Source organism: Cellulosimicrobium sp. CpK407 (assembly GCF_051844275.1).
Classification (GTDB): Bacteria; Actinomycetota; Actinomycetes; order Actinomycetales; family Cellulomonadaceae; genus Cellulosimicrobium; species Cellulosimicrobium cellulans_G.
On sequence record NZ_JBGNYC010000021.1, the window covers coordinates 1 to 57,671 of the forward strand.

Annotated in this window: 48 protein-coding genes, 2 tRNA genes and 1 pseudogene (1 of these 51 running past the window's edge); 20 read left to right on the forward strand and 31 right to left on the reverse strand. The window is 74.5% G+C overall.

The features are described from left to right. The 5 genes and pseudogenes from ABWU78_RS10895 to ABWU78_RS10915 all read right to left on the reverse strand — a co-directional run. Window positions 1–282: pseudogene (locus ABWU78_RS10895) on the reverse strand (hypothetical protein); the annotation flags it as partial. 62 nt (window positions 283–344) lie between these two features. Then, the gene (gene metG, locus ABWU78_RS10900) at window positions 345–2,138 is read right to left on the reverse strand and encodes a methionine--tRNA ligase (RefSeq protein ID WP_353708556.1); all 1,794 of its coding nucleotides are present in this window, start codon (window positions 2,136–2,138) and stop codon (window positions 345–347) included. Between the two features lie 95 nt (window positions 2,139–2,233). Then, complete coding sequence (locus ABWU78_RS10905; RefSeq protein ID WP_439158355.1) at window positions 2,234–2,770, reverse strand: hypothetical protein; 537 nt, start codon at window positions 2,768–2,770, stop codon at window positions 2,234–2,236. Window positions 2,771–2,906: 136 nt separating this feature from the next. After that, window positions 2,907–4,190 carry a G5 domain-containing protein gene (locus tag ABWU78_RS10910; protein ID WP_439158356.1) on the reverse strand — a complete coding sequence of 428 codons (1,284 nt, stop codon included), beginning with the start codon at window positions 4,188–4,190 and terminating at the stop codon, window positions 2,907–2,909. Between the two features lie 370 nt (window positions 4,191–4,560). Continuing rightward, window positions 4,561–5,826: a PQQ-dependent sugar dehydrogenase gene (locus tag ABWU78_RS10915; RefSeq protein ID WP_439158357.1), complete on the reverse strand. Its 1,266-nt coding sequence runs from the start codon at window positions 5,824–5,826 to the stop codon at window positions 4,561–4,563. 276 nt (window positions 5,827–6,102) lie between these two features. Here ABWU78_RS10915 and ABWU78_RS10920 point away from each other — a divergent pair, with 276 nt between their 5' ends. Beyond that, window positions 6,103–6,912: an SDR family oxidoreductase gene (locus ABWU78_RS10920; protein ID WP_253052821.1), complete on the forward strand. Its 810-nt coding sequence runs from the start codon at window positions 6,103–6,105 to the stop codon at window positions 6,910–6,912. On the opposite strand, the gene ABWU78_RS10925 is transcribed toward ABWU78_RS10920, so the two are convergent. From ABWU78_RS10925 to ABWU78_RS10950, 6 genes are all read right to left on the reverse strand, one after another. Then, complete coding sequence (locus ABWU78_RS10925) at window positions 6,896–8,080, reverse strand: aminotransferase class I/II-fold pyridoxal phosphate-dependent enzyme (RefSeq protein ID WP_047232459.1); 1,185 nt, start codon at window positions 8,078–8,080, stop codon at window positions 6,896–6,898. The genes ABWU78_RS10920 and ABWU78_RS10925 overlap by 17 nt on opposite strands. Window positions 8,081–8,218: 138 nt before the next feature. Continuing rightward, window positions 8,219–8,683: a MarR family winged helix-turn-helix transcriptional regulator gene (locus ABWU78_RS10930; RefSeq protein WP_353708552.1), complete on the reverse strand. Its 465-nt coding sequence runs from the start codon at window positions 8,681–8,683 to the stop codon at window positions 8,219–8,221. Window positions 8,684–8,761: 78 nt separating this feature from the next. After that, entirely contained in the window at window positions 8,762–9,388 is a 627-nt protein-coding gene (locus tag ABWU78_RS10935) for a ScbR family autoregulator-binding transcription factor (RefSeq protein ID WP_353708551.1), read from the reverse strand. 68 nt (window positions 9,389–9,456) lie between these two features. Further along, window positions 9,457–10,134, reverse strand: a complete 678-nt coding sequence (locus tag ABWU78_RS10940) for an ATP-binding cassette domain-containing protein (RefSeq protein WP_353708550.1) — start codon at window positions 10,132–10,134, stop codon at window positions 9,457–9,459. Between the two features lie 2 nt (window positions 10,135–10,136). Next, window positions 10,137–12,194: a hypothetical protein gene (locus ABWU78_RS10945; RefSeq protein WP_353708549.1), complete on the reverse strand. Its 2,058-nt coding sequence runs from the start codon at window positions 12,192–12,194 to the stop codon at window positions 10,137–10,139. A 95-nt stretch (window positions 12,195–12,289) separates the two neighbouring features. After that, a complete protein-coding gene (locus tag ABWU78_RS10950) occupies window positions 12,290–12,673 on the reverse strand; it encodes a lactococcin 972 family bacteriocin (protein ID WP_439158358.1) in 384 nt (127 codons plus the stop codon). 131 nt (window positions 12,674–12,804) lie between these two features. Here ABWU78_RS10950 and ABWU78_RS10955 point away from each other — a divergent pair, with 131 nt between their 5' ends. Further along, the gene (locus tag ABWU78_RS10955) at window positions 12,805–13,404 is read left to right on the forward strand and encodes an isochorismatase family protein (RefSeq protein ID WP_253052809.1); all 600 of its coding nucleotides are present in this window, start codon (window positions 12,805–12,807) and stop codon (window positions 13,402–13,404) included. Between the two features lie 19 nt (window positions 13,405–13,423). On the opposite strand, the gene rsmI is transcribed toward ABWU78_RS10955, so the two are convergent. Further along, a complete protein-coding gene (gene rsmI / locus ABWU78_RS10960) occupies window positions 13,424–14,314 on the reverse strand; it encodes a 16S rRNA (cytidine(1402)-2'-O)-methyltransferase (RefSeq protein WP_439158359.1) in 891 nt (296 codons plus the stop codon). A gap of 34 nt (window positions 14,315–14,348) precedes the next feature. Here rsmI and ABWU78_RS10965 point away from each other — a divergent pair, with 34 nt between their 5' ends. Next, window positions 14,349–16,127, forward strand: a complete 1,779-nt coding sequence (locus ABWU78_RS10965) for a dolichyl-phosphate-mannose--protein mannosyltransferase (protein WP_439158360.1) — start codon at window positions 14,349–14,351, stop codon at window positions 16,125–16,127. 4 nt (window positions 16,128–16,131) lie between these two features. On the opposite strand, the gene ABWU78_RS10970 is transcribed toward ABWU78_RS10965, so the two are convergent. Next, window positions 16,132–17,652 (reverse strand): family 20 glycosylhydrolase, encoded by a 1,521-nt coding sequence (locus ABWU78_RS10970; RefSeq protein WP_439158361.1) that lies wholly within the window; start codon window positions 17,650–17,652, stop codon window positions 16,132–16,134. 109 nt (window positions 17,653–17,761) lie between these two features. Further along, complete coding sequence (locus tag ABWU78_RS10975; RefSeq protein ID WP_353708545.1) at window positions 17,762–19,390, reverse strand: hypothetical protein; 1,629 nt, start codon at window positions 19,388–19,390, stop codon at window positions 17,762–17,764. A gap of 189 nt (window positions 19,391–19,579) precedes the next feature. Between ABWU78_RS10975 and ABWU78_RS10980 the strand changes: the two genes are divergently transcribed. Beyond that, window positions 19,580–20,077: a DUF4190 domain-containing protein gene (locus tag ABWU78_RS10980; protein WP_439158362.1), complete on the forward strand. Its 498-nt coding sequence runs from the start codon at window positions 19,580–19,582 to the stop codon at window positions 20,075–20,077. A gap of 82 nt (window positions 20,078–20,159) precedes the next feature. On the opposite strand, the gene ABWU78_RS10985 is transcribed toward ABWU78_RS10980, so the two are convergent. The 8 genes from ABWU78_RS10985 to ABWU78_RS11020 form a co-directional block, all read right to left on the reverse strand. After that, window positions 20,160–21,017: a formylglycine-generating enzyme family protein gene (locus ABWU78_RS10985; protein WP_439158389.1), complete on the reverse strand. Its 858-nt coding sequence runs from the start codon at window positions 21,015–21,017 to the stop codon at window positions 20,160–20,162. 251 nt (window positions 21,018–21,268) lie between these two features. Next, entirely contained in the window at window positions 21,269–21,451 is a 183-nt protein-coding gene (locus tag ABWU78_RS10990) for a hypothetical protein (RefSeq protein ID WP_439158363.1), read from the reverse strand. A 109-nt stretch (window positions 21,452–21,560) separates the two neighbouring features. Further along, window positions 21,561–21,794, reverse strand: coding sequence for a hypothetical protein (locus tag ABWU78_RS10995; protein ID WP_439158364.1), 234 nt, complete (start codon window positions 21,792–21,794; stop codon window positions 21,561–21,563). A 255-nt stretch (window positions 21,795–22,049) separates the two neighbouring features. Continuing rightward, window positions 22,050–23,408 carry a hypothetical protein gene (locus ABWU78_RS11000; RefSeq protein WP_439158365.1) on the reverse strand — a complete coding sequence of 453 codons (1,359 nt, stop codon included), beginning with the start codon at window positions 23,406–23,408 and terminating at the stop codon, window positions 22,050–22,052. Between the two features lie 346 nt (window positions 23,409–23,754). Next, window positions 23,755–25,008, reverse strand: coding sequence for a vWA domain-containing protein (locus tag ABWU78_RS11005; protein ID WP_439158366.1), 1,254 nt, complete (start codon window positions 25,006–25,008; stop codon window positions 23,755–23,757). A gap of 7 nt (window positions 25,009–25,015) precedes the next feature. Further along, on the reverse strand, window positions 25,016–26,137 hold the full coding sequence (locus tag ABWU78_RS11010) for an AAA family ATPase (RefSeq protein WP_439158367.1): 1,122 nt from the start codon (window positions 26,135–26,137) through the stop codon (window positions 25,016–25,018). Next, entirely contained in the window at window positions 26,137–27,261 is a 1,125-nt protein-coding gene (locus tag ABWU78_RS11015) for a hypothetical protein (protein WP_439158368.1), read from the reverse strand. The genes ABWU78_RS11010 and ABWU78_RS11015 overlap by 1 nt, the downstream gene beginning before the upstream one ends. Then, the gene (locus ABWU78_RS11020; protein ID WP_439158369.1) at window positions 27,258–28,448 is read right to left on the reverse strand and encodes an OmpA family protein; all 1,191 of its coding nucleotides are present in this window, start codon (window positions 28,446–28,448) and stop codon (window positions 27,258–27,260) included. Before ABWU78_RS11020 ends, ABWU78_RS11015 begins: the two co-directional genes overlap by 4 nt. 211 nt (window positions 28,449–28,659) lie before the next feature. Here ABWU78_RS11020 and ABWU78_RS11025 point away from each other — a divergent pair, with 211 nt between their 5' ends. The 9 genes from ABWU78_RS11025 (at window position 28,660) to ABWU78_RS11065 (ending at window position 36,600) form a co-directional block, all read left to right on the forward strand. After that, window positions 28,660–29,433, forward strand: a complete 774-nt coding sequence (locus ABWU78_RS11025) for a hypothetical protein (protein WP_439158370.1) — start codon at window positions 28,660–28,662, stop codon at window positions 29,431–29,433. After that, window positions 29,423–30,100, forward strand: a complete 678-nt coding sequence (locus ABWU78_RS11030) for a hypothetical protein (protein ID WP_353708532.1) — start codon at window positions 29,423–29,425, stop codon at window positions 30,098–30,100. The genes ABWU78_RS11025 and ABWU78_RS11030 overlap by 11 nt, the downstream gene beginning before the upstream one ends. Beyond that, complete coding sequence (locus tag ABWU78_RS11035) at window positions 30,097–30,933, forward strand: hypothetical protein (protein ID WP_439158371.1); 837 nt, start codon at window positions 30,097–30,099, stop codon at window positions 30,931–30,933. The genes ABWU78_RS11030 and ABWU78_RS11035 overlap by 4 nt, the downstream gene beginning before the upstream one ends. Then, a complete protein-coding gene (locus ABWU78_RS11040) occupies window positions 30,930–32,384 on the forward strand; it encodes a hypothetical protein (RefSeq protein ID WP_253052779.1) in 1,455 nt (484 codons plus the stop codon). Before ABWU78_RS11035 ends, ABWU78_RS11040 begins: the two co-directional genes overlap by 4 nt. Further along, window positions 32,381–33,442: a hypothetical protein gene (locus tag ABWU78_RS11045; protein ID WP_439158372.1), complete on the forward strand. Its 1,062-nt coding sequence runs from the start codon at window positions 32,381–32,383 to the stop codon at window positions 33,440–33,442. The genes ABWU78_RS11040 and ABWU78_RS11045 overlap by 4 nt, the downstream gene beginning before the upstream one ends. A 10-nt stretch (window positions 33,443–33,452) precedes the next feature. After that, complete coding sequence (locus ABWU78_RS11050; protein WP_439158373.1) at window positions 33,453–34,331, forward strand: hypothetical protein; 879 nt, start codon at window positions 33,453–33,455, stop codon at window positions 34,329–34,331. Continuing rightward, window positions 34,328–35,002, forward strand: coding sequence for a Pr6Pr family membrane protein (locus ABWU78_RS11055; RefSeq protein WP_253052773.1), 675 nt, complete (start codon window positions 34,328–34,330; stop codon window positions 35,000–35,002). The genes ABWU78_RS11050 and ABWU78_RS11055 overlap by 4 nt, the downstream gene beginning before the upstream one ends. A 101-nt stretch (window positions 35,003–35,103) precedes the next feature. Beyond that, window positions 35,104–35,232 (forward strand): hypothetical protein, encoded by a 129-nt coding sequence (locus ABWU78_RS11060; protein ID WP_353708528.1) that lies wholly within the window; start codon window positions 35,104–35,106, stop codon window positions 35,230–35,232. Between the two features lie 6 nt (window positions 35,233–35,238). Then, window positions 35,239–36,600 carry a hypothetical protein gene (locus tag ABWU78_RS11065; protein ID WP_253052771.1) on the forward strand — a complete coding sequence of 454 codons (1,362 nt, stop codon included), beginning with the start codon at window positions 35,239–35,241 and terminating at the stop codon, window positions 36,598–36,600. A 103-nt stretch (window positions 36,601–36,703) separates the two neighbouring features. Here ABWU78_RS11065 and ABWU78_RS11070 read toward each other — a convergent pair. From ABWU78_RS11070 to ABWU78_RS11090, 5 genes are all read right to left on the reverse strand, one after another. Beyond that, window positions 36,704–36,776 (reverse strand) — tRNA-Ala (locus tag ABWU78_RS11070). Window positions 36,777–36,840: 64 nt separating this feature from the next. Further along, entirely contained in the window at window positions 36,841–38,091 is a 1,251-nt protein-coding gene (locus tag ABWU78_RS11075; protein ID WP_439158374.1) for a hypothetical protein, read from the reverse strand. A 61-nt stretch (window positions 38,092–38,152) separates the two neighbouring features. Next, window positions 38,153–38,803, reverse strand: a complete 651-nt coding sequence (locus tag ABWU78_RS11080) for a GNAT family N-acetyltransferase (RefSeq protein WP_253052767.1) — start codon at window positions 38,801–38,803, stop codon at window positions 38,153–38,155. A 131-nt stretch (window positions 38,804–38,934) separates the two neighbouring features. Continuing rightward, on the reverse strand, window positions 38,935–41,391 hold the full coding sequence (locus ABWU78_RS11085; RefSeq protein ID WP_439158375.1) for a GH36-type glycosyl hydrolase domain-containing protein: 2,457 nt from the start codon (window positions 41,389–41,391) through the stop codon (window positions 38,935–38,937). A 77-nt stretch (window positions 41,392–41,468) separates the two neighbouring features. Next, window positions 41,469–43,715 carry an NTP transferase domain-containing protein gene (locus tag ABWU78_RS11090; RefSeq protein WP_253052763.1) on the reverse strand — a complete coding sequence of 749 codons (2,247 nt, stop codon included), beginning with the start codon at window positions 43,713–43,715 and terminating at the stop codon, window positions 41,469–41,471. Window positions 43,716–43,894: 179 nt separating this feature from the next. Between ABWU78_RS11090 and ABWU78_RS11095 the strand changes: the two genes are divergently transcribed. Next, window positions 43,895–44,527 (forward strand): 5-formyltetrahydrofolate cyclo-ligase, encoded by a 633-nt coding sequence (locus ABWU78_RS11095; protein ID WP_253052761.1) that lies wholly within the window; start codon window positions 43,895–43,897, stop codon window positions 44,525–44,527. 514 nt (window positions 44,528–45,041) lie between these two features. Here the strand turns inward: ABWU78_RS11095 and ABWU78_RS11100 are convergent. Next, the gene (locus ABWU78_RS11100) at window positions 45,042–47,705 is read right to left on the reverse strand and encodes a penicillin acylase family protein (protein ID WP_439158376.1); all 2,664 of its coding nucleotides are present in this window, start codon (window positions 47,703–47,705) and stop codon (window positions 45,042–45,044) included. A 166-nt stretch (window positions 47,706–47,871) separates the two neighbouring features. On the opposite strand from ABWU78_RS11100, the gene ABWU78_RS11105 reads away from it, so the two are divergent. From ABWU78_RS11105 to mscL, 3 genes are all read left to right on the forward strand, one after another. After that, the gene (locus ABWU78_RS11105; RefSeq protein ID WP_353708516.1) at window positions 47,872–48,177 is read left to right on the forward strand and encodes an FmdB family zinc ribbon protein; all 306 of its coding nucleotides are present in this window, start codon (window positions 47,872–47,874) and stop codon (window positions 48,175–48,177) included. 157 nt (window positions 48,178–48,334) lie between these two features. Beyond that, the gene (locus ABWU78_RS11110) at window positions 48,335–49,063 is read left to right on the forward strand and encodes an SAF domain-containing protein (protein ID WP_439158377.1); all 729 of its coding nucleotides are present in this window, start codon (window positions 48,335–48,337) and stop codon (window positions 49,061–49,063) included. A 156-nt stretch (window positions 49,064–49,219) separates the two neighbouring features. Further along, entirely contained in the window at window positions 49,220–49,687 is a 468-nt protein-coding gene (gene mscL / locus ABWU78_RS11115; protein WP_353708514.1) for a large conductance mechanosensitive channel protein MscL, read from the forward strand. Between the two features lie 133 nt (window positions 49,688–49,820). Here the strand turns inward: mscL and ABWU78_RS11120 are convergent, their stop codons facing one another. Further along, window positions 49,821–50,060 carry a hypothetical protein gene (locus ABWU78_RS11120; protein ID WP_353708513.1) on the reverse strand — a complete coding sequence of 80 codons (240 nt, stop codon included), beginning with the start codon at window positions 50,058–50,060 and terminating at the stop codon, window positions 49,821–49,823. A gap of 490 nt (window positions 50,061–50,550) precedes the next feature. Then, window positions 50,551–54,675, reverse strand: a complete 4,125-nt coding sequence (locus ABWU78_RS11125) for a hypothetical protein (protein ID WP_439158378.1) — start codon at window positions 54,673–54,675, stop codon at window positions 50,551–50,553. 760 nt (window positions 54,676–55,435) lie between these two features. Here ABWU78_RS11125 and ABWU78_RS11130 point away from each other — a divergent pair. Next, a complete protein-coding gene (locus ABWU78_RS11130; RefSeq protein WP_439158379.1) occupies window positions 55,436–56,488 on the forward strand; it encodes a hypothetical protein in 1,053 nt (350 codons plus the stop codon). Between the two features lie 98 nt (window positions 56,489–56,586). Next, window positions 56,587–56,904: a hypothetical protein gene (locus tag ABWU78_RS11135; RefSeq protein ID WP_439158380.1), complete on the forward strand. Its 318-nt coding sequence runs from the start codon at window positions 56,587–56,589 to the stop codon at window positions 56,902–56,904. A 33-nt stretch (window positions 56,905–56,937) separates the two neighbouring features. Here the strand turns inward: ABWU78_RS11135 and ABWU78_RS11140 are convergent. Next, window positions 56,938–57,010: transfer RNA gene (locus ABWU78_RS11140), tRNA-Arg, on the reverse strand. Window positions 57,011–57,129: 119 nt separating this feature from the next. On the opposite strand from ABWU78_RS11140, the gene uriH reads away from it, so the two are divergent. Then, window positions 57,130–57,671 carry the 5' portion of a uridine-preferring nucleoside hydrolase UriH gene (gene uriH / locus ABWU78_RS11145; RefSeq protein WP_439158381.1) on the forward strand. The gene runs 409 nt beyond the window's last position, so the window shows 542 of its 951 coding nt (coding positions 1–542); the start codon lies at window positions 57,130–57,132; its stop codon lies off the right edge, out of view.

Below are 57,671 nucleotides of genomic sequence, written 5' to 3' on the forward strand. Positions count from 1 at the left end.
CCCGTCACAGGACCAACCCGGATCCGCCTGCTCGACCCCCCAGACCACCTGGTCGCCGCGCAGCAGGGCGTCGGTCCAGCGGGCCGACGGCAGGTCGCAGCCGACCTGCACCACGCGGTCCACCCCCGCGGCCGCCGCCCGGGCCAGGTGGTCCGTGACGGTCGGGGCGGGGACGTCGCCCCACCCCCACGAGTCGTCCTCGCTCCGCTGCGGGGACTCGCGGGGGCCCCGGGGATCGGGGAGGACGTGAGGGATCGAGTCGAGGTGGGTGTGGTTGTCCACCACCGGGACCGGAAGCGGCTCCGGGTCCGGCGGCCACCCGCGCTCGCGCTGCTTCGCCACCGTCAGGCGGTCTCGCGCAGGCGGTCGAGCTCCTCCTCGACGATCGAGTCGTCGAGCTTGGTGAACACCGGCGTCGGCTTGCCGACCGGGGTGCCCGGCACGACGGCCTTCGGCTCCCACGTCGCCAGGCCCTCGGCGCGGTAGTCGCCCGTGATGACCGGGTAGTGGCGCGAGTCGTCGTCGAGGTCGGTCACCTCGTCGATGCGCGGCTGGGCGGCGAACGTGCCCGTGCCGCCGAACGCCTCGTGCACCTGCTGCGCCGAGTGGGGCAGGAACGGCGACAGGATCGTGTTGAGGTCGCTCACGGCCTGGGTCACGGTGTGCAGCACGGTCGCGAGCCGGTCCGGGTCGGTCTTGAGCTTCCACGGCTCGGTGTCCGACACGTACTTGTTCACCTCGCCGACCGTCTTCATGGCCTCGGCGACGGCGGCGCGCTGGCGGTGCGTCGCGATGAGCTCGCCCACGCGGCCGAACGCGGTCGTCGTCGTCGCGAGGACGCCCTCGTCGATCGGCTGGCGCTGCCCCGGCTCCGGGATCGCGCCGAAGTTCTTGTGCACGAGGTTCGCCGTGCGGTTGACGAGGTTGCCCCAGCCGGCCACGAGCTCGTCGTTCGTGCGGCGCTGGAAGTCCGCCCACGTGAAGTCGACGTCCTGCGTCTCCGGACCGGCCGACGCCACGTAGTACCGGAACGCGTCCGGCTGGTAGCGGGCGAGCATGTCGCGCACGTAGATGACGACGCCGCGCGAGGAGGAGAACTTCTGGCCCTCGACGTTGAGGAACTCGCTCGACACGACCTCCGTCGGGAGCTGGAGGTTCCCGTACGGGCCCGGCGCCCCGCCCTTGCTCCCGCGGCCGTCGTAGCCGAGCAGCTCGGCCGGCCAGATCTGGGAGTGGAACGTGATGTTGTCCTTGCCCATGAAGTAGTACGACCGCGCCTCGGGGTCGTTCCAGAACGCGCGCCACGCGTCCGGGTCGCCGCTGCGCCGCGCCCACTCGATCGATGCCGAGAGGTACCCGATCACCGCGTCGAACCACACGTACAGGCGCTTGCTCGAGTTCTCCTCCCACCCGGGCAGCGGGACCGGGATGCCCCAGTCGATGTCGCGCGTCATGGCGCGCGGGCGCACGTCGTCGAGCAGGTTGAGCGAGAACTTCAGGACGTTCGGGCGCCACGCGGTGCGCGTGCGCAGCCAGTCCCCCAGCGCGTCGACGAACGCGGGCAGGTCCAGGAAGAAGTGGTTCGACTCGACGAACTTGGGCGTCTCGCCGTTGATGCGGCTGTGCGGGTTGATGAGGTCGATCGCGTCGAGCTGGTTGCCGCAGTTGTCGCACTGGTCGCCGCGCGCGCCGTCGTAGCCGCAGATGGGGCACGTGCCCTCGATGTAGCGGTCGGGCAGCGTGCGGCCCGTGGACGGCGAGATCGCGCCCATGGTCGTCTGCTCGACCATGTACCCGTTCTTGTGGACCGTGCGGAACATCTCCTGCACGACGGCGTAGTGGTTGCGCGTCGTGGTGCGCGTGAAGAGGTCGTACGACAGCCCGAGCTGGTGCAGGTCCTCGACGATGACGCGGTTGTACCGGTCCGCGAGCTCCTGCGGGCTCACGCCCTCCTTGTCCGCCTGCACGAGGATCGGCGTGCCGTGCTCGTCGGTGCCCGAGACCATGAGGACGTCGTGACCCGCCATGCGCATGTGCCGGCTGAAGACGTCCGACGGGACACCGAAACCTGCGACGTGGCCGATGTGGCGCGGCCCGTTGGCATACGGCCACGCCACGGCCGAGAGGATGTGGGTCATGGTGCCCGATCTTAGTCGGGCCGCAGCGCGCTCTGCGGGGGCGTCTCGGGACCCTGGACTCCCGCCGTGCTGCCACCGGGCCGGGCCGTCCGTCGTCAGCCGTCGCTGGCACCACCACGGGGGTCGACGAAGGCCTCCTTCAGCGCTGCCGTCGTCTCGGCGGCCTGGGCGACCTCTCGACAGTCGACGCCCACCGCGACGTCGGCGCGCTCCAGACGGAACGAGACGTCGAAGCCGTGGACGCTCGCGGCGTTCGTCGCGCCGCAGATCCGCTCGCCCAGAGAGTCGGCGTCCGGGTCGGTCAGCGTCTCCGCGACGGTGACCACCACGGGGACACGTACGACCCGGTCGAGGAGCCCACGGCGGATCGGTGGGGGCTCCGCCACGTCGTCCACGCCAGGCCAGGACTCGACGTCGGCGACCAGGTCGGCGACGTACCGCTCGTCGTCCTCGTCCACCCCGCGCCACGCGCGCCACCCGTCCTCGACAGCCGGCACGGAGCGGTCGAGCACGCGTCCCAGCAGCACGCCGCCGATCGCCGCCACCGACACGACGAGAAGGAGGAGCGCCGTCGCGGGCACGAGCACCGCGCGCGCCCGCCGGTCGCTCGCGCGCCGTCCTCGTCGCCCCACGCCCGGACGGTATCGGGCCAGGCGCTCGCCCCGGTGGCGGCGACGTGCAGAACCTGCCGAGGAACCGGGGACGACGACGGGCCCGCGACCTGGGGGTCGCGGGCCCGTGCGGGTCCGGGTCGGCTCGGTACGTCCGTCAGTACCAGTTGACCGCCTGCGAGTGGGACCACGCGCCGCACGGCGAGCCGTAGGAGCCCGCGATGTAGTCCAGGCCCCACGCGATCTGCGTCGCGGGGTTGGTCGCCCAGTCGGCGCCCTTGCTCGCCATCTTCGAGCCCGGAAGGGACTGCGGGATGCCGTAGGCGCTCGACGTCGGGTTGTCCGCCGTCGGGTTCCAGTTGGACTCCTTGGTCCAGAGCTTCTCCAGGCACGTCCACTGCGCACCGGTCCAGCCGCGCGCGGCGGCCATCGCCTGCCCGATCGCGCGCGGGTCCTTCGGGCGCTCCTGCGTGCCGGTGACGACGACCTCGTCCACGGGCGCGGTCGTGACCTCCTGCGAGAGCTGCTCGCGCGACTCCTCGACGCCGTCCACGAGCGTGACCTCGAACGTCGTCGTGGTCACGCCGTCGGCCCCGGCCTGGGCGACCGCGGACTCGTCGGTGTACTTCGAGTCGTCGGGCTGCTGGACGGTCCCGTGCGGGACGGGCGTCGTCGTCTGCTGCTGCTCGACGACGACGCGCTGGACGACGAGCGAGACCGTGGGCGCGCCGGGCTCGGGCGCGTCGACGCGCTGCACGCTCACGCGGTCGAGCTCACCGAGCTCGATGCGATGCTGGTCGAGGATGGCGGGGATGCCGATGCTGCCGTCCGGGGCGACCGTCGTCGTGCCGTCGGCGACGACGTTCACCGGGCCGTCGGTGTCGAGGCGCAGGTCGAGCGACGCGCGCTCGCCGGACCGGGACGCGACGAGGCGCACGTCGCCGCCGCGCTCGGCGAGGGTCTGCAGCGCCTCGTCCGCGTCGAGCGCGGTGAGCCAGACGTCGGACTGCTCGCCGTCGGTCTGGACGGTGACCTTCTTGCCGAGGCGCACCACGACCTCGTCGCCGTCGTCGAGGGCCGACCCGGGGTCGGGCGCGACCTGGTCGCGCGCGCCGACCTCGACGCCGGCGGCGTCGAGCGCGCCCGAGACCGAGCCGGCGAGCGTGCTCACGGTCGTCAGCTCGCCGTCGACGTCGATCGTCACGGTCTTGCTGGCCTCGCCGTAGGCGACGGCGCCCGAGCCGACGAGCACGACGGCGGTCGCCGCGCCGACGACGGACCAGCGGCGCCGCCGTGTCGCGCGCAGGGTCCGCGCGGAGCGGGCGGCGCGACGGCTGGGCGTCTCGGAGGTCTCGTGGGCGGTCTCGGTGGGGGCGACGTCCGGTGCGTCGGTCTCGACGTCACGGTGGCGGGGCGCGCGGAAGCGGAAGGGGTTGTGCACTCTGGTCCAAGTCGTCGGGGGTCCCGGGCACGGGGGTCGACGGCGCACGCGCGCCCCGGGGCGCTCCGCACCGCGGCACGGGCGACACCCGGTTCGACCAGCCGATCCGGCCGTCCTGCGGACCCCCGGCACCCTGGGTGCTCGACGGAGACCGCGTCCCACGGCCGGCCACTACACCTGTACCCGGTGAGCGGCAACGCGAGACACTCGACCGTAACCGATTCGTTATCACGCTCCAAACCACCTGCTCAGCCCGCACGTCCGCCGAGATCGACCCCACCGTCGCGAAGTCGGCCTCCGGAGGGTCGATCTCGGACGCTCGGGTCGATCTCGCGACAGGGGGTCCCGGACCGACGCGTGCGCGACGGGCTCACCCCGCGGGCGTCACCGTGACCCGCAGCAGCCGGTCGTCGCCGTCGCGCGGGTCCCCGCGCCCGTCGGTGTTGTTGGTCAGCACGTACAGCACGGCGCTCCCGTCGTCGCCGAGCGGCGTCGCGGGGTCCACCAGGACGGCGCGCAGCCGACCCCGGTCCGCGAGCACGGCCTGGGGCGGGCCGAACGCGTCTGCCGACCCTCCGCCGTCGGGCGTCGCGAACGGCACGCGCCACAACGTCTGCCCCCGCAGCCCCGCCAGGTACGCGCCCTCCCGGGTCGCGGCCAGCCCGCTCGGCGAGGCGTCCGCCGTCGACCACGTCGCCACCGGGTCCACGAACCCCGACGCCGCGCCGCCCACTCCCTCGACCTCCGGCCAGCCGTAGTTCCCGCCCGGCACGACGACGTTGAGCTCGTCGAACGTGTCCTGGCCGAACTCCGACGCGAGCATGCGGCCCGTCACGTCCCACGCGATCCCCTGGACGTTGCGGTGCCCCAGGCTCCACACCGGCGAGGCCGGGTCCGGGTTCCCCGGCGCGGGCGCGCCGTCCACCGTCAGGCGCAGGATCTTGCCGTTGAGCGCACCCGCGACCTGCGCGGCGCCGCGCTGCTGCGCGTCCCCCGTCGTCACGTACAGGAAGCCGTCCGGCCCGAACGCGAGCCGGCCGCCGTCGTGCGTCGACGCCGCCGGGACACCCTGCAGGACCGGGGTGAGGCTCGACAGCTCGCGACCGGCGAGCGTCCCCCGCAGCACCTCATTGCCGCCGTCGGCGGTCCGGTAGACGAACACCTCCCCCGGCGCCGCACCGCCCTGGGGCCCGACCGCGACCCCGAGCAGGCCCGCCTCGCCGGTCGCGACCGTGCCGTCGCGCAGGTCGTCCGCGCCCGGGCCCGTGACGGGCTCGACGACGCCCGTCGCCGGGTCGACGACGACCAGGCCGCGCTCGTCGCGCAACGAGACGAGCAGCGTCCCGTCCGCGAGCGCCGCCAGCCCCCACGGCGCGGAGAGCCCGGTCGCCACCTCGGTCACGTCCACGCGCACCTCAGGCACGACGACGAGGGCGGCGTCGGGCACCGGCGCGGTCGTCTCGACGCTGCCGGTCTCGGGGGCGGTCGTGACGGACGGACCGGGTGCGGTCGTCGTGACCGACGGACCCGGTGCGGGTTCCGGACCGTCGGGCGTGCACGCCGCCAGCAGCACGACGGCGGCCCCCACCACGACCGCGGGCCACGCCCGGGGCGCGGACGACCGGTCGGCAGGCATGCGCCCATCGTCGCGCGCCGCGGGCGCCGCCGCACGAGCCGGGCACGGCGCGGTCGCGCTCCGCACCGTGCCGACCACCCTCCTGCGCCCGCTCGTGGCGCGGCTGCTCGGCACGCACCTCCGCGCCTGGACGGGCCTCGTCACCGTGCTCGGCTGCTCGGGACCTCCGGCCCGCCTGCGCGGCCCTTCGGCGGCCGCACGCCCACCCGCGGCGAGGCACGCTGGTACCAGGAGCTCCCCCGAGGCCCGGAGGAGCCGGCGAGGAGGTCGGTACGCATGTCGCGGACGTACGTGGTCACGGGTTCGGCGTCGGGGGTCGGGGCGTCCACCGCCGCGCTGCTGCGCGACCGGGGAGACCGGGTGATCGGTGTCGACCTGCGCGACGCCGAGGTCGAGGCCGACCTGAGCGTCCCCGACGGCCGGGCGCAGGCCGCCGACCGCGTCATGACGCTCGCCGACGGGCGCGTCGACGCCGTGATCGCGTGCGCGGGCATCGCCGCCCCGGTGCCGAAGACCGTCGCGGTGAACTTCTTCGGCGTCGCACGGCTCCTCACCGCGCTGCTCCCGGCGCTCGAACGGTCGGACGCGCCGCGCGCCGCCGTCGTGTCGTCGATGGCGACCCTGCAGCCGGTGTCCGACGAGCTCGTCGCGGCGTGCCTCGCGGACGACGAGGACACGGCGCTGCGCGTCGCCGCGGCGCTCGCGGACGAGGGGCCCGAGGTCGGCTACCTCAGCTATCCGTCGTCCAAGCGGGCGCTCTCGCGGTGGGTGCGGCGCGAGAGCGTCACCCCCGCGTGGGCGGGCCGCGGGATCCCGCTCAACGCCGTCGCCCCGGGGACGGTGCTCACGCCCATGACGACCGCGCTGCTCGCGACCCCGGAGTCCGCCGCGATGGTCGACGCCGCCGTCCCGATGCCCCTGCACGGGCACCAGTCCCCCGAGTCGGTCGCGAGCCTGCTGCTGTGGCTCACCGACCCGGTGAACACCCACGTCACCGGGCAGACGATCTACGACGACGGCGGCGCCGACGCCGTGCTGCGCGGGGACGACGTGTGGACGGGGACGACGCCTACGCCAGCCGGGTGAGCCCGCGCTTGAGTCCCCGGATCGCCTGACCGATGCGGTGCTCGTTCTCGATGAGCGCGAACCGCACGAACTCGTCGCCGCCGGGGCCGAACCCGACGCCCGGGGACACCGCGACGTCGCACTCCTCGACGAGGTGCGTCGCGAACTCGATCGAGCCCATGTCGCGGTACGGCTCGGGGATGCGGGCCCACGCGAACATCGTCCCGCCGGGCTTGTGGATGTCCCAGCCGATGCGCTGCAGGCCGTCGTAGAGGGCGTCGCGGCGCGACGCGTAGACGGACGAGATCTCCTGCGGGAACTCCGTCGCCTCGTTGAGCGTGACGGTCGCGGCGATCTGGATGGGCTGGAACGTGCCGTAGTCGAGGTAGCTCTTGAGCTTCGCGAGCGCCCCGACGACGTCGCGGCGGCCCACGAGGAACGCGACGCGCCAGCCCGCCATGGAGAACGACTTCGTCATGGAGTACAGCTCGACCGCGACCTCGCGCGCGCCCTCGCACTCCATGATCGACGGCGGCTCGAACCCGTCGAACGTCATGTCGGCGTACGCGAGGTCGTGCACGAGCACGACGTCCTTGTCCCGCGCCCAGTCGACGAGGCGCTGGAGGTCCTCCTTGGTCGCCACCGTCGTCGTCGGGTTGTGCGGGAACGACAGCACGACGACGCGCGGCTTGGGCCAGCCGAGCTCCCACGCCTCGATGATGCGGTCGATGTAGCCCGCGGCGTCGGTCCCGTCGCCGATGGGGACCTGGCGCGCGTCGGCGCCCGCGAAGTAGGGGCCCCAGATGTGGATGGGATAGCTCGGGGTGGGGACGAGCGCGACGTCGCCCGGCTGCAGCAGCACCCACATGAGGTGGCTGAAGCCCTCCTTGGCACCGATGGTCGAGATGATCTCGGTGTCCGGGTCGAGGCTCACGCCGAACCGGCGCTGGTACAGGCCCGCGACGGCCTCGCGGAGCTTGGGGATGCCGCGCGACGCGGAGTAGCGGTGGTTGCGCGAGTTCTGCGCGGCCTCGGCGAGCTTGTCGACGGCGACCTGCGGGCTGGGCAGGTCCGGGTTGCCGAAGCCGAGGTCGACGACGTCGCGGCCCGCTCGGCGTGCCTCGATCTTGAGCCCGTCGATGATGGTGAAGACGTAGGGCGGCAGACCGGGGATCCGGCGGAACTCCATCGCAGTGCTCCAGCTCTGTGCGGCGCTCCCGGGCGCGGGGTGCGCGCGGGTCGCGGGTCTCGCAGGGTACGCCTGCTGCCGGACGCCGCGCGTCCCGTCTCGTCGCGACGGCGCGCGCCGGCTCCTCGGGGGAGCGGCTCAGCCGTCCCAGCCGAGGTTGCGCGCCATGCGCTCGAGCGTCGCGACCGTCTGCGCGTACTCCGCGCGGCTGATGCCGTCAGCGACCCGCTCGCGCGAGACCGACACCGCGTCGAGCAGGTCGTGGTAGGCGTGGTTGCCCGCGACGGTCACGGACAGGCTGCCCGAGCCGTCGCGCGCGACCCAGCCGCGGCGGACGAGGTCGTCGATCTCCGCCGTCACGGCGCTCGCCCCGTGCCCCGGCCCGGGCGCCGCCCCCGTGAAGGGCGAGAGGACGCCGTCGACGCTCGTCTCCTCGCTCACGCCGTCCCGGATGGTGTTGAGCACCTGCCAGTGCCGGCGCGTGAGCCCGGAGTGCTGGAACACGCCGTCGAAGCTCTCGTCGATGAGCCGGTCGACGAGCTTGAGCCAGTACCCGATCGGGCGCTCCGGCGGACCGGACGGTGTCGACTCCTGGTCGCTCACGGGAGACCTCCGTGCTCGTCGTCGGCGGGTCCGTCCACTGTCGCACCGCGACCTCCCACCCGCCACGTCACGCGACGCTCAGTCCTCCCGCGCGCCGAGCACACCCTCCGGGTCGCGTGCGACGGCGCGCAGGAGGATCCGCCACATGCCGTCGACCCGGTCCGTGAGGTCGTCCAGGTGCGTGAGGTGGGTCGACACCGTCTGCACCCCGTCGAACCAGGCGACGACGTGCCACGCCGTCTCGTCGACGTCGACACCCTCGGCGAGCTCGCCGTCGGCGGCCGCCTGGGCGAGGTACGTCCGCGCCAGGTCGATCCAGCCGACGAACGGGACGGGGAGGTCCGCGTCGATGTTCTCGGCCTCGAGCCGCAGCCGGGAGGCCGCGCGGAACACGGCGCTCTCCCGGTAGACGGTCGCCACCTGGCGCGACGCGTCGACGAGCGCGGCCAGGCCCCGGGTCCCTCGTTCCTCGTGCGCCGCGCGCAGCGGGACCCACTGCTCGGCGACGTCCTCGGAGATCGCGCGGGCGAGCTCCGCCTTGGAGCTGAAGTGGAAGAAGATCGTGCCCTTGGTGAGGCCGAGCGCCGCGGAGAGGTCGTTCAACGACGTCGCGGCGTAGCCCTTCGCGGCGAAGTGCGCCGCGGCGACCTCGAGGATCCTCCGGCGGGTCGCCGCCTTCTGCTCGCTGCGGGTCGTCGGGGGCACGGCACCTCTTCACGTCGTCCTGGATCGCTCCCCCTGCGCCAGGGTACGAGATGACGTGGCCGCGCGCGTCACGCGCCGATCGAGGTCGTCAAGCCGCCCGCGCGGATCCCGTCGAGGTCGACGCGACGGTCGCACGCCGAGGCCACCTGCTCGGAGTGGGTCGCGATGACGACGGTCGCGCCGCCCTCGGCGAACGACCGGAGCGACGACACGACCATCTCGGCGTTGTCGTGGTCGAGGGCGCCGGTGGGCTCGTCGGCGAGCACGACGGACGGGTCCTTGACGACCAGCCGTGCGAGCGCGACCCGCTGCTGCTCCCCGCCGCTGAGCTGGTACACCGGCTCCCCGCCGCGACCGGCGAGCCCGACCTGCTCGAGCGCAGCCTCGAACGTCGTCCGCCGGCTCGCCCTGCGCCCGCGGGCGGCGATGGCGAGGTTCGCGTCGACGGACGCGTTGTCGACCAGGGCGTAGTTCTGGAAGAGGTACCCCAGCGCGTCCCGGCGGAACTGCCGGGTACGACGGCGCCCGAGCCTGGTCAGGTCGGTGCCGTCCACGACGATCCGTCCCGCGGTCACGGGCTCGAGCAGACCGATGCAGTTGAGGAGCGTCGACTTGCCCGACCCGCTGCGGCCCGTGAGCGCCACCATGCTCCCGGGCTCCACGGTGAACGACAGGCCCTCCCACAGCGTGCGGCGGCCGAACGCCTTGCTGAGCTCGTCGACCACGAGGGTCGTCGGTCCGGTCATGGTCAGGCCTCCGAGGATCGGGTACGGACGAGACGGCGGCCGAGGACCGCGAGCGCGCCGACGAGCGCGGCCAGGCTCACCGCGACGACGGCGGCGAGGAGCACCGGCTGCCAGTGGCCGAGGACGACGAGCGCCTGCGAGGTCGTCGGGTCCGCCCCGGGGCGGACGGTCGCGGTGAGCCCCGACACCGTGGTCCACACCGACCACGCCACGACGGCCAGCGCCAGCGCGAGCTCGGCCCCCAGCAGGCCGCGGTGCGTGCGGACGAAGCCCCACCCGCTGATGTGCCGGGCGAAGATCGACTGGGCGTTCTTGCGCGTCGAGACCTGCGCGACCGCGACGGAGGTGCCGAGCAGCACCGCGAGCGCGGCGACGGCGTTGAACACCTGGAGGCGGGTGTCGTTCACGAGCGCCGCGTGCTCCTGCGCCGCGGCGAGCGCGACCGGCTGGTACGCCATCGCGATCTCCTGCGCACCCACCGAGGCCAGCCCGTCACGCGCCGTCGCGGCGTCGGTGAGGACGAGCCCCTTTCTCGTCCCCAGCGAGGTGAGGTCGTCGGGCACGAAGACCCCGGACCCCCCGTTCACGACGACCCCGAGGGCGTCGCGCAGCAGGGCCGGCTCGTTCGGACGGGTGGCGGCCCCGTACGTGAACAGCTCCTGCCCCGGCGCGAGCACGCGGGTGCGGACCTCCACGTCCTGGGCGCCCCGCGAGAAGCCGTCGAGCCAGATCTGCACGTCGTCGACGATCGAGGCGGTCGCGTCCTCGTAGCGGCTCGGGACCAGGACCGTCACCACGTCCTCGGGAAGCTCGACGACCCGTTCGCCGTCGGCGTCACGCACGTCCTGCTGCGCGAGGTAGGCGTTGTTGACCAGGAGGGAGTCGTGCCGCCCCGGCAGCCCCCGCCCCCAGGAGACCTCGCCCTGACCCGCGAGGACGACGTCCCCGTCGCCCTCCGCCGCCAGCAACCACTCGCCCGCGGGGACGGCGAGCGCGTCGAACTCCTCCTGGGAGAGGTTCGGCGAGAAGAGGACGTGGACCCCTTCCCCCGCGGTCGCCCAGCGTTCGCTCGCCTCGACCTGCCCGGCGAGCTGGACCGCGGCGACGCTCGACGCGACGACGGCCGCGATCGTGACGACGAGGGCGGGGACGCGCACGAGGTATACCGCGACGCCTGTCGCGAGCGCCGGCAGCCTGCCCTTGAGCGCCTCGAGGACCGGCCGCTCGCCCGCGAGCGCGAGCGCGAGCACGTGCGTGACGAGCGCGAGGAGCACGAACGCGGCGGTGAGGACTCCCGCCGCGGCGGCAAACGTACGCCACTGCGCCCCGCCGTTGTACAGGGTGAGCAGCCCGGCGTCCACGAGCGCGACGGTGCCGAGCGTGACGGCCAGCGCCGGGAGCGACCGGCTCAGGTCGCGGCCGAGGATCAGGGCCGGCGGCACGCCGTGCAGCCGCTGGACGGCGTATCCGCGGACGTTCGTCAGCACGCTCGTGGCGACGACCACGACCACGAGCAGCGCGGCGACGAGCGCGCTGAGCGCGAGCGGCTGCGTCACGAGCCACCCGAGGATCTGCGGGGGCGCGTAGTAGGTCCGGGTCTCGACGACGTACCCCTGCTCGCGCAGAGCCTCCGCGAGGAACGGCGTCGCGGCGTGGTCGCCGAACGTGAAGTAGTGCCCGCGCGGGTCCACGTCCGCGCGCTCCGCCAGCGGGTGCACGGCCGTGCGCACGTCCTGGCTGAACGCCGGGTACCCGTCCTCGAGCCACGAGCCCGAGGCGAGCCCGGGGTTGCCGACCGTGAGATACAGGTGCCGGGACCGGGCCGGGTCGTGCAGGTCCTCGACGAAGCGCACGACGTTCACGCGGTGCTGCGCGGCGACCTGCTCGATCGTCTCGACCACGTGGGCGCTCGACGACGTCGGCGCCTCCCCGCTCACGACGAGGATGTCGGTGGCACCGAGCGGCCCCAGGTCGTCGATCGCGCGCAGGAACAGGAACGCCGCGAGCGACGCGTACACGGCCAGGATCGCGTACGCGAGCCGGATCCCTCGACTCCTCACGCCATGCGCTCCTCAGATCGTGCCGTGCTCGGGCAGCCGCCCGGTCCCGGTCGCGACACGTGCGCGACCGGGACCGGGGTCGTTCGCCGCAGCGGTCAGCAGTGGCGCCAGTACGCCTTGTCGATGCGGAACGGGTTGCTGTCCCACGCGCTGGCGGTCGACCAGCTCCCGCCGCCACGGCACAGCGAGCGCACGAGGCCCGAGTCACCCGTCACGCTCGATCCGTGCACGCGCGACGAGTGGTAGTAGTCCGACCAGTTGTAGCTCGCGGCGAGGCTCGTGACGCCGTAGTCCCAGGTCCCGCCGCCGGCCGAGACGCGCGTCGCGTACGCAGCGGTCGCACCGGCCGCGACGAGCCCGAGGCTCAGCGTCGCGCCGACGAGCGCCCTGCGGGCGCGGCCCTGCCTCGGGCGACGCGCCCTCGTGTGCTCGATCTCGTCGTGCGCGCCGCGCTGGACGTCGCTCGTCATGACTGACATGTCTCTCCTCTCGTCATCGTGAGGCGAGGCTGCTGCCCCCCGCGGAGACCCTACTGATCGGTCGGTCGGTCAGTCAACTCTCGCGACCGCCGTCCCGCCGTCTCTCGTCTCCGCCGTGGCAGAGTGGGCGTATGAGCGAGAGCACCTCCGCGCCGCGCCGCGCGCTGATCGTCGTCGACGTCCAGCCCACGTTCTGCGAGGGCGGCGAGCTCGGGGTCGAGGGCGGGAACGCCGTCGCGCAGCGCATCGCCGACCACGCGCGCGACCACCGCGACGCCTACGACCTCGTCGTCACGACCCAGGACTGGCACGTCGACCCGGGCGAGCACTGGAGCCCGGAGCCGGACTTCGTCGACACATGGCCCCCGCACGGGATCGCGGGCACGCCGAACGCCGAGCTCCACCCCGCGCTGGCCGACCTCGCGCCGGACGCCGGGGTCAAGAAGGGTGAGTACCAGGCCGCCTACTCCGGGTTCGAGGGGGTCGACGTCGGCGGTCGGCCGCTCGCGGACGTCCTGCGCGACGCGGGGATCGAGGCGGTCGACGTCGTCGGCATCGCCGAGTCGCACTGCGTGCGCGCGACGGCGCTCGACGCCCACGCGCTCGGCCTCGCCACCCGGGTCCTCACGGATCTCACGGTGCCCGTCACGCCCGAGCTGGGCGCCGCGGCGCGCGAAGAGCTCGCGGCCGCCGGGGTCGCGCTCGAGCCGAGCACCGCCGTCGGGCGCTGACGGCACGTCCCGCGCGGTCTCAGCGGCGGCGCGCCTCCAGCGCGGCCTCGTAGAGGTCGCGCTTCGCGACCCCCGCGTCCTGGGCGACGTCCGCGACGACCTCCTTGAGCCGCTCGCCGCCGTCGACGCGTGCCAGCACGCCCGGCACGAGGTCGGCGAGCGGGACCGGCCCGCGCGGTGGCGCGCCCCCCACCACGACGCAGATCTCCCCGCGGAGCTGCTCCTCGGCGGCGCGCTCCGCGAGCTCGGCGAGGGGCCCGCGCAGCACCTCCTCGTAGGTCTTGGTGAGCTCGCGCGCGACGGCGGCCGGCCGGTCCGCGCCGAACGCCTCGGCCATCGCGGCGAGCGTCTCCGCCACGCGGTGCGGCGCCTCGAAGAACACGAGCGTGCGCGGCTCGTCGGCGAGCGCCGCGAGCGCGCGCGACCGGTCGCCCGCCTTGCGCGGCAGGAAGCCCTCGAAGCAGAAGCGGTCCGTCGGGAGCCCGGAGAGCGCGAGCGCCGTGAGCACCGCGCTCGGCCCGGGCGCCGTGGTCACGGGGACCCCGCGCTCGACCGCGCGGGCGACGACGCGGAAGCCGGGGTCGGACACGCTCGGCATCCCCGCGTCCGAGACGACGAGGACCGTCCCGCCGCCGTCGACGACGTCGAGCAGGTCGTCCGCGCGGTCGGTCTCGTTGTGCTCGTGGAAGCTGAGGACACGACCGCCGACCTGCACGCCCAGCCGGCCCGCGAGCGCGTGCAGGCGGCGCGTGTCCTCCGCCGCCACGACGTCGGCCTCGGCAAGCAGCCGCCGCAGGCGCGGGCTCGCGTCCTCCGCGTTGCCGATGGGGGTGCCGCCGAGCACCAGGTGCCCGGCCTCCCGCGGGGTCGTGGGCCGGTCGGCGTCGGGCACGTCGGTCGAGGAGGACATGGCTCCCAGGGTTCCACACCCGAGTGCCCCTACGATGGCCAGCGTGTCCCAGCCGCCCGCCGACGCACACCCCGGGCCCCGGCCCGCGTCCGACGCCCCCGACGACCGCTCGGACGACGCCGCGACCCGACGACCGCCCGAGGCCGAGGCGTCCGACGCCCCAGCCGAGTCGCCGGGCGAGTCCCCGGGTGAGCACGCCGCCGAGCCCGCCGGGACCGAGCTCGACGCCGCGTCCGCCCTGACGCACCGCGAGCGCCTCCTGCTCGCGCTGCTCGGGCCGCGCCGCCTGGCCCTCGGGGCGACCGCGCACGACCGGCTGTGGGGGTGGCTCGGGGTCGCGATCGTCGCCGCGGTCGCGGCGGTGCTGCGGCTGTGGAACCTCGGCCGCCCCGGAACGCTCGTGTTCGACGAGACGTACTACGTCAAGCAGGCGTGGACGCTGCTCCAGGTCGGGTACGAGGCCGACTGGCCCGAGGAGCCCAACCCGGCGTTCGAGGCCGGGGACGTGAACTCGTTCCTCCCGACCGCCGACTACGTGGTCCATCCCCCGCTCGGCAAGTGGATGATCGCGCTCGGGATGAGGTTCTTCGGCGGGGCGGAGAACCCGTGGTCGTGGCGGATCGCGTCGGCGGTCGTCGGGGTGGTCGCCGTCGTGCTCGTGGCGCGGATCGCGCGGCGCCTGTTCGCCTCGACGGCGATGGGGATCGTCGCGGGCGCGCTCATGGCCGTGGACGGCGAGGCGATCGTGCACTCCCGCACGGGTCTGCTCGACAACATGCTCATGATCTGGGTGCTCGTCGCGTTCGGGTGCCTGCTTCTCGACCGCGAGCAGGCCCGGCGGCGGCTCGCCGACCGCTGCGGCGCGATCCTCGACGCCGGCGGGACGATCGGACGCTACGGGCCGGGCCTCGGGTGGCGGTGGTGGCGCTTCGCGGCGGCCGTCGCGCTGGGCCTCGCGTGCGGGGTCAAGTGGTCCGGGCTGTACTTCCTTGCCGTCTTCGCCGTCGTGTCGGTGCTGTGGGACGCGACGGCGCGGCGCACGGCGGGCGTCGGGCGCTGGTGGGAGGACGCGCTCGTGCGCGACGCGATCCCCGCCGCGCTCGTCATGCTCCCGACCGCGGCGCTCGCCTACCTCGGCGCGTGGACGTCGTGGTTCCGCACCCCCGGGGCGTACATGCGCCAGTGGGCGCTCGAGCACCCCGGCGAGGGCGTCCCGTGGCTCCCGCCCGCGCTGCGGTCGCTGTGGGAGTACCACCTCAAGATGTGGGACTTCCACAACGGGCTCACGTCCGAGCACACCTACGAGGCCCACCCGCTCGGGTGGATCCTCCAGTGGCGCCCCACGTCGTTCTACTGGCGCTCCTACGACCCCGGCGAGGCGGGGTGCGAGGTCGAGCGGTGCGCCCGGGCGATCACGTCGCTCGGGAACCCCGTGATCTGGTGGACGGCGGCGCTCGCGATCCTCGTCGCGCTCTGGGCGCTCGTGCGGCTCAAGGACTGGCGGGCGCTCGCCGTGCTGAGCGGCATCGTCGCGGGGTGGGCGCCGTGGTTCCTCTACGCCGAGCGGACCATCTTCACGTTCTACTCGATCGTGTTCACCCCGTGGGTCGTGCTCACGCTCGTGTACGCGATGACGCTCGCGCTCGAACGCACCGAGCACCGCCCGGTCGCGCGGGCGCGCGTGCGGGTGGGGCTCACGGTCCTGCTCACGACGATCGGCGCCGTCAGCGTGTTCTTCTACCCGATCTGGACGGCGTGGCAGGTGCCGTACTGGTTCTGGCGCCTGCACATGTGGCTGCCCACCTGGATCTGACGCGTCACCAGTCGACCTGCGCCGACTCGTGGAAGGCGATCCCCGCGCGGCGCCAGGCGTGCGCCTCGCGGGCGACGCGGCGACGGAAGCCTTCCCAGTCCTTGCGTTCCGGCGCGGTCCAGCCCACCTCCGCGACGGCGCTCAGGCGCGGCAGGAGCATGGTGAACAGCGCGTCGAGCGTCGGGATGCGCTCGGTCCACACCGCAGCCTCGACGCCCTCGATCGTGTCGGCCGGCAGACCGGGCACGACCTCCTCGGGCTCCCAGTCGTAGGAGTCGCGCGCCTCGACGAGGCCGGCCCAGTCCTGACCCAGCGCGGGATCGAAGTCCGCCGTGTACCGCATGTCGAGATAGACGCGGTTCGCCGGCGACAGGAGGATGCGCGCCCCGGCCTTCGCGGCGTCGACCAGGTACGTGAGATCCATGGGGTGCGTGTCCCAGTACTGCACGAGCGTGCCCGGGCGCAGCGGCGCCTTGGCCGCCTCCTGCCACGCGACCGGCTTCTTGCCGGCGTCGAGAATCAGGCGCTCGCACAGCTCGACGAACCGCGCGTACTCCGCGGGCTCCATCTTCAGCACCTCGTCGCCGCCGAGGTGCACGTGCTCGCCGTCGGTCGCGTGCGCCAGGTCGGTGAACACGTCGCGCAGGAACGGCTCGGTCGCGGGCAGGTCGAAGGTGAGGCGCGAGAAGCCGACCTCGATGCCGGCGTACGCCTCCGTCGCGACGCCGTCGGGCATGAGGTCGCCGTACACGTGCGTCGCCGCGTTGATGTGGCCGGGGACGTCGATCTCCGGCACGACGCGCACGAAGCGCTCCGCCGCGTGGTCCTGCAGCGCCCGGAAGTCCGCGAGGGACAGGTGCCCGCCCTTCCCGCCGGACGTGTCGCTCCCCGAGGAGAGCTTGGCGAGCTCGGGCCGGGACGGCGACTCGATGCGCCAGCCCTGGTCGTCCGTGAGGTGCAGGTGGAGCACGTTGAGCTTGTACGCCGCGGCGACGTCGATCACGGCGCGCAGCGCGTCGAGGTCGAAGAACGTCCGCGCGACGTCGACGGACAGGCCGCGCCAGGGGTAGCGCGGCGCGTCGTGCACGACGACGTGCGGCACCCGCGCAGGCACGTCGCCCGGGCCGGGGGTCTCGACGAGCTGCCGGAGCGTCTGCACCGCGTGGAACAGGCCGGCCGGCTCGGCCGCGGTCGCGGTCACGCCGCCGTCGTCGACGACGAGGCTGTACCGCTCCGGGCTCGTCGAGCCCGCGGGACCCGCCTCCGCGTCGATCCGGAGCACGACGGCGGTGGGGGCCGCGGGGCCCGTCACCGCACCCGCCGCGGCCGACGGGCCGGGGCCGCCGGACGCCGGGTCCTCGTGCGTCGCGACGACGCCGTCGAGTCCGCTCAGGAGCGTGGCGGTCAGGTCCCCGAGCCAGGGCGCGGTCCGCTCGACACCGAGCGTGTGGACCTCCAGCGCGGAGACGGGGACGTGGCCCGCGCCGGGCTCGACCTGCAGGGGCTGGGGGATGATCGAGACCATCGGGTACCTCGTCGTCTGGGGCTGGGATCGAATCGATTCGGCTTTTGCGAGCACCACACCCTAACCCGGGCCTCCTGCCCCGACCAACCGCCTCGGGGCGCACCTCGGGTCAGCGCGAGGGAGCGACGTAGCGAGGGCTCGGGTCGAGCGAGAGCACGCCCTCGACGTCGCGCGCCGGGTCGGAGGACCCGGTGGTCCACCCGCCGACCAGCCCCTGCGGCAGGCCGTCGAGCAGCACGCCCCAGTCGCGGACGCGCGCGCCGTAGCCGTCGCCGGAGGTGGACTGCAGCACGACCGCCGTCTCGCCGGACCCGAGGTCGAGGCCGGCCGCGTCGCGGATGGCGTCCGCGTCCGAGCGCTGCAGCACGACGAGCTTCTGCGGGAGCCCCGCCGTGCGCACGACCTCCCCCACCGCGTCGATCGCCGCGCCCAGCTCGGTCGCGTCGACCGTGCCGGTCGGCACGCCCCCGCCGGCGCGACGGGCGTCGACGTCGAGGGCGACCCCCACGGTCGGGCGGGCGAGGACGTCCGCGTACTCGGCCACCTGCTCGTCGAAGGTCGCGCGCCCCGGCTCGAACCGCAGGACGACGAGCACCCCCGCCGTCGCGGCGGCGTCCACGAGCGGCAGCAGCTCGTCCGCCGGGAGCTCCGTCGAGTAGTCCCGGTCCGTCCCCGCGCTCGACGACGCCCGGGTCGCGGGGACCTCGAGCACCGGGACCACGACGTCGCCCGGGGCCGCCTCGGCGTACGAGGCCGCCGCGTCCTGTGCGCGCGAGACGGCGTCGGACACCGCCCGGTCCCCCACCGCCACGAGCCCCGAGGTCACCGCGTCCGCCTCGACCGCCACGTACCGCACCCCGTCGGCGAGCACGAGCTGCGACCCGCTCGGGAGCAGGATGCCCGCCTCGGCCGTGCGCAGCCGCCACGCCAGGTCGTCCGCGGACCCGAAGCTCGCCCCGATGCCCACGACGGCGAGCGCCTTCGCCGCCGCGAGCGCGTCGACGACCTCCGCCGAGGACCGCGGGTCACCCTGCGGCACCTCGAGCGGCACCGCCCCGGCCGCGCGCGCCGTCGCGATCGCCGCGGACTGCGGGCCGCCCGCGGCGTCGAGGCTCCCCGGCTCGGTGAGTGCGAGGACCTCCGTGAGCGTCTCCGGCTCGCCGCGCTCGGGGAGCGCGTCCCGGACGTCGTCGAGGTCGTGCTGGTCGAGCGACCCGTCCGCACCGAGCGCGCCCACGTCGAGCAGGACGCGCTCGACGCCCTCGACGTCGCCCAGCGTCGCGCGCTCGGGGACCTCGCCCGCGTCGTCCTGCCCCGGGGGCGCGTCCGCCTCGCCGACCTCGACGACGGCGACCGTGCCGAGCCGGGCGAGCTCCGTGCGCAGCCCGCCGTCGGAGATGGCACCACCGACCAGGAGCACGGGCGCCGCGAGCTCGACCGCGGCGGCGGCCGCCGTGGCCCGCGCGGCCTCGTCGTCGGCGACGGCGAGGACGACCACGGGGGCGGACGTGAAGAAGGCCTGGCTGCTCGTCAGCGCGAGCTCCGCCGGGTCGACCGAGTCGAGCACGAGCACGCCGTCGCTCGGCTCCGCCGCGCGTGCGACGAGCCCGGTCTCGGCCGCGGACGGCCCGTCGGCCTTCGCGCTCTCCGCGGCACAGCCGCCGAGCGCCGTGACGGCACCGAGGCTGAGGACGACGGGGAGGGCGACAGGGACGAATCGGACCTTCCGAGAGTTCACGCCCCCATCATCGCGCATGCCCCACGCCCCGCCGACACACGGATGTGTGGGACTCGTGACGGTCGGCCCGTCGGGTGGACGGCGGACGAACCGGCGACCCGTGTTCGGGACGCGCCGCGGGCGCGCGGGACGCCGGGCGGCCTCGACCGGCATACTGGCCGGGCCCGAACCCATCGCCGAGGAGATCGCATGTCGACCCCCGACCAGCCCGACCAGAACCCGCAGCCCGGCGGGACGCCGTCCGGACCGCCCGCGTACGGCGCGCCGCAGCCCGGCCAGCCCCAGCAGCCGCCGCAGGCCCCGCAGTACGGCGCCCCGCAGGCACCCCAGTACGGCGCGCCGCAGGCGCCGCAGTACAACGCTCCGCAGGGCGGCACCCCGGGGTACTCCGCCCCGGCCCAGGACCCCGGCAAGACGATGGGCATCGTCGGCCTCGTGCTGTCGTTCCTCGGCTGCCTGTCGATCGTGGGCCTGATCCTCAGCATCATCGCCTTCAACAAGTCGAAGAAGGCCGGCTACAAGAACGGCGTCGCCCTCGCGGGCATCATCGTCGGCGCCATCATGCTGGTGATCTCGATCGTCGTCGGCATCATCATCGGCGTCACCACCTCCGCGGTCCTCGAGAAGTGCGCCGAGCTCGGTCCGGGCACGCACTTCGAGGACGGCGTCACGTACACCTGCGGCTGACGTTCACGCTGTTCGGAGGGCCGTGTCTGCTCTCCCTGCACGACGAAGGCCCCCGCCGTCCGGCGGAGGCCTTCGTCGTCCGTCAGGCGGCGTCGACGTCGACGGCGCAGCGGAACCCGAGGTGCGTCGTCGCGCTGTCGTCCGACTGCGGCGACCGGGCAGCCGGCCGGTACCGGCGGCAGTACTCGGGCGCGCACAGGTGGGATCCGCCCTTGGTGACGCGCATGACCTGCGGCGACGTCGTCGGCGCCAGGAGGTTCGGCCGTGCCCCGGCGTCCGGCCCGCGCGTGCCGGGGACGACGTGGCGCGGCGCGAACGTGTCGACCGTCCACTCCCACGTGTTGCCGATCAGGTCGAGCAGCCCGTACGCGTTCGGCTCGTACGACCCGACCGGTGACGTCCCGCCCCAGCCCTCGTTGAGATAGGGGAAACGGCCGAGCCACGTGTTCGCCATCGCCCGCCCTCCCGGCGCGAGCTCGTCGCCCCACGCGTACTCGGCCCCCTCCATCCCGCCGCGAGCGGCCCGCTCCCACTCGGCCTCCGTCGGCAGACGGCGCCCCGCCCACGCCGCGTAGGCCGACGCGTCCTCGAACGCGACGAGCACCACCGGGTGGTCCGAGCGGTCGGCGACATCGGACCCCGGCCCCTGCGGCGAGCGCCACGACGCCCCGGGCTGCCACCGCCACCACTGCCGCCAGTCGCGCAGGTCCACCGGGCCCGCCGTCGGGGTGAACACGAGACCCCCGGGCACGAGGTCCGCCGGGTCCGCTCCCGGGAAGTCGGCCGGGTCGAGCGGGCGCTCCGCGACCGTGACGTACCCCGTGTCCGCGACGAACGCCGCGTACTGCGCGTTCGTCACGGCGTGCCGCTCCAGCAGGAACGGCTCGACCGCGCGGTCGTGCACCGGCCCCTCCTCGGGGTAGTGCCGGTCGGAACCCATGCGGAACGTCCCACCAGGGACGGGGACGAGCTCGGTGAGGGCCACGCGGCCAGCATAGGGTCGCGCCGAGGGCGGCGGGCGGTCCCGCTCCCCCCTCGGCGGACGTGTCCGGCAGACGCACGCTGCCCGGGCGACAGCCGCGCGTCGGCCACGACGCCGTCCCGGCAAGGTGCCGCGAACCGAACCTCCCTTGAGCAAGCAGTGCGGTACACGGGCGGCCCGCGCGACGTGCACGGGCTGCCCCGCTCGCCTCAGCCGACCTGCTGGAACGACGGGTCGGCGGAGCGGATCGCTTCCGAGACGGTCGCCGCGAACTTCTCGGATCCCGCGAAGCTGAGAGATTTCCTGGCTCCCTGCATCGCACGTGCGAACCCGGAGTCCCCGTGGGCGACGAGCAGGACCAGGCGGTGATCACCGTTGTCGTTGATGTGCACCTGGATCGCCGAGTCTCCCCCAATCAGGCCTCGCTTCTCGGCCAGGATCGAGAAGTCGGGCGGGTCGTCGTGGGCACCTCTCGGCCGTCCCGCCCGGGGACACGTCCGGTCAGACCGTGTCCTTGCCGAGCAGCTCGGCCTCGATGCTGTCGGCGATGGTCGTCACCCTGACCAGGGGCTCGGTGATCTCGTTCGCGTCGAGGTTCCGCAGGGGCATCGTGTTGGTCACGTAGACGTACTCGCCGTCGCTCATGATCCCGCCGACGAGCATCCCGCCGACGATCTCGATGGCACGACCGACGTCGACCTCGGCGATCGTGCCGATGGGCGAGTTGACCTTCACCCAGTCCGCCCCCGTGTCGTTCGAGCCCGGGCCTCGGCCCGCCTACTCTGCGCTGGACCCGCTCGGCTGCACCGGCACGATGCTCTTCCCCGGCGACTTCCGGCCATACCCGCGCGGTCTCGAGTACCCCGACGGGTGGAGTCTCGACGACCAGAGGCGTGCGATGGCGGCTCTGAGCGATGCCTGGCGGGACCACCCGGCACAGGCCGGGCTGCTCGCCGCCGGCCGGCTCCTCGCGTCCTACGAGCGCTGCGTCTACGGCGGGTTCGACGAGGACACGCCCTTCGCCGAGATCGGAGCACCTGTCGAGGACGCGGTGCGGCGCCCGTTGCTCGTCGTCGCTGCCGAGCTCGGACGCGAGTAGAGGACGACGCCCTCGACCAGGCGCGGGAACCCGTCGTCCGGCGTCGGCGGACACGCGTCGACGGCGACGCGCGTCGCGAAGAGCTCGTCCGGGGTGACCGCGACGCGGTCGACGAGACGCACGTCGAACTCGAGGTCGGCGGCTTGGAGGTGCAGGTCGTACTCGCGGTAGCCGTGGTAGCGCAGGACGGCGACGCCGGACAGCCTCGCCTGCTCCACGTCACCGACCTCCGCGCACGCGTCCCGGCGCATGAGGGCGAGCCTGCCGACCAGCGCCCCGACGCTCGCTATCCCGGTCCGGTACTCCTGTGCACCACGGGTCGACGCGACGACCTGGGGCGGTACGACCCCTGAGCTCATCCGGAGGTAGTCGGCGAGGCTGTGCCGTGCGACGCACGCCCACCCCCCGCTGCACGCGTGCGCGTCGAACTCCTCGAGCACCCGGCCTGCGGCGTCGCGCCTGCCACCCACCCACAGGACGAAGGCGAGCACGGACGCGTCCTCGCGCCACGCCGCGGGGTCGGTGCGCGTGACGCGGTGGACGACCTCGACGGCGGCCGCGTCGTCGAGGTCGATCGACAGCCGGGTGGCCAGCGGCACGGCACCGGGTTCGTCCCCCTCGACGGACGCCAGGAGGTAGGCCCGCAGCGCCCGGCGCGCCCGCGGGGCCCGGTGCGCCTTCAGTCCTAGGTGCTCGTGCGCGCTCAGCGCTAGGTCGACGCCATGACGCGTCGCCGTGTCGAGGAACGGCTCGACCAGGTGCCGGAACGCGTACTCGGTACCGCGGTGGTCGACCACGGTCCCGAGCAGCGCCGCGTTGGCGGTCGCTCGTGCCTCCGGCCCGAGATCGGACTCCATCGCACGGTCGATCCAGACGGGCGGGCACCAGACGGACGGGAACCCGCCGACGAGTGTCGCCGCGGTCACGGGGTCGGCGTCGGCGACGTCGTCCTCGACCCGCGCGAGGAGCGCGCGTCTCGCAGCGTCGAGCACCTCCTCGCCGATCTCGGCACGCCCCCAGTCGAGCCGGGTCCACAGGAAGGTGGACCGTGCGAGCGGGACGACGTGCTCCGCCGGGAGATCGGGACTGAGCACGAGGCGTGCGACGGCCTCGCCGAGCCGGCTGTCCCGCACGTCTGCGGCCCGGGCGAGGGCGTCCCCGGCCTCCTGGAAGAGCTCGTCTAGCGTGAGCATGCCGCGGTCGGTCTTGACCATCAGCGCCTCGACGTGCCCGACGACGTCCGTTCTCATGTCCCACCTCGTGATCGCCGTCCACCGTGGCGGCCGCGCGCACCCGCCACCGCCACGGACCCGGCCGCGCGCGACCGGGTCCGGACGGGTCGGCCGGTGACTCTAGTCGCACGTGCCGTAGTACGAGCACGTGTGGGTCGAGAACCCGTTCTTCTCGGCCTCCTTGCACCACGCGCACCTCTGCGCGCCCGACTTCTCGCAAGCGTGTGCCATCCTCACCACCTCCTCCCGGGTGACTGGTCTCATCCTGTCGTGCCGTGCCCGGCGACGGGCGGTCCCTCGTTCAGCGGCGCTGAAGCACCGGGCACACGCGACCGGCGACAGCGGCCCGGGGTCGCCGACGCCGTCACCCGGGGAGCAGGCACTCGACCCGCAGCGCCCAGCCGGGCGACGGCGGGGTCGGCCGGCCGGGGCGACCGAGCATCGCCGCGACGACCGCGACCCCGGGCGGAGGTGCGCCCGGCCAGGGGGTCAGGCCGTCGGTGAAGACGCAGACCACGTCGGGGCGCGGCCGCGCCTCCGCGGCCGCCCGGATCCCGACGCGCAGGTCCGTCCCGCCGCCGCCGACCAGGGTGGCGTCGGCAGCCCTGCGGACCCGCGCGACCGCGTTCACCGCGCTGTCGCACGCGTAGACGGTCACGGCGGCCCCAGGCACGCCGATCCCGGCCAGGGCAGCGTCGACCTCGCCCATCGCCCGGCCGAGCAGGCGGTCGTCGACGCTCGCGGACGTGTCGACGACGATCGCGACGCGGGGCACGGGCCGGCGCCAGCCCGGTCGGAGGATGCCGGGCGTGCTCGACGCACGCCGGGAGGGTCGCGACCAGGTGGGTTCACGACGGCCGGCCGTCCATCCCACGGCACGGCGCACGGCACGCGCGAGGAGCGGTTCCCACGCGACCGTGGGTTCGAGGATCTCCCGGGCCCAGCGACCCGCCGCCCCGGGCCGGCGCCCCTGCTCGGCCGCCCATGCCTGGTGGTCGATCGCGACCAGTCGGCGGACGAGGCCGGCGCTCGCGGCGTCGACCCGGCCGACGTCGGCGTCCGCAGGCAGGTCCCCGGGCCGGGCGACTCCGTCGCAGCAGGACCCGCACCCGCAGGGCGGGTCGACGCCGCCCGCGTCGTGGGCGAGGCGCACCGCCGGCAGGCGGGACACGACCGCGTAGTACTCCTCGACCGAGCGACCGGCCCGCACGCCACGCAGCCGCCCGGCACGTGCCGACGCCGCCTCCCGGGCGGTGGTGCCGGGCGTCAGGTCCGGACCGAGCGTCTCCGTGACGACCACCTCGGCCGACGTGTGCCAGTGCCGTGCGTGGTCGGCACCCACCCCCGTCCCGGACGCACGGGACGCGTGGTCCATGAGCAGGTGCCACGTCAGGTGGACCAGCTCGCGGCCGATCTCGCCGACCTCGACCGTCGCCACCCACATCGGGTCGACGTAGAGACGCCACGACGCGTCGGCACTGATCCGTCCCGTGGCGTCCGACTCGACGAGCACCAGGGCGTACAGGGCGTGCGCGAGGTAGGGCAGCCCTGCCGTCCCCGTCCCGTTGCTGATCACCCACAGCTTGGCGGCGGCGACCCGGTCGGCGGTCGACAGCACCGCCATCTCAGGCGCCCGGCAGCAGGCCGGCCAGGGCCAGCACGGGAGCGAAGACCCGGAGCCCCGGGGGGAGCGCCGCGGCCGCGGGTCGGGCGCCCGGCCTCAGGAGCGCGCGTACCACGGGCACCGCGGGGTCGACGCCGACCTCGGCCGCAGCCCGACCGCACGCCTCCACGGCCGCCGTCCAGCGCGCGGCGCTCGGCCGCTGCCGCACGGCCGCGAGCACCGACTGCAGGACGACGTACGTCCGGTCGGGGCGCGACCCGGTGAACGAGAAGTCGCCGGCGAGGACGTCCTCGGGGTCGGGCAGGTCCTGCTTCCTGACGAACTCGAGGAACTCGTGGGCCACGACCGCACCCACGCACCCGGCGACGAGCAGCCGTACGACCCGCTCGGACGACCCGCGCGCCCCGGCGAACGCGGCGAGCCGTGCGGCGTAGTCCCACGTGCGCGGGGTCGGGAACGCGCGACCACGCCCCGCGGCGTCCGCAGGGACCACGGAGAGCTGCGACCCCCGCGCCCGCAGGTAGCCGGCGACCAGCACGCGCTGCCGGTCGACCTCCGCGTCGTAACCCACGGGCAGTGCGCCGACGGGTAGGGTCGGCCACCGACCGGAGACCAGGCACTCGGTGAAGACCTCCAGCGGCAGCCCCCACTCCAGGTGGACGAACCGGGACGCCGTCGGAGCCGCCAGCTCCCAGCCCGCCACGGCGACGTCGGCCGGGTTCGCCGCCGCGACGAACGACACGGTCTCGGGGAGCAAGAGGTCCCCCACCTGGTAGTGGGTGAGCGGGCGCAGCGCCGCCGCCTGGAGCGCGGGCGTCGCCGTCGAGAACTCGTCGAAGAATGCGATCGCCGGGCCGTCGTGCTCCGCGAGACGCACGGCCCAGGCCGGCGGGGCCAGGGCGACGCGATCGCCCGTCAGCAGCGGCAGGCCGGCGAGGTCGGACGGTTCGTAGTGGCTGATGATCATCGTCTCCACGTGCCAGCCGAGGTCGGCCACGGACTCGACGACCGCCGTCTTCCCCGATCCGGGCTCGCCCCAGAGCAGCACCGGGACCCGCGTGCTGACGCACGCGCCGAGCGCCTCGAGCACGTCCTCGTAGTCCTCCCGCGTCCGTAGCCCCATTAGTCTCCTCCTCGGTCCGTCGTCAGGGTGAGGTACTCGTCCAGCGTGCTGACACCACGACGGACCACGGCGAGCGTCGCCGGGCGCGACTGGAGCGCGACCAGCAGCAGTCCGACCTGCGTGCGGTCCGGACGGGCCGCGGACGCAGCCGTGAGGACCGAGTCGATCGCCGCGGAGGGCGGCACCGGACGAGCCGCTCCCCCGGCCCGCGCGGCCCGGGCGATCGCCGCAGGGCACGGCGCGCACCCGGCGTCGACCCAGCCCGCCAGCGTCGTCGCGGCGTGGGTGATCGAGACGTCGAGGAGCGCCGCGAGCACCCGCGCGTGGGGGACGCCGTACGGGCCGCCGAGCAGGGCCAGGACCGCCTCCCGGCTCGCGCCTGCGTCCAGCCATGCGCGACGGGACCCGTCGTCCTCGTCCGGCGCAGAGGTCGTCGCGGCCCAGGCGAGCGTCTCCGGCCCCAGGTCCGCGAACTGGTGGAGCCAGGCCGACGTGACCTGCCCCGTGGCCACGGCCAGGTATACCGACTCCGGCAGACGCCCGTCGATGCCGAGCTCGGCGTGGATCGCGGCCACCCGGGCCGGGTGGACGCCGGCGTCCCACAGCCGCTCCAGGCCCGGTCGCCCGACCGCGCCCACCGCCTCGGCCGACCGTCCGACCGGCCGGGCCGCCGCGTCGAACGCCGTCAGCAGCGCCGCGAGCCGTCTCTCGGGGAGGTCGTCCCGGCGCGCCCAGTGGCCGGCCTCCCGCAGGTGCTGCGCCGCGAGGCCCGCGGTGGCGTACGTGCGACCGGCGCAGGCACAGCCGCGGACGGCGTCACGCACGGCCCACGTGCCCCGACCCGCGGGCCGGACCTCCGGCGCGACGACCCGGCGGCGGCGCAACCATGCCTCGCGCAGCGCAGGGACAAGGTGGTCCGCCAGCTCGACGCACGACACGTAGCCGCCCATCGCCACGGCGATCCGCTCCAGGTCCAGGTCGTGCGGTGTGCGGACGGACCAGTCCGGGAGGATCAGCACCGGGTGCCGGCGACCCCCGCCGCGGCGCGTCGTGCGGCACGTGACCGTGAGACGCACCGGCGTACCGCCAGGGAAGGCGTCGGCGACGTCGCGGCCCTCGGTCATGCACCCACCCGGATGACGACCTTGCGGTTCTGGGCGGCCAGGACCGGGTCGAGCATGCCGTCAGGGCGGTCCTCGACGCACTCGTCGCGGTCGAACCCGAGACCGCGCGCGACGACGTCGGACTCGGGCACCCCGAGCCGGTCCGCGAGGATCGCGCGGACCGCCTCGGCCCGCTGCATCGACAGGCGCTCGCGCCCGTCCGGCGTGCCCGCCGAGCTCGTGGTCCCGACGACCTCGATCGTGCCCGGGCACGCCGCTACCCGATCCGCGGCGTCCGCGATCACCTCGGCCGAGCGCGCCGGGTCGAGGAAGGTCGCCTCGTCCGCGACGAACCCGACGACGGCGTCGGGCAGCACCGCCTCGCACGCCGCCGCTCCGGCGGCAGGCGTCGGCATCGCGGGATCCTCCTCGGGCGTGACCGCCCGCGCCGTGCGCGCCGTCGTCGGCCCGTCACCGGTCCGCGGCAGCGCGACCACGGCGACCTCGGCGCCGCACGCCTCCAGCGTGGCCCGCCAGACCTGCTCGAGCCGGTCGTGCTGGCGCGGCGACAGCGGCTCGGCCGGGGCAACCTGGTACCCGAGCCCGTACAGCTCGACGCGCGCCCCCTCGACCGACGGGCACGAGGAGGAGTCGACGACCAGCGCGGCGACGTCGGCCGGGTCGACGACCGTGGTCATCCCGTCCTCGACGGTCCGGACGACCCCGGAGTCCGTCGCACCGTTGTCCAGCGACATGACCTGGCCACCGGGCGCCAGGTCAGCCGCCAGCGCGAGCGCGGCGAGCAGGTCGACGCCGTCAGAGGTCGCGGTCGCGCCCGAGACGGCGCCGACGACCACGTTCTTCGCGGCCGTGACGTCGTCGGCCGCGACGAGCTCGTTGGACGTGTTCACGTCGGCCCGGAAGCCCGAGACGACCACCTGAGGGTTCCCCTCCACGGTCACCACGCTGATCGGCGCCGACCGCCGGATCGCCGCGTCGAGCGCGCAGTCCCACTCGGGCGGGACGCCCGGCGCCTGGGCACCGGCGTGGACCGGGACGACCAGGGCGAGCGAGCCGCCGTGGAGGCAGTCGACGTCGGGGGCGCCGGACGAGGCCGCACCGGTGGCGCACCCCGTGAGGGCCACGGCGGTGACCACGCTCAGACCGAGCACGGTCGCCGCGATACGAGGGCGAGAGACGAGTGACATGAGGTCGCCTTTCGAGCGGTGGGACCAGGCGGCGGCGCCGCCCCGACCCGGTGCGGGCCGGGGCACCGAGGCAACCACGGGACCGGGGACCGGATCGACGCCCGAGGTTCAGCACCGCTGAAGCAGGGGTGTGGTCGGGGGCCGTGCGCTCCCGGCACAGTTCATCTCGTCACGAGTCCCGAGCACGACGTCCGAGCACGAGGAGCCCACCATGACGAGCAGGACGCCTTCCCCGGCACCCCGGGCCCGTCGGTCGGTCGAGCACGCGCGGTCCTACGGGCCCCTCCTGCGGCTGGCCGACCGGATGGCTGGCCGCACCGACCGCCGTCGCGCGGCCCCCCTCGGCGTCGAGGCACGGCGCCTCCCGTGGCCCGCGCGCCTGGACGCGACCTGGCGGGAGAACGACCTCCGGCAGCTGTCGGCCACCACCGACCGGTTGGCCCCGGCGATCGACGGGCTCCACCGCGCCTTCGGCCAGGTCGAGCGCCTGGACCGGGAGCTGGCCGAGCTGGAGGCGCGTGCCGCCGTCCTCCCGGCGCCACGCTCCGGGTCCGGCGGCGGCGAGGTGCACCTGTCCGCCGAGCAGGTCGCCTCTCGTCGGGCACGCGAGCACGCCGCGGCTCGTACCGCCGCGAGCGCCCGCGCGGACCAGGTCCGGGCCCGCCGCGCGGACGCGCTCGACGAGTGCGTGCGGCTGCGGTCGCTGCTGCTCGAGGAGATCGAGCTCGCCCGCGAGGTGTCCGACCGGCTGCGCTGGTACTACACCCGCAGGCTGCAGACGTACGCCCGCGCGCTGCGCGTCGCCCCCGCCGACGGGACGACGCCGCGGCCCTCCCCCTGGGAGGCGTCGGAAGCCACGTGGACCGGACGGCCCTGCCCCTGGTTGCCGGACGGCCTGGGCGCACGCCTGCGCGACGCAGACGCCCCACCGAGCCTGACGGCCACCCCCGGTCCGGAGCAGAAGGAGCACACCGATGTTCGGTAGGAAGCGACGACCGCAGCACTCCCCGACCGCGCAGACCCTCACCCGCCGGGTCGACCTCGGCGCGCTCGCCGACCGGCGCCGCGGCACGACGACCTACGTCGAGCGCCCGGACCAGTTCTCCGCCCTGGACCACGCCGCGGCGACCGCGCCCGTGGACCGGCTCGCGGTCGTCGAGCAGGTCCGGGGGTGGGTCCACGAGGCGCTCGCGACCCGCGCGCTCGACGAGCTGACCGCCGACTTCCTCGACGCCCGCATCGACACGCTGCGGCAGGGGTGGGACCAGGCGGTGCGCCGCGAGCACGCGTCCCGGGTCGTGACGTCGGCCCTGCTGCGCGCGATGGAGCTCGAGGATCTGACGCGCGCCCAGGCCTCGGTCGCGCGGCTGCGCACCCGCGACGCCGAGCTCACCGCCTCCGTCACGGCATGGCGCGCGGTGCTGACCGGCAGCGACGCCTACGACCCGGCACGCCACGCTCGGCCCCACCGCGCGCCCACGGCACCCGCCGCCGTCGACCTGCGCGAGGCGATCGACGCGGCGACGGCTCCGTCCGTGGCGCCCCGCGCCGTGCCCGAGCCCGGCTTCGCGCCTGATCCGTTCGCCGGTCCGGAGCCGTTCCTGAGCCCCGACGACCTGTTCCACGAGCTGGAGAAGGAGAACCGCCCATGAGCACGACACCGACGGAGTCCGGGCGCGTCCACCGCCTGCGCTGGTCCGACCCGGCCCTCGCCGGGCTGGGACCCCGGTCACGGCTCGCCCCGGTCGGGCTCGTCGTCCTCGCGGTCGCGATCACGCTCGTCGACGTCCTGGTCATGTACCCGGCCGTCGCCCGGTCGATGGGCCACGACCCGGTCATGACCTGGCTCACGGCGCTGGGCCTGGGGCTGGTCGCGCTGCTCACGGCCGGCGTCTCGGGCTGGACCTGGCGCGGCGCGACCGGCAACCATCCCGGGTCCTGGGCGCCGCTCCTGCTCCCGGTCCTGCTGCTCGCCGCGTGGGCGGCGCTCGCCCTCCTGCTCATGCGTCTGCGCCTGCAGGTGTCGGACGTCGCGACGACCGTCGCCTACGAGGGCGCCGTCCCGCAACCGGCGGAGAGCGGCTTCGACGCCCTGGCGGCCGGGGTCTTCCTGGCCGTGTACGTGCTGTGCGGCCTGCTCACGTTCGGCGACCTCTACCACTGGCGCAACGACGCCTACACCGCCGGCCGGCGCGCGGTCGCCGAGCTGACGGCGTGCCAGGACGAGCTCACCGAGCACGAGGCGTCCTACCAGCACCTGCTCGCCAACCACCACAAGCGCACCGCGGAGATCGACCGCCTCGCCGCGGATGCCATCATTGCCACCACGAGCAACGCCGCCTTCGCGGCGGAGCTCGAGCAGCTCGTCCGACAGGAGATCGCCGTGGGTCTCGGGGACCCGGCGACGACCGGTATCACCAGTCCCCGGCACCCCAGCAATCCCTTCGGGCAGCGCGCCCGCGGGCGCCGTGAGGAGCAGGCGTGATCACTCTCGACGTCGTCGGACCCCGGCGCAGCCGCTGGGTCCAGCCGTTCGCGGACCTCGTCGCGCCCGCGCCGTCGTCGGACTGGTTCCGGCAGGTCGCGCACCGCCGCGTGTTCGTCTACGACCGGATCCGCCCCTACCTGACCCGGCTGACGCTGACGGCGGTCGTGGCGACGGGATACCTCGCGCTGCCGTCGGTCGCATGGTGGGCGTGGGCGCTGCTCGCCCTCCCGGTCGTACAGGGGGTGCTCGAGGTCAGGCTCGAGCCGCTCGTGCGCGCGTCGAGCGCGCGGGACGCCGCGCGGGCGCCGGTCGCCGGGCTGGACGCCGCGCTGAGCGGCGTCGCGCGCGGCGCCTACGAACGGCGCTGGCTCAACGTGACCGGGATCCTCGGCGGGGTCGCTGCCGCGGCCACCGTGCTCGGCGTCGCGTTCGGCACCACGGCGGGTGCCCCAACGGGATGGCTGAAGGTCGCCACCTTCCTGGTCGGGATCCTGTACGCGACGTCCGCCTGCGCGGGCCCGCTGCTCGAGTCGACGACGTACTCCGCGCTCTCCCGCGGGGGCACGGTGATGCGCAGTCTTCGGTGGGCAGCCTGGCCGGCGCTCGTCGTCCTCGCCGCGGTTGTCGTGGCGCTCTCCACCGCGATCGGCGCCTGGCCGGCCTCGGCCGTGCCCTACGCCTACCTCTCCTGCGGCGCCGCGGCCTACTTGGGCCTGCGCACCCGCGAGCACGACCGCGCGGTCGGCGCGGGCGGGCTCGTGGCGAAGCACGCGCAGGACGAGGCCGCGTCCCGGCTCGCCCGCGGGCTGCACGACGTGGTCAGTCCACGGGTGCGGCTCCTCGAACGGCTGATGGCCGTCGAGGAGGTCGACCCGGCCGACGCCGTCCGGCTCGCCGCCTTCGTCGAGGACTTCAAGTACCTGCACGCCAAGGCCCGCGACGGTCTGAGCATCGACGAGTCCCTGCTCCCGGACCTGCGCACGACCGTCCGCCAGGCATGCGGACCCCGCGGCGTGCAGGTGGACCTCGACCTGGACCTGCTGGTCGACGGTCCGGAAGGAGACGCGGGCACCGGCCCGCGGCGCACCACCGGCGGCGTGCCGCACAAGGTCAACAAGGACTTCGCCCGGGACGTCGTGTCCACCCTGACCCTCAACGCGGTCGACGCGTACGACGACGCCGGCACGCCACGGAGGTCGCGAACGCTCCGGATCGCGGTCCGCATGGTCGACGGCGCCGTGGTCGTCGCCGTCACGGACGCGCTCGACCTCGTGCCCGACGCCGTGTGGGAGAACCCCCGAGGGAACCTCCGGAACGTGCGCTCGACCGTGACGGACCGTGGCGGCACGCTGCGCCAGGTCCCTCGCCCGGCCGGAGGCAAGACCATCGAGGCCCGCTGGCCTGACACGTACCGCTCGCTGCTCGACATGGAGGAGGACGACCGATGACCCGGACCCGACGTGTGCTGCTCGTCGACGACCTGGAGGCCAAGGCCGACATCGTGGCGGCGGTCGTCAAGGACACCGAGGACCGGGACGCGAGCACCCGGTACGACGTCGTCCACCACAGCAGCGCGCAGCGGCTGGTACGGGCGCTCGAGGAGGGAGGGGTGGCGAGCCTGGCCGAGCTCGACGTGATCCTCGTCGACTTCAGCCTGAACACCCACCGGTACGGCGGGCTGGGTCCCGTCGTGGCGGTCGAGCACCCCGCGCCAGCCGACGGTGCGGCCGTACGGGTCGAGGAGGTCGAGCTCTCCACGGGGATCGGGGTGCTGCTCCACCTCACCCGGCTCCTCGCCACAGAGGAGTACGTCGCGGCGCGCGGCGCCCGACCCGTCACCGCGCTCTACACCTTCGTCGACCTCGACGAACCGACGTCCCGCTATTTCGCCGCCGCGGCGTGGTCGTGGTTCGGCGTCCCGGTCTTCTCCATCCGCCCCAAGGGGATGCCGGAGCAGCTGCGCAGGCTCGGGCACGCCGGCGTCGACCAGGAGAGGGTGACAGACGGTGCGCACGCTCTCGACGAGCTTCTCGAGTACTTCCGGCACGCCCGGCGCCAGCTGGGCTGGGTGACCGAGGGGCGCGGGAGCGACGCCTACCAGTGGTTGCGGGTCCTCCAGGAGAACAAGCTCTCCGAGGACGTGGAGGCCTACCGACGCATCGGGCTCATCTCGCGGGCGCTGCGGCCGAACCGACGGACCCGCGCGGTCGAGCCCGTCACCGTCGACAAGGTCCGCCAGCTCCATGACCGGCTCGTCGGTCGGCTCTACCAGCGCGTCAAGAACTTCGTGGCCTGCTACGACCAGTACCTCGTCGACGACTGGCCCCTGGGCCTCGACGGCGACCGCGCCGGGAACGAGGCCGGGTACGACCGCGACGCGGTGCGAGGGGCCCTGCGCGACGAGCTCGACCAGACCCAGGAGTTCTGGCGCGCCGAGGACGTCTCGGTGGCGCTCGACCTCTTCCGGGCCGGTCCCGGTGCTCCCGCCGGAACAGCGAGGCGATGAGGTGCTGACCGTGCTCCCCGAGGACGTCACGTTCTCCCTCCGCACCGTCCCGACCTGCGGCGGCCCGCTCCCCGTCGCCGTGGTCAGCCCCGTGAACGCGGATCGCACGTTCGTCGTCGCCTTGGGGTACGCCGCCCGGCTCGACGAGTTCGAGCTCCAGCGGTTTCGCCTGCTCGCCCCGCTGCTGCGCGCCCGCCTCGTCGTCGTCCAGACGCCCGGGCACGGAGCGGACGCCTCCCGGCTGACCCCGCGCGAGCGCTGGGCGCTCCTCGCGCGGTCGGACTTCCGTCCGGTCGCGCGGCGCATGCTCCAGGCCGCCACGACGGCGGAGCCGTCGGTCTGCTCCGCGCGCGCCGCGGTCCTGGGCTACTCCCTCGGTGCCTCGACCGGCACCGCGATCGCTTCCGTGCTGCGGGAGGGCATGGGCACGCCGGTCCCTCTGCTGGTCCTGGTCGAGCCCGTCGCCGGACGTCCGTGGCGACCGCTGGACCTCGCCGGGGCCACCCGCGCGGAGGACGGCCTGGTCGACGACGCGCTCGCCCAGAACGACGACGTCGCGGGCGCCGTCGGTCCGCCCGACCGACGACCCGAACCGAGCACGCCGGACCACCACCGGGTCGACCTGCTGCTGCTCGCCAACGCGCTGCGAGCGGGCCGGCTCGGGGCGCAGGTCGTCGCGAGCGGCGCCACCCACGTCGTCGTCGTGCGCGGCAAGGACAGCCGTCTGTCGTTGCCCGGCGCAGTCGCGGACGTCGTGGACGCGGCACGGTCCGCCGGGCGGCGCGTCGACGAGCTCACGATGCACGGGACGCACGCGCTGTGGCACTCCCTGCCGAGCGTGCGGCGTCTGGGCCGGTTCGTCGCCGACGTCGCGGAGGACCACGGGTGACCGCGTCCGACGTCGGCACAACGGCGCGCGCCCGGACGCCCGACCGGGGTCGGGCGTGGTTGCGCGGCGTGACGGTCGCCGTGCTCGTCGTCGGCGTCGTGTGCCAGCTGGTCCAGGGCACCGACCCCGCCCCCGCTCTGACCTACTACACCGTCGACTCCGCGATCCTGCTCGCCGCGACGCTGATCGTGGCGTCCGCCCGTCCGGGCTGGGCGTGGGTCGACGGCGCCCGTGGGGCCGCGACCTCGGGCGTCGTGCTCTCCGGCCTGGTGTTCGCGACCGTCATCGCGCCGGCGACGCCGACGGGGACGTGGATCCAGCCCCATGACGACGCCTGGGTCCGGGTCGCGAACGTGCTGCTGCACGGCGTCGGGCCCGTCCTCGCGACCGCCGACTACCTCGTGCGCCCACAGCGAGGGCGTCGCGGGACGTTCGGCACAGCCCTGCGCTGGTGTCTGTGGCCGCTCGTGTACTTCGCGGTCGTGCTCCCCCTCGACCTCGCGGGCCAGGCGCACGTCCCCTATCCCTTCCTCGACGTGCACGAGGCCGGGTGGACTGCCGTGCTGGGCGCCGTGGCCGGGCTCTTCGTCGTCGTGCTCGGGCTCGGCGCCGCGCTCGTCGCGCTGCACCGTCGGCTGGGACGCGGAAGCCCTGGCCACCCCGCGCGATAGCCGGCTTTCAGCACCGCTGAACACGCCGCCTCGACCGGTAACCGCGCATGGACGAGCATGTTCCCGACAGCGAGCCGAAAAGCCACGAGAGGACCGACGACATGATCATGTTCGAGCACTTTGCCCTGGTGAGTTCCCCCGCCGCCTACGTGTGCCGCGGCTGCGGCACGGAGATCGCGAACAAAGGGGCGTTCGTCCGGTGCCCCGTGTGCGGGATCGTGTGGGGCTAGCCACCCGTGTACCTCGTCGACTTCACCCTCCCGCCGCGATCGCGCGACGCGGCGCTGGCCGAGCTGAGGAGCGAGTTCGGCGTCGACCCGTCGGGGACGCCACGCTTCACGAGGGAGAAGAGAGCGTCCGCGTTCGTGCGCGCCGTCGAGCGCCACGGGGGGACAGCGTCGATCCGCACGGAGATGTCGGTCGAGCCCGCCGGAACCTCGGCCGGGGCAGCGGCGCGTCGTGACGCCGCGTCCCGCTTCACCGCCCCGTGCGGTGCGTGCGGCGGGAGCGGCACGCAGACGCTCCCGACGAGCACGACGTCGTTCCGGCCCGACGACCCGGCCCCCGCCCCGCGGGCCCCGCGCTGCACCGCGTGCGGTGGGACCGGCACCCGGCGCGGCGTCGCGGCCACCCCGCAGGACGTCGAGCAGTACTGGTCCGAACCGCGGGACGACCAGCCCGGCGAGATCCAGGCACTCATCGACCGACTGGTGGAGACCGTCCCCGAGCGTGCGCGGGCCACCGCGTTCTGGGAGCTCACGACGGCCCTCAGCAGGTTCGACACCACGGACTCGTCCGTCCGCGAGGAGACCGTCACCACGTACCGCTGGGTGCTCCGGGCGACCGGGGACCTCGTGCTGGAGGAGCGCAAGGAGGAGCTCGTCTTCGCCGAGCAGGGGAACGGGGTGTTTCCGGCCGGGAAGCTGATCCACCGCGACGACGGACGCTGGGAGCCCGTCCCCCTGACGAGCTTCGACCAGTTCCTCGTCGGGCTGGACTTCGGCGCCTACGCCGAGCACTCGACGGCGACGACCGTGACGGTGATCACCGAGCCGCGCCGTGCAGCCGACTTCAGCGCGTACGGCCGCGTCTCGCTCACGAGGTACTACCCCAAGGGGCGCGGGCTGGCCGAGAAGCTGAGAAGCCTCGTCGAGAAGGGCACCGAGGCCACCGTCGAGCGCTCGCCTGACGAGAAGGACGCTGCTGTCCCCCGTACCCGACCGGAGCGGGCACGACGATGGAACACAGGTGGTGTCCTCCTCGGTCTCGTCGGCGGATACTGGGTCAGCGCCCTCCTCACCATCCCCTTCCTCAGCGGATGGCTCTCCGAACGAGGCATCGCACTGGACGGCCCGCACGCGCTGCTTCTTCCCCTACCTGGCGCCCTGCTCGGCGTTCTGGTGACCGGGCGCCGACGGTGGCGCCTTCGTGGCGTGGTCGTCGGGGCCGTGCTCGGCGCGCTCGTCGGCTATGTCGGCTGTCGGCTGCTCCTGCCCCAGCTGCCACTCACCTCGACAAGCGATGGAGCGATGGAAGCGCTGGGCGCGACCCTCGTTTCGATCCTCGGCGTCGCTCTGGTCGGCCGCGCGCGCACGTGATTCCCGCACGGACACCGGCGGTGTCCGTGGCTCTCACCCCCTGAGAACCGTTGCGAACGCTGAAGGCCGTTGACCAGGGTCCTGGTCAACGGCCTTCGAAGGGTGGAGCTAGGGGGATTCGAACCCCCGACCTTCTCATTGCGAACGAGACGCGCTACCAACTGCGCCATAGCCCCTCAAGCGAGGAACAGACTAGCACCCCGGGGGCGGGGTCTACCAAACCGGCCGTCCCCGGGGGAGCTACTGCCCCGCAGCCCGACGGCGCGCGAGGATCTCGTTGAGGTCGAGGCCCAGCGTCTCGGTCGACGGCTTGCGCTCGTCGCCCGCCGCGGGCTCGGGTGCGCCCGACGGCGCGTCGACGGCCACGTCCGCCGCGGCGACCGGAGCGGGAGCGGCGCCTGCCCGGGCCGGCGAGACGACGTCGTCGTCCGTGAGCGGCGCGGGCTCGCGGCGCGGGGCCGTGGGCTTCATCGTGTACGTCGGCGGGGGCACGGGAACCGGGTCCCACGCACGGCCCGAGGGCACGCGGTCCTCGTCGATGCGCTCGACCTCGTCCGCGACGTCGGTCGCGACGGCCGGAGCCTCGGACGACCCGACGCGCGCAGACGCAGGCTCCTCGGAGCCGGGGTCCTCGGCCGTGGTCGTGCTCGGAGCCGTGACGCGCTCGCGCGGCGACGCCCCGAAGGGGCCTTCTCCGGAGAGCGCGGCCGCCGTGGCGTTCGCCCGCGCGAGGTCCTGGGGCGTGACGCGCGGGATCATCTGCGTGCTCACCTGGGAGCCGTGCACGGCGCGGCCGGTGACGCGGGGCCGCGCCCCCCGGGGCGCGGGCGGCGCCCCCAGGACGGTCCCGCGCGCGGCACGGGCGGCGGCGCGACGCTCGGCCAGCCACGCGGCGTCGGAGCGCTGCGCGGCGAGCACCGCCCGACGGCCCAGCACGAGCACGAGCCCGAGGAACGCCGTCGGGACCACGCCGGCCCACCACGGGAGGTACCCGAGCGCGACGACGGCCCACACCGCGACGCTCGCGAGCAGCAGCACGACCGTGAGCGCGAGACGGCGGCGCGCCGCGGCGGCGCGCCGCTCGAGGAGGGCGAGGCGGGACTGCTCGGACGCCGGCTGACGGCGTGGCGGTGCCCCGCGCGAGGGTGACGCGCTGTCGGTGCTCCCCATGGCGTGCGATCCCTCCTCCTCGTGCGTCCGGCCGTCCGGCCGGTCCTGCGTCCCCGCACCCCCGAGGAGGGTACGACCACCGTCTGCGGACGGCCCCGGGCCGATCGACGCGACGGCCGCGACGCCGTCGAGCCGCGCGTCCCAGCCGCCCGAGCCCCCGCCGCCCGGGCCGGCGACGGCCAGGACGCGCAGGGAACCGGAGAAGCGGTCGTCCGTGCGCGCCTCCAGCAGCTGCTGCCGGTGACGCACCCGGTGCGGGACGTAGAACCCGACCCACAGCAGGAACACCGCGAGCGCGACGATCCCCGAGGCCGATTCCACATCACGACCGTAGGCGAGGCGTGCGGCCACGGTCCGCACGCGCTCCGGCGTGTCGGTCGGCTCAGATGCTCTCGCGGCGCGTCGCCTGCCACCGCGCGAGGAGCCCGTCCGGGACCTCCTCGCTGGTGATCGCGAACGTGCGGTGGTCGCGCCAGGCCCCCTGGATGTGCAGGTACCGCTCGCGCACGCCCTCGTCGCGCAGGCCCAGCTTCTCCACGACGCGCAGGCTCGGGCCGTTCTCCGGCCGGATGTTGATCTCGATGCGGTGCAGGCCGAGGACCGCGAAGCAGTAGTCCGTCGCCATCGCCACGGACGTCGGGATGACACCCCGGCCCGCGACGTGCTCGCTCACCCAGTAGCCGATGCTCGCGCCGCACAGCGACCCGTACGTGATCGAGGAGACCGTGAGCTGGCCGACGAGCTCGCCGTCCAGCTCCACGGCGAACGGCAGCGACGAGCCGGCCCGCGCCTGGGCGGACAGCACGCGGACGTACTCGGCGAACGTCGGCGGCCCTCCCCCGGTGCCGGGGCGCGGCGACGTGCCCTCCCAGCGCTCGAGCCAGTCCGCGTTGTGCGCGCGCAGGCGCATCCACGCGTTCGCGTCCCGACGGCGCAGCGGCCGCAGGACGATCGACCCGCCCAGCGTGTCGTCCCGCAGGGTCACGGGCCACGGCTTGGTGACGGTCCAGCCGCGCGTGATCTTGTGCGTCATGCGGCGGTGACCGTCCTCGGAGCTGTCGGCGGGCCCGGGCGGGTGCCCGGTCCTCGGTGCACAGGGTGACACCACCGGGCGCCCGCGCGCCACCGACCGGTGACGGGGGCACCCGGTGGTGCGACCAGGGATCAGCCGAGCGTGACGACGACCTTCGCCTCGGCGCCCTCCGGCAGCGCGGGGATCGGGCTCGCCGGGTCGTGCTCGACGCCGTCGACCGTCACCGAGCGCACGCCCTTCGACACGTGGTCGGGGTTGCGGACCTCGATGTCGTAGACGGCGCCGCGCCACTCGCGGCGCACCTCGAACCCGTCCCAGTCCTTCGGGATAGACGGGTCGACGACGAGGCCGTCGAGCGCGAGGCGCACGCCGAGGACGTACTTGGTCACGGCGGTGTACATCCAGCCGGCCGTGCCCGTGAGCCACGGGTTCTGCGCCTTGCCGAACCACTCGTGGTCGCGACCGTAGAGGAACTGGACGTACGCGTACGGCTCCGCCCCGCGGGTCTCGATGTTGTCGTTCTGGTGGTACGGCAGGATCGCGTCGTAGAACTGCACCGCCTCGTCGCCGCGGCCCAGCATCGCCTCCGCGATGATCGGCCACGCGTTGGGGTGCGAGAAGATCGCGGCGTTCTCCTTGATGCCCGGGTACACGCGCGTCACGAAGCCGACCGTGTCGTCGACCTTCGTGAACGCCGGCCAGTTGAGGTGGTTGCCGTACTCGGAGCCGAGCAGCTCGCGCACCGCGTCCATCGACGCCTCGCCGCGCTCCTGGCTCGTGATCCCGGCGATGACGGGCCACGCCTGGTGCTCGAGGAAGATCTTGCCCTCCTCGTTCTCGGCCGAGCCGATCTTCACGCCGTCGCGCGTGTACCCGCGGATCCACCACCGGCCGTCCCAGAGCTGGGCGTCCGCGACCTTGGCGATGCGCTCGCGCTCGGCCGTGAACCGCGCGACATCCGCCTCGGCGCGCTCGTCGCCCGCGGCCGCGAGCGGCTCCGCGATCTCGAGGAACGCGCCGATCGCCCACGCGTGCAGGAACGTCACGAGCGACGTCTCGCCGCCGCCGAGGTTGAGGCAGTCGTTCCAGTCCGCGCGCAGACCGAGCGCCACGCCGTTCTGGCCCACCTGCTGCGCGGAGAACTCGAGCGCCCGGACCAGGTGGTCGTACACCGTGGCGGGCGTGCCCTCGGCGAACGGGATCTCCAGGTCGAGGAACGAGCGGTCGCCCGTCTCCTTGACGTACTCGACGACCGACGGCACGAGCCACAGGTGGTCGTCCGAGCACGTGTCCTCGAGCCCATGGATGAGGTCCTTCGGGTCGACCGTCGGGACGATCGTCGGCGACGGGACGTCGGGCAGCTTCTCGGCGTCGGGGTCGAACGCCTTGGGGTCGAACAGGTGCAGGCCGTAGCCCGCCTCCGTCTGGGCCCGCAGGAGCTCGACGATGCGCTGGCGCGTCTTCGTAGGGTTCGAGTGGATGACGCTCATGACGTCCTGCGCGGTGTCGCGGTACCCGAGACCCGCACGTCCGCCGACCTCGACGAACGACGCGAAGCGCGACCACACGACGCACGTTTCGGCCTGGAGCAGCGTCCAGGCGTTGATCATCGTGTTCATGCCCTCGTGGGGGGTGCGGATGCGGAGCTTGTCCTGCTTGGCGCGCCAGTAGTCGCGCAAGCGCTCGCGCTCACGGTCCACGGCGGCGACGTCGGAGTACTTCGCCTGGATCGCGCGGCCGGCCTCGTCGCGCGAGCCATACCCGAGCATGAAGACGAGGCGCTTGGTCTCGCCCGGCGCGAGCGTCACCTTGTGCAGCAGCGCGCCGCAGTGGTTCTGCGTCGTCGCGCTCTGGTTCGAGCCCTCGCCGCGCTCGATCGCGACCGGGTTGGTCTCGGTCCGGTACGGCCCGACGAAGTTGTCGCGCAGCGAGTCGTACGACGACGGCGTCTCGCTCGACGCGAAGTAGTGGTACGTCCAGGGCTCGTAGTAGAAGTCGTACTCGATGATCCCGTCCTCGTACGAGGAGCCGGACGCGTAGAGCGACATCTGCAGGTTCTGGTTGTCGATCGTGATCGTGTGGAAGCTGAACTCCACGTACGACCCCACGGTGAGCTCACGCACCTCGTCGGTGGTGTTGGTGACCCGCACGTCCCACAGCTCCACGTCGTCGTCGAGCGGGATGAAGACCGTCTGCTCGGCGTCGATGCCCTTGTACTCGGAGCGGAACGTCGTGTAGCTCAGTCCGTGCCGCGTGGTCCAGCGGCCCGCGCCCCCCGCGGGGTCGAGCTCCTCGTCGGGACCGACGAACGGCTTGCCGACCGGCTGCCACGACACCGACCAGTAGTCGCCGTCCGCGTCGTCGCGCAGGTACACGTAGTGCCCGGGGCGGTCGAGGGGGACGCCGTTCTGGCGGAAGCGCGAGATGCGCCCGTACTGCGAGCTCTTGAAGTACGAGTACCCGCCGCCGTTGTGCGACAGGACCGTGCACATGTCCCGGGTGCCGAGGTAGTTCGTCCACGAGACGGGGACGTCGGGGCGCTCGACGACGTACTCGTCGTGCGCGGTGTCGAAGTGGCCGTAGCGCATCGTTGCTCTGGTTCCTGTCGTGGGGGGTGGGGCTGGGGGGGCGGGGGGGTCGGGCAGGGTGGGAAGGTCCGGCGCCGTCACACGCCGGCGGTGACGAACCCCTGGAGCCACTCGAGGAGCTCGGCGGCCTTCTCGGGAGAGTCGGCCTCGACGAACATGCGCAGGACGGGCTCGGTGCCGGAGAACCGCAGGAGCGCCCAGTTGTCGTTCTCGAGGAGGATCTTGGTGCCGTCGAGGTGGGAGACCGAGACGACGGGGTACGGGCCGACGTGCGTGAGCGGCTCCGCCTCGAGGCGCCGCGGCACCTCGACGCGCATCTCCGGCGTCGCCGGCACGCCCGCCTCGAGCGTGTAGAGGCGACCCGTGATCTCGTAGATCATCGCGCGCAGCTCGGAGATCCGCTTGCCCGTGCGAGCCAGCATCTCGGCCACCAGGGCGCACGCGAAGATGCCGTCCTTGCCGAGGATCCAGCCGCGGATCGTCAGACCGCCCGACGACTCGCCGCCGAGCACGGCGCCGATCTCCTCCATGCCCGCCGTGACGTGCTTGAAGCCGACCTTGACCTCGCGCGACTCCTCGCCGAAGTGCGCGGCGAGCCGGTCGAGCAGGTGCGTCGTCGCGAGGTTGCGCACGACGCCGCCCTTCTCGCCGCGGACCTCGTGCAGGTACCAGTAGAGGAGGAGGAGGAGGTCGTTCGTCGAGATGTACTCGCCGGTCTCGTCGACGATCCCGATGCGGTCGGAGTCGCCGTCCGTGGCCATGCCGAGGTCGTAGCGACCCCCGCCCTGCTGGATCATCGTCACGAGCGTGCTCAGGCGCTGCAGGTCCGGCGCCGGCGCGACGCCGCCGAACAGCGGGTTGTGCGCCGCGTGGATGAACTCCGAGCGCACGCGCATGTCGGACAGGATCGTGCCGAGCGTGAGCTGGCTCGTGCCGTACATCGGGTCGACGACGACCTGCAGGTCGGAGCCGCGCACCGCCTCGACGTCGATGATCTTCTCGATCGCGTCGACGTAGGGGTCGGTGAGCGACCGGTCGACCACGACGCCCGTGCGGCGGGCCACGTCGATGTCGAGTGTGATGACGTCGTCGACCGACAGCGCGTTCGCCTCGTCCTGGTAGCGGTCCGTCTCGTCGTCGAGCGGGAGCGAGCCGTCCTGGCGGAACACCTTCATGCCGTTCCACTCGGGCGGGTTGTGGCTCGACGTGACGATGATCCCGTACGCCGCCCCGAGGTAGGGCGCGGCGAACGTCACGAGCGGGGTCGGGACGTCGTCGGGCAGGAGCGTGACCGCGATGTTGTTGCCCGCGAAGACCTCGGCCGCGGCGATAGCCGACTCGCGCGAGAGGAAGCGCCGGTCGCCGCCGATCACGACGCCCTTGCCGTCGAGGCCGCGGCGGATCGTCTCGTTCGCGATCGCCTGGCACAGCCGGCGCACGTTCGCGAGCGTGTACCCCTCGCCGATGACCGCGCGCCAGCCGCCCGTGCCGAACACGATCTTGGTGTCCGTGTTCTTCTTCGGGACGAACAGGCGCTTGAGGACGATGTCCGCCGCCTGCGCGAGCTCGTCCGGCGTGTTGATGCCGCGGACCTCGTCGACGTCGACGATCCGGTACGACGAGATCCGCTTCCCCGCGCCGATGACGCGGCGGGCGAGCTCCGTGAGCCGGTGCTCGCCGTCGGACGCCATGCGCTCGAGCTCGCCGAACAGCAGCCCCGGCGCCGCCACGTACGCGCCCACGTTGATCTCCGTGCGCGGCTCCGCCACGTCGCCCGCCTCGGACGACTCGAGGATCGCGGTGATCTCGCCCTCGGCGCGCACCACACGGCCGTAGCCGTCTGGGTCGTCCACGACGGCCGAGAGGAGCGACAGGTCGGCGCCCGTGAGCGTGTGGCGGGTGAGCAGTCCCAGGAGCGACTCCGAGCGCAGGAGGGGCGTGTCCGCGTACGCGACGAGCACCGGCTCGTCGACGCCGAGCCCCAGCACCGACGCGACCGCCCCGCGCGCCGCGAGGACCGCGTCACCCGTGCCGAGCGGCGCCTCCTGCTCCACGTAGACGACGTCCTCGCCGAGCAGCTCGCGCACGGTCGGGTCGTCCGGCGCCACCACGACGACGATGCGGCTCGCGTCCACCACGCGCCGGACGTTCGCCACGGCCAGCTCGACGACGGTCGCGCTCCCCAGCGGCTGGGACAGGAGGTCGCGCGACGCGGCGTCGTGCCCCGCGGCGAGCACGACGGCGGCCCTCGCGGTCCGGCTGTGCGCGCCCCCTCGCGGTCGCGGGGTCGTGGCGCTGGGCTTCGCGGGCGTCGTCGCGGTCATGGCGTCCTCACTGGTCGACCTCTGTCGGACAACGACTCATTTGTCAGGAGTCCGAACTACTGGCTCTCCCCGATCATAGGCACCCGAGACCCGTCGAAGGAACCCGATCCGGACCACCAGGGCCGAAGGTCACCCGCGCTGCGTCCGCGAGGAACCCCGAGCCGGGTGACAATAGGGACATGAGTGGCCCGGTCCAGCCGTACCCCCTGCACGGAAGCATCGAAGCCGAGGACGCGAAGGAGATCCTCCGCAAGGCCATCCGCACCAACCGCCAGGCGCGGTCCGAGCGGCTCCGCAAGGAAGCGGCCGCCGCGATCGCCGACGTCGTGGAGACCATCCCCGAGGTCGCCGCCGCCACGTGCGTCGCGACCTACGCCGCCCGGCCCGCCGAGCCCGGCACCACGGAGATGCTCGAACGCCTCTCCGCGCGCGGCGTGCGCGTCCTGCTGCCCGTGCTCGGCGCCGGCCTGCAGCGCGACTGGGCCCTGTACGACGGCCCCGCCGACCTCCAGGTCCGCGCCCCTGGCCGACCCCCCGAACCCGGCACCCCGTCGCTCGGCGCCGAGGCCATCGCCCAGGCCGACGTCGTCGTCGCCCCCGCGCTCGCCGTCGACTCGCGCGGCGTCCGGCTCGGCCAGGGCGGCGGCTGGTACGACCGCGCGCTCGAGCACCTGCGCCCCGGGACCAAGGTCGTCGCCGTCGTCTTCCCCGAGGAGGTCTACGACGCCTCCGACCGCCCGCTCCCGGTCGAGCCCCACGACAAGACCGTCGACGCCGTCGCGACCCCCCTCGGCTGGCGCTGGCTCCCGTAGCCCCGCCGCCCGGGCCGGCTCCACGACCCCGCGGTCGGGCTGGTTCGGTCGGTACAGACCCGCCGCCCGCGCGGTCGGGCTGACGTGGGTGACCGCTCGGGCTGCCGCTCCGTCGCCACGGGGCGCGCGTGGTGACGAGATGCGAGAAGTGGCCCCTGATACGGGGCCCGGAGGGGCAACTTCTCGCATCTCAGCCGGGGCCATCCGCCATCGGTGGCACGGCGGCGCGCCCGGGCCGAGCGTGACCGCCAGACCCGGGCCGCGGGTCGTGCGGTGACGGACAGGACGAGCGGTGGGGTCGGACCGTGTGCGCAGGACGTCAGAGGCGCACTCCTAGAACCCCGGCCCGAATGACCAGGGTGACGGTGCGCCAGTCCCAGCACACGGTCCGACCCCACCGCGGACCCGACCACGCGGGCACTCGACCCGAGCAGACCAGCGGACCCGACCCGCGGGCACTCGACCCGAGCAGACCAGCGGACCCGACCCTGCGGGCCGTGAACCGACCCCGGGACTACGGGACGAGGGTGAGCTCGTCCTTGCTCGCGTCGGCGACGGCCTGGGTGGAGAACGGCCAGTCGTAGGTCGCGCCCCGGGCCCAGGTCTTGAGCTGGTCCGCGTAGTGCTGGGACGCGGGGTGGCCGGACGTGCCCGTGACGGTGACCCAGGTGGAGCGGTCGAGGTCGTCGAGGTCGACGACCATCCGCATCGACGGGCCGGCCGTCACGTCGAACGACCCGGACGCCGCGTCCCACGCGGTGGCGTTGACGATCGAGGAGCCGCCGGGCATGCCGACGGGGTCGGGGTTGACCCAGTTGCGGACGGGGCCGGGGATGGACTCGCCGCCGAGGATCGGGTGCTCCAGCGCGAGCACGTGGAGCTTGCCCCAGGCCCAGTCGGAGGGCTGCTTGCTCTGCTCGACGGTCAGGTCGAGGCGCGCGGACACGAGCGCCTGCGTGAGGACCTCGTCGCGCGTCTCCACGACGCTCACGGTCTGACGGTCGTCCCAGAACGGGTCTGTCGGGTTCTCGAGGAGGTTCTGCACGACCGCGAGCCAGCGGCTCCCGCCGTTCGGGCGCGCCGACTCGGGCAGGTCGTCCCAGAAGGTGAGCTGGAGCAGGTTGCGCCAGACGGCGGCGAAGTAGGCGGCCGCGGCGGAGTCGGTGTCGGTCCGGTAGTCCCAGTCCGCGAGGAGCGCCTGGCCCTCGGCGGCGAAGCCGTCGTCGATCTCCTGGTCGAGCAGGAGCGGCACGAGCACCTCGGCGTAGGGGCTGCGGTCGTCGGTCTGGATCTCGTTCATCGTGTCGACGTCGACGGGTCGTCCGGCGGAGATCTCGGCCTCGAGGAGCTGGCGGATGCGCTGCGAGCGGTAGCCGTAGTCCCAGTCGGTGGTGAGGAACGGCGCGACGCCGGCGGGCAGCACCGCCTGGTTGGCGGCCACGATGAACCCCTCGGCCGGGTCGACGACGCGCGGCATCTGCTCGCTCGGGACGTAGCCCTGCCAGTCGTAGCGCTCGTCGGAGCCGTCGCGGGGCCACGTGCCGTCGGAGGGCACCTCGGCGTCGGGCACCGCCTGGCGGACGGGGATCTTCCCGGGTGCCTGGTAGCCGATGTGGCCGTCCGCCGTCGCGAAGACGATGTTCTGCGCGGGCACCTCGAAGAGCGCCGCGGCGGCCTGCATGTCGTCGGCGTCCTGGGCGAGGTTGAACGCGAAGACGGCGTCGGCGGTCCGGCCCGGCTCGAGCGCCGTCCACTGGAGCGAGACGGCGTACTCGCCCAGGCGGGTGTCCAGGGCGGGGGTGTCGACGGCGGACTCGGTCGCGGGGATCGCCTCGGAGACGATCGGCCCGTGCACGGTCGAGCGGATCTCGAGGTCCACGTCCTCGCCGCCGGCGACGTGCAGCGTCTCGGTCCGGGTCTCGAGCGGCACCCACTCGTCACCGCGCAGGTAGGTGTCGTCGCGCACGCGCTCGACGAAGAAGTCGGTGACGTCGGCGCCCATGTTCGTCAGGCCCCACGCGAGCTGCGCGTTGTGCCCGATGATGACGCCGGGGAAGCCGGCGAACGAGAAGCCCGCGACGTCGAACCCGCACTGCGGCCCGACCTCGTTGCAGTGCAGCCCGACCTGGGCCCAGATCCCGGGGGCACCGAGGGCGAGGTGCGGGTCGTTCGCGAGGATCGGCTTGCCGCTGACGGTGTGCTCGCCGGAGACGACCCACGAGTTGGAGCCGGTGCCCTCGCCGCGCCCGACGAGCACGGGGACGGCGTCGAGCGCGCGGTCGGCGGCCTCGAGCGCGCCCCGGAGGTGGTCCGAGCCGTACGCGGCGCGCGCCTCGGGGCCGAGCTCGAGCGCGACCTGCTGGGGGTTGTCGAGCTCGCCGGGGTCGAGGATCGGCGCGTTGACCTCGGACGGGTAGGCGGGGAAGAGCGCGGCGACGCGGGCCGTGTCCTGGAGGGTGCTGAACGACAGCGCGCGCTCGAGCTCGTCGTCGTAGTTGCCGCGCAGGTCCCACGCCATCGCCTTGAGCCAGGCGAGCGAGTCGACGGGGTCCCAGGGCTCGGGCTCGGCGACGTCGACCTGGAGGCCGAGCACGGTGTACTCGATCGCGATCTCGGACGGGCTGCGGTTCTCGAGGTACGCGTTGACGCCCTCGGCGTAGGCCTGGAGGTACGCCTTCGTCTCGGGCGAGACGACGTCCCACTCCTCCTCGGCGACCTGCCGCCAGCCGAAGGTCCGCGTCACGGTGTCGGCGGCGATCGCGTCGGGGTTGTCGCCCACGAGCTCCGCGAGCCGACCCGCGGTGACGTGCCGGCGGTAGTCCATCTCGAAGAAGCGGTCCTGCGCCTGGACGTAGCCCTGGGCGCGGAAGAGGTCCTCGGGGGTGTCGGCGTAGATCTGCGGCACGCCCTGGGCGTCGCGCAGCACCGTGACCTGGGCGTCGAGCCCGGGGAGCTCGACCTGGCCGGAGGTCTGCGGCAGCGGCCGGCGCACGGTGACGACGACGAGCGCGGCCCCCGCGACGAGCGCGAGGACGAGCAGCACGGCCACGCCGATCAGGACGCGCCGACGGCCGGACCGACGACGCCGGGGCGGGGCCGCGGTCTCGACGGGGTTCGCGGGGTCGGTACCGGGGACGGCGTCACCGGCGGGGGCCTCGGCGGGTTCGTGCGCAGACACGGATGCGAGACTACCCCGGCCCTGGGCGAGCGCCGCTCCGCGTATGATTAGCACTCGGAAGTTTCGAGTGCCAGGCGGTGTTGACACCGACGACCCGGCCGAGACCGACCCGATCCCGACCTGCCGGTGGCCGCCCCGACGGCCGTCTCGTGAACGAGGAGAACCCGTGCCCACCTACGCGTACACGTGCACCGCCTGCGGTCACGCCTTCGACATCCACCAGTCGTTCAGCGACGACGCCCTGACGGTGTGCCCCGAGTGCTCGGGGCGCCTGCGCAAGGTGTTCTCCTCCGTCGGTGTGACGTTCAAGGGCTCGGGCTTCTACCGCACGGACTCGCGCTCGGGCGGGAAGTCGTCGACGGCGCCCGCCGCCGCGAAGCCCGCCGCTTCCTCCGCCGCGTCCGGCACGAGCAGCGCGTCCGGCGGCACGAGCAGCACCTCGTCGTCGAGCGGCTCGACCGCGTCCTCCTGACCTGACGCCCGGGGCGTCAGACCGAGGCGCCCCGGACGACGGCGGTCGACCACAGCCTGCACCGGGCGGCGTCGGCGGGCTTCGACCACGCGCCCCGTCCACAGGGCCGGACCGGCCCGCGTCTGCCCCGGGCGCGCGCGCCGCTACGGTCGCGCCCATGCTGCGCTCCCCCCGCCCGCCGGATCCCCGCCCGCGACCCGACCGCTCGACGGCGCGGCGTCGGCTGCTGCGCGGGGTGTGGTGGCGCTCCCGCTTCGTCGTGGCCGCGCTGTGCTGCGGGGTCGCGGCGTCCGTGGCCGTCGGGGCGCTCCGCCCTCCCCCACCACCGACCGCGCCGGCGGTCGTCACGACGCGCGAGGTGCCCGCGGGCGCCGTGCTGACGGACGCGGACCTCCGCGTGGACCCCGTGGCGGCGGAGCTCGTCCCGGCGGGCTCCGCGGCCCGGCCCGACGACGTGGTCGGACGCCGCGCGACCGTCGCCCTGCCCGCGGGCACCCTGCTGCAGGACGCGCTCGTGGCCGGCGGCGAGCTCGCCGCCGCGGCTCCCGCGGGCACGGTCGTCGCACCCGTCCGGCTCGACCCCGGTGTCGCCGCCCTCCTCGGCCCGGGAGACCGCGTCGACCTGCTCGCCGCCGGCGACCAGGCGCTGACGACGGCGCTCGCCGGAGCGCCGACCGACGGACAGCAGCCGCCGGCCGCGGATCCCTACCTCGCCCGCGCGGCCGTCGTCGTGCCCGCACCGGAGCCCGACGACGGGGGCGGGCTGCTCGGCACGGGCGGGTCGGGCACGGACGTCGTGACGCTCGTCGCCGTGCGTCCCGAGGAGGCCGTCCGCCTCGCCGCCGTGAGCGGACAGGCGAGCGTCACGGCCGTCCTCGTCCCCTGACGGACGGCCCGGTCGCGCCGACGGGTGAACCGACGACCGGTGCCCGACCCGCCGGGCGAGGCCGTTGCCGGGCGGCGCCCGCGTTGGGAGGATCGCGCGTGCACCTGTCGTGGCGCCGCCGCCACGCGGACCACCGACCGGAGAGGGAAGCAGCACATGAAGGGCGTGTTCCAGGGATTCAAGGAGTTCGTGCTCCGAGGCAACGCGATCGACCTGGCGGTCGGCGTCGTCATCGGCGCGGCGTTCTCCTCGGTCGTCGACGCGATCGTCACCTACCTGATCAACCCGATCATCGGCGCCATCTTTGGCAAGCCGGACATCTCCAACCTGTGGGACATCACGCTGCGGCCAGCCCACGGCGACGTCGAGGCCTCCGTCCTCTCCGTCGGCGGCATCCTCAACGCGATCCTGCAGTTCCTCATCATCGCGATCGCGCTCTACTTCGTCATCGTCCTCCCGATGAACAAGCTCGCCGAGCGTCGCAAGCAGGACGTCGAGCCCGAGCCCGAGGCACCGGCGGAGGACGTGCGCGTCCTCCAGGAGATCCGCGACCTCCTCGCCGCCCAGGCCGGCAGCGGCCCGGGCCGAGCACCCGGCGGCCCGACGCCGCCGCGCGACCTCTGAGCACACCCCCACCGCCACCTGACCCACGCCCCGCGGCGCCCCTCGGACGAACCCGGGGTCGCTCCTCACCTCACGCCGAGAGTGGGGAACGACCCCGGGTTCGGCGCATCAGCGCGCGGTCGGTAGCGCGCGGTCAGTGCCGCCCGTAGTGCGGCGGGACGTCCCCGAGCAGCCGGTCGTCGTTCTCGCCCCGGCCCCCACGACCCGGCGCCGCCTCGTCGCCCCAGCCCTCGGACCGCTCGTCGGCGCTCACCCCGGACACGACCTCGCTCTCCGTCCCCCGTCGCACGGCCCGCCGCGGCCGCCGACGCCGCACCGCGCCGTCGGGCACGTCGTGCGGGCGGTCAGGACTCGGGTCGGACGTGGTGCTCACGCCTCCATCGTCGCACCGCCCGAGCGCCCGACGTCAGCCACCACCTGCTCAGGCCACTGAGATACGCGAGGACAGCCCACGCGGGAGCCGCGACAGGGTGACCTGCACGACGCCAGGTCGTAACCCAGGCGACGCGGCCGTGGTCGCACGCGTGCTCGACAGCGCGGACTACGCCGGGCCCGCGCACCAGGGCCACGGTGCGACGGACGGCGGCGGCTCAGCGACGAGATCGCAAGCAACCGGCCCACGGTGAGACGACGTGGCGGGGTGGGAGGCGGCGCCGGGTCGTGGCGGGCCTGGCGAGATCCGCCGCCGTGAGACGACGCAGCGGGGTCGGGGGGCGTGCGCGCCGTCGTGGCGGGCCTGGCGGGAGCGACGCGAGGAACGAGCGGCGCGGATGGTAGACGGCGCGCACGCCCCCCGACCCCGCACCCAGGGCGACCAGAGGCCGCCGACCGACCACGCGTGCAGCGGAGCACGCGACGCCGATCTACAGGTCGTCGTCGCCGTGCTGCTCGTCGTCGTCGATCACCGGCACGACGACGATCCGGTCGCCGCCGCCGGTCTGCGCGACACCGCCCGTCTCGGGCAGCCGCGCGTCGCGCACCGCCTGCACGACCCGCCGGATGCGCTCGGCCTCCTTGGCGGGGTCGAGGAACGCGGCGGCGGACCACACCTGGGCGACGGTCCACCCGATGCGCTCGAGGCGTTCGGCCACCTGCCGGTCCCGCACGCGCACGCTGCGCTCGGCGACGTAGGCGGCGTCGTCGGTGAGGACTGCGACGAGGAGCTCGCCGGGCAGGTCGGGGTGGCCGACGACGAGCGGGATGCGGTCGCCGTCGCCGATGCCGTAGTCGGTCTCGACGACGAGGCCGGCCCGCCAGAGCCTCTCGGCGAGGTCGAGCACGAGCCGGTCGGGGCTGCCGCCGAGGTCGACGCCGTTGCCGAGGGTCACCTGGTCGGCGGCGCCGCTGCGCTGCTCGGCGAGGTCGAGGACCTCCGCGAGCAGCCGGGCGCCGGCGCCGCGCAGCCGCTCGGGGTCGAGGTCGCCCGCGGTGAAGCACGACACGACGTGGAGCCGGCGGCGGGTCGCGCCGACCGAGTCGAGCAGCATGGCCTCGGCGCCGGGGGTGTTGAGGATGCCGAACCGGTGGAGCACCCGCCCGTGCGGGGTGCGGCCGAAACCGACGGACAGGACGATCGTGTCGCGCACGAGCCCGGCGACGCCGGAGACGTCGGCGACGACCACCGGTTCCTCCCGCGCCCCGGAGAAGAATCCGGCGAGCGCGGGGTTCTGGCGCACCTCGACGAGGAGGGCGTCGCGGATGCGGTCGGCGTGCAGGGGCGTGACGGTGACGATCGCGAGGGACTCGTCGGGCCGCGTGAGCGCGTGCTCGATGGCGACCTCCACGACCCGGTCGACCTCGGCCTGGGTGCTCTCGACCGCGCCGGACGCCGGGTCGGGCATGCCGGCGCCGTCGACGACGTCGAGCTGGACGAGGACCTCGGCGCGCGGCAGGGGCGCGGGGCGCAGGACGCCGTCGTAGCCGTGCTCGGCGAGGAAGGTCGTGACGAAGGGGTCGCGCCGCGAGCCGTCGGCGAGCAGCTCGACCGTCGGGAGCAGCTCGGCGAGCTCGCGCACGGTGTCGGTCGAGGCGGCGCGCGGGTCCCCCACCGCGACGACCTGTCGGCCACGGGCGAGCGCGGAGAGCACGAGCTCGACGGGTGAGTGCTCGATCGCGTCGAGGACGACGAGGTCGACGGTGCGTGTCGCGGGGACGAGGTGCGGCACGAGGGTCGGCGTGGCGACGAGCACGGGTCGCAGGCGCCGCAGCACGGCGGGGTGCTTCTCGGCCGTCTCCCGCAGGCTCACGAGGCGACCTTCGAGCAGCTCGGTGAACAGGTCCTCGGCCTCGTCGCGGTGCTCGCGCATCGCGGTCCCGAGGTGCTCGCGGACCGCCGCGCGGACGGGTGCCGCGAGCGACGCGACGTGCGTGCGGTCGAGGTCGCGGAACCGGCGCGCGAGCGCGTCGAGACCGGCGCCGTCCTGCCCCGCCAGGGCCTGGTCCTGGGCGAGCACCTGCTCGAAGACCGAGCTCCACCACGCGAGCTCGAGCTCGGGGCCCACGAAGTCGGGCTCGACGCGGCGGGCCGCGAGGTCGGCGAGGAGCTCGCCGAGGCCGAGGTCGGTGAGCCGGCGCAGGATCGCGGTGCGCGCCGGGAGGGAGTCGAGGGACTCGGCGTCCTCGGCGAGCGCGTCGAGGCGCGCCGCGAGCGCGTCGAGCGGCGTGTCGAGGAGGTCCCGGCCACCGGGCGTCCCGTCGAGCGCGGGCTCGAGCTCCTCCACGTCGATGCGCACGGCCTCGTGCGTGTCCTCGATCGCGGACAGCCCCTCGGGCAGCACGGGCCAGCCGCCGCGCGGGCACTGCTCCTGCCAGACCGCGCGCTGCGCCTGCACCTCGACGAGCGCGGCGTGCAGGTCGGGCACGCGGACGCCGGGACGGACCATGTCGCGCGCCTGGCGGTGCAGCCGCCTGCGGGCGAACCAGCCCATCTCGATGCCGCGCTCCGCACGCCACTGCTTCGTCGCGGTCGCCTCGACCATGTCCTGCGCGGTGCGCTCGAAGATGAGGGGCTGGAACACGTCGAGCGTCCCGCGCATGCCCCCGAGCATGGTGAGCTGGTCGCCCCACTGGCGCAGCGTCGTCGCGGGCGTGAGCCCCGTGCGCTGGGCGACCTGCTCGACCTGTGCGCGCAGCTGCGGGAGCGTGTGCGTGCGGAGGCGCTCGACGCGCACGAGCGCGTCGTGGGCCTCCTGGGGCGTCGTGAGGGCGGCGCCGTACCAGGGGGTCGAGGTCGCGCGCGTGGTGAAGGCACCGAGCAGGGCGGCCTCGCGCAGCTCCGCTGCGACACGCTCGCGCTGCGGCCCGACGCCGAGCACGACCTCCGTCGTCAGGCGTACCCGGGTGTCGGGCGCCGGTCGCTCGGCGGTGAGGCGGGCGAGCGCCTGGAGCGCGTCGTAGGCGGACACGCCCCACGGGTCGCGCACGAGGTGCAGCGCCTCGATGTACCCGGCGAGCCGGGCGCGCGCGCCGAGCAGCGCGTCGCGCGTGCGCGCGAGGTCCTCGTCCTCGCCCGGCTCGGGCTCGGTCGCCATCGCGGACAGGAGGCGGTGCGACGCGGTCTCGCGCCAGGTCGGCTCGGGGACGATGTCGAGCACGAGGCCGCCCAGGCCGAGCTCGCCGAGCCGCGCGAGGAGCGCGTCCGCGGCCCGGCGGTGGCCCGGGACGTACAGCACGTGGCGCCCCGACGCCGCGGCCTCGGCGACGACGGCCGCGAGCGTGCCCGCGACGTCGGACCCGGCGGGTGCGTCGACGAAGAGGTGCGACCCGCTCGCGAGCACGTCGACGACGTGGCGCTGGGACGGGTCGAGGTCGCCGGCGCCGCGCTCGTGCACGGGGTCCGCGTCGCCGACGCGCGGCGCGGGCAGCTCGGCGCGCAGCGCGGTGGCGGAGCGCTCGTCCCCGGCCAGCGCGGCGACGACCTCGTGGCGCTCCAGCGCGGGCGCCAGCTCGTCGAGGTCGTCGACGAGGACCTGCCCCGGGTGCACGAACGTGCCGACGAGGACGCGGTGGGTCAGGTCGAAGTCGTCGAGGACGGCCTCGCCGAGCGCGGCGATGCGGCGGGTCGCGTCGCCGGGGTCGAAGCCCGCGCCGGTGAACGTGGAGCGCGCGAGCGTCACGGGGTCGAGGAGCGCGCCGTGGGCGCGCAGCGTGCGCGCGAGGAGCGGGTTGATCTCGGCCGTCGGCTCGAGCGTCAGCTCGTAGTCGGTCTCGCCGTCCCCGCGCGGGGTGACGGTCAGGGGCCGCAGGAGCACCGGGGCGCGCACGGTGCGGGACGTCGGCTCCTGCTCGGTCTCCTCGACCGCGCCCGGGGGCCGGTGGCCCGCGTCGGGGACGTGCGCGCCGTCGGACCCGTCCCGCTCGTCGGAGACCGCACGACCGCCCTCGCCCGTGGCGTCGCCGGGGCCGGGTCCTGCCGCTGCGGGGCCGACGGCGTCGTCCTCCCCGCTCGGGACGACCGTCGCGGGGGCGCGGCCGGCGACCCGGGCCAGCGCCGCGACGTCGTCCTCGGCCAGCGGCGCCGAGAGGCTCTGGGTCCAGGTCGCCACGCCGATCGCCAGGTAGGTGGGTGCGACGCCGTAGCGCTGGGCGTGCTCGGCGGCGCGGACCACGACGGCCCGCGCACGGCGCCGCGCGGCGGGCAGCGACCCGCCCTCGCGGAACAGGTTCGAGAGCCGGGTCGGCCGCCCGGCGAAGAGCTGGGCGACGCCGGAGGGGTGGGCCGCCGTCAGGTCGACGACGGCGTCGCCGAGCAGCGAGACGTCGGCGAGCGACGACCCGCCGGCGAGCTCGACGAGCCCGGCGCGCCACCGTGCCACGGCCTCGTCGACGAGGTCGGCCGTCGTGGGCTCCGGGACGAGCACGGGGCGGGGCGGCGTCACGTCGGCCGCCTCGGCGGAGGGCTGGTCGGTCTCGCCGGGAGCGGTCGCGGGCAGCCGAGCAGGATCGGCCACGCTCCGGGCGGCTGAGCTGGTGCGGGCTGCGGCATTCACCCTCCGACGCTAACCGGCCGCCTCGCGAGGCCCGGCGCGGCGCGCCGGAGGGTCGACGACCCGGACCGTCGGGCGGCGGCGTGCCGGGGCCGCCCGACCGCCGGTCGTGCGCGAGGTCACGAGGAGGCAGGACGACGAACGGCCCCGGATCACGAGAATTCGTGTTCCGAGGCCGTCGTTCCGAACTATTCCGGGGCGTTCTCCCGGAGAAGTGTGAAACAGCGCGCACCGCGCAGGGGGCAGGCGATGCGCGCTGTCGAGGACAATCTTGCACGGCGAGATGCCAGGCGTCAACACGGCCCACGGCACTGGACGGGTGAATCACCCGCGCGACCCAGAAGCGCCTGAGAACCACCTGGACGAGCGTCCACAACATGCGCGGGATTCCGCGAATTCGACGCCCGCGACGGCCTCGGCGACCTGTGGCGCACACCACACCCCGAGGTCCTCGCGCACCGCGTGACGCGCCGACGCGACCCTTCGGCAGGATACGTCGCCGCCCGCGGCACCGGGCCTCGTCCCGCCCGGGGACGCGACGAGCGACGCCGGCGCGCACCGCCGTGGCGCTCCGACCGGCGGCGTCACAGGATCTCTCCCGTTCCTCTGAGCCCCCGGCACGACGCCCCTGAGCGAGGTCCACACGGGCGGCCTACCGTGGGAGGACGCCCGTGGCCCGACGCCGGTCCCTGGCGCGCGGCCGTCGTCCACGGCCGGTGGCGGCGGGTGGTCCTGCCCGCCGACGACCGGAGACCCGCACCACGTGACGACGCCCCCCGCACCCCGCCCCGACAGCGACGACTCCACCCCGCGCCCCGCGACCCACGACGCCGGCCGCGAGGCAGGACGTGCCGCCGCGGAGACCGCGCCCGCGAAGGAGCGCGAGGCCCCGGCCCGGCTCTCCCTCACGCAGGTCGTCGCGAGCGCGCTCGCCGCCGTGAGCACCACGGTGCTGCTGTCGTACTTCGGGACCGCCGGCACGATCATCGGCGCCGGCATCGCGAGCGCCCTCACCGTCGTCGCGAACTACGTCTACACGCGCTCGATCCAGAAGACGCGCGAGCAGCTCGTGCCCGTCGTCGGCAAGGTCGTGCAGGTGACCACCGGCGGGAGCACCCCGCGCGACCGTGCCACGACCACCACCGTCACGACCGCCGTCGCGAGCGTGCCGCGCGGGACGGTCGTCGTGGACGGCTCGGCGCCGGACGCGGGGTCGGGCACGGGGGCGACGGGCGCCCTCGCTCCGGGCGGCGACGCCACCGGAGAGGCCGACGGCGACCCCGTGGCCCCGGAGCAGCCGCAGAACGCCTGGCTGCGGCTCGTCGACCGCTACGGCCGCGGGCGGGTCCTGACCGTGTCGGCGCTCGCGTTGTTCGTCGTGGTGATGGGTGTCGTCCTCGTGGTCGAGCTCGCGATCGGCAAGCCGATCTCGGACGCCGTGCGAGGCGTGGAGGGCTCAGGGACGACGATCAGCCGCGAGCGCTCGACCGGGACCGACGCTCCCGCGACGCCCCCGCCGTCGGGCCCGGCCGTGGACCCGTCGACCGTGCCGACCCAGGACCCTGCCCCGACCCCGTCGACGACGCCGACGGACGAGCCGTCGACGACCCCGACCCCGGACCCCACCGAGAGCCCCACCCAGGAGCCCTCGCCGGACCCGACGACGCCGGACCCCGGTCCCTCGTCCACGCCCGACCCCGGCACGGGCGAGGGGACCGGCGCGGGAACGGGTGAGGGCGCCGAGGCAGAGACGGGCGGGAGCACCGGCACGGCGCCGACCCCCGCGCCGTCCACGCCCGCGTCCGCGTCCGCGTAGGACCGTTCCGGCCGCACGACGGCGGTGGGAGGATCCGAGGATGCGCCGGTCTCCCCACGCCACCACCCGTCGCGCGACCGCCCCTCGCGCTCCCCCTCGTGACCGCGCTCGCCCTGGCGCTGGCCGGGTGCACGGCCGACCGCCCCGACGGGCCCGCCGTGCCGCCGGACCGGTCCGCGGACGTCGCCGGGGCCGTCGACCGCGACGACGGCGGTCCGCGGCTCGTCGACGCCTCCGACCCCTACTACGAGGGCATGGCACTCCTGTCCGCGAGCACCGTCGTCCTGGACGCGGACGGCGGGCGGGTCGACGGCGACGCCCTGGACGACGGTGACGTCGTCGAGGTGTGGGCCGACGTCTGCGCGGAGTCGTCCCCGGTGCAGTGCCAGGTGCTCGCCGTCCGCGTCGTCGGCTGAGCAGGCTCGCCCGGCGAGCACGGTGTCGTTCGGTGCGCCTGGCCAGATTCGAACTGGCGACACCCGCTTTAGGAGAGCGGTGCTCTATCCCCTGAGCTACAGGCGCGCGGCCCCGGGGAACGGGCCGGAGGACAGCCTAGCCGTCGGCGACCGTCGGAGGCGAAGCGCGCCCGCGCCGGCGGTGGCCACCGGGCCGGAGCGGGGCCGGCGGGCGAGGATGGGCCCATGCCCACCGGACGTGCCGACGCGCCACGCCGCGTCCTCCTCGACTGCGACCCTGGCCACGACGACGCGATCGCGATGCTGCTCGCGCACGGCAGCCCCGCCGTCGACCTCGTGGCCGTGACGACGGTCGCCGGGAACCAGACGCTGGAGAAGGTCACGCGCAACGCGCTCGCCGTCGCCGAGCTCGCGGGGATCGACGTCCCGGTCGCGGCCGGGTGCGACCGGCCGCTCGTCCGGCCGCGGATCGTCGCACCGGACATCCACGGCGAGTCCGGGATGGACGGGCCGGTCCTGCCCGCCCCGCGCCGCGCCGTCGACCGCCGCCACGCGGTCGACCTCATCGTGGAGACGGTCATGGGCGCCGAGCCCGGCGAGATCACCCTCGTGCCGACGGGGCCGCTGACGAACGTCGCGATGGCGGCGCGCCGGGAGCCGCGCATCGTGCCGCGCGTGCGGGAGGTCGTGATGATGGGCGGGGGCTACCACGGGGGCAACCGCACGCCGGTCGCGGAGTTCAACGTGCTCGCCGACCCGGAGGCGGC

What these genes read in the sequence shown, in the direction of transcription:
- metG (WP_353708556.1), bottom strand. Translation starts at nt 2,138, where the DNA reads ATGACCCACATCCTCTCGGCCGTGGCGTGGCCGTATGCCAACGGGCCG.
- ABWU78_RS10915 (WP_439158357.1), bottom strand. Translation starts at nt 5,826, where the DNA reads ATGCCTGCCGACCGGTCGTCCGCGCCCCGGGCGTGGCCCGCGGTCGTG.
- ABWU78_RS10920 (WP_253052821.1), top strand. Translation starts at nt 6,103, where the DNA reads ATGTCGCGGACGTACGTGGTCACGGGTTCGGCGTCGGGGGTCGGGGCG.
- ABWU78_RS10925 (WP_047232459.1), bottom strand. Translation starts at nt 8,080, where the DNA reads ATGGAGTTCCGCCGGATCCCCGGTCTGCCGCCCTACGTCTTCACCATC.
- ABWU78_RS10940 (WP_353708550.1), bottom strand. Translation starts at nt 10,134, where the DNA reads ATGACCGGACCGACGACCCTCGTGGTCGACGAGCTCAGCAAGGCGTTC.
- ABWU78_RS10950 (WP_439158358.1), bottom strand. Translation starts at nt 12,673, where the DNA reads ATGTCAGTCATGACGAGCGACGTCCAGCGCGGCGCGCACGACGAGATC.
- ABWU78_RS10955 (WP_253052809.1), top strand. Translation starts at nt 12,805, where the DNA reads ATGAGCGAGAGCACCTCCGCGCCGCGCCGCGCGCTGATCGTCGTCGAC.
- rsmI (WP_439158359.1), bottom strand. Translation starts at nt 14,314, where the DNA reads ATGTCCTCCTCGACCGACGTGCCCGACGCCGACCGGCCCACGACCCCG.
- ABWU78_RS10965 (WP_439158360.1), top strand. Translation starts at nt 14,349, where the DNA reads ATGGCCAGCGTGTCCCAGCCGCCCGCCGACGCACACCCCGGGCCCCGG.
- ABWU78_RS10970 (WP_439158361.1), bottom strand. Translation starts at nt 17,652, where the DNA reads ATGGTCTCGATCATCCCCCAGCCCCTGCAGGTCGAGCCCGGCGCGGGC.
- ABWU78_RS10980 (WP_439158362.1), top strand. Translation starts at nt 19,580, where the DNA reads ATGTCGACCCCCGACCAGCCCGACCAGAACCCGCAGCCCGGCGGGACG.
- ABWU78_RS10985 (WP_439158389.1), bottom strand. Translation starts at nt 21,017, where the DNA reads ATGGGTTCCGACCGGCACTACCCCGAGGAGGGGCCGGTGCACGACCGC.
- ABWU78_RS11000 (WP_439158365.1), bottom strand. Translation starts at nt 23,408, where the DNA reads ATGAGAACGGACGTCGTCGGGCACGTCGAGGCGCTGATGGTCAAGACC.
- ABWU78_RS11010 (WP_439158367.1), bottom strand. Translation starts at nt 26,137, where the DNA reads ATGGGGCTACGGACGCGGGAGGACTACGAGGACGTGCTCGAGGCGCTC.
- ABWU78_RS11015 (WP_439158368.1), bottom strand. Translation starts at nt 27,261, where the DNA reads ATGACCGAGGGCCGCGACGTCGCCGACGCCTTCCCTGGCGGTACGCCG.
- ABWU78_RS11020 (WP_439158369.1), bottom strand. Translation starts at nt 28,448, where the DNA reads ATGTCACTCGTCTCTCGCCCTCGTATCGCGGCGACCGTGCTCGGTCTG.
- ABWU78_RS11025 (WP_439158370.1), top strand. Translation starts at nt 28,660, where the DNA reads ATGACGAGCAGGACGCCTTCCCCGGCACCCCGGGCCCGTCGGTCGGTC.
- ABWU78_RS11030 (WP_353708532.1), top strand. Translation starts at nt 29,423, where the DNA reads ATGTTCGGTAGGAAGCGACGACCGCAGCACTCCCCGACCGCGCAGACC.
- ABWU78_RS11035 (WP_439158371.1), top strand. Translation starts at nt 30,097, where the DNA reads ATGAGCACGACACCGACGGAGTCCGGGCGCGTCCACCGCCTGCGCTGG.
- ABWU78_RS11045 (WP_439158372.1), top strand. Translation starts at nt 32,381, where the DNA reads ATGACCCGGACCCGACGTGTGCTGCTCGTCGACGACCTGGAGGCCAAG.
- ABWU78_RS11060 (WP_353708528.1), top strand. Translation starts at nt 35,104, where the DNA reads ATGATCATGTTCGAGCACTTTGCCCTGGTGAGTTCCCCCGCCGCCTAC.
- ABWU78_RS11080 (WP_253052767.1), bottom strand. Translation starts at nt 38,803, where the DNA reads ATGACGCACAAGATCACGCGCGGCTGGACCGTCACCAAGCCGTGGCCC.
- ABWU78_RS11085 (WP_439158375.1), bottom strand. Translation starts at nt 41,391, where the DNA reads ATGCGCTACGGCCACTTCGACACCGCGCACGACGAGTACGTCGTCGAG.
- ABWU78_RS11090 (WP_253052763.1), bottom strand. Translation starts at nt 43,715, where the DNA reads ATGACCGCGACGACGCCCGCGAAGCCCAGCGCCACGACCCCGCGACCG.
- ABWU78_RS11095 (WP_253052761.1), top strand. Translation starts at nt 43,895, where the DNA reads ATGAGTGGCCCGGTCCAGCCGTACCCCCTGCACGGAAGCATCGAAGCC.
- ABWU78_RS11110 (WP_439158377.1), top strand. Translation starts at nt 48,335, where the DNA reads ATGCTGCGCTCCCCCCGCCCGCCGGATCCCCGCCCGCGACCCGACCGC.
- mscL (WP_353708514.1), top strand. Translation starts at nt 49,220, where the DNA reads ATGAAGGGCGTGTTCCAGGGATTCAAGGAGTTCGTGCTCCGAGGCAAC.